This window comes from Vibrio sp. SG41-7, from assembly GCF_014164465.1.
In the GTDB taxonomy this organism is placed as follows: Bacteria; Pseudomonadota; Gammaproteobacteria; order Enterobacterales; family Vibrionaceae; genus Vibrio; species Vibrio splendidus.
Genome location: NZ_JACJFF010000014.1, coordinates 1 through 57,671 on the forward strand (window position 1 = coordinate 1; position 57,671 = coordinate 57,671).

The 57,671-nt window shown below is 45.2% G+C and carries 47 protein-coding genes (1 of these 47 running past the window's edge); 17 read left to right on the top strand and 30 right to left on the bottom strand.

The genetic code is table 11. The features are described 5' to 3' along the window. Nucleotides 1-188, top strand: a 188-nt coding sequence (locus tag H5300_RS05645; RefSeq protein ID WP_182795609.1) for a transketolase C-terminal domain-containing protein, incomplete at its 5' end; no start/stop codon positions are given. Nucleotides 189-313: 125 nt separating this feature from the next. Here H5300_RS05645 and H5300_RS05650 read toward each other — a convergent pair. From H5300_RS05650 to H5300_RS05720, 15 genes are all read right to left on the bottom strand, one after another. Then, nucleotides 314-673: a putative quinol monooxygenase gene (locus H5300_RS05650; RefSeq protein ID WP_004734402.1), complete on the bottom strand. Its 360-nt coding sequence runs from the start codon at nt 671-673 to the stop codon at nt 314-316. Between the two features lie 50 nt (nt 674-723). Beyond that, nucleotides 724-1,230, bottom strand: coding sequence for a phosphatidylglycerophosphatase A (gene pgpA, locus H5300_RS05655; protein WP_029222303.1), 507 nt, complete (start codon nt 1,228-1,230; stop codon nt 724-726). Beyond that, nucleotides 1,230-2,204 carry a thiamine-phosphate kinase gene (thiL, locus tag H5300_RS05660; RefSeq protein WP_182795610.1) on the bottom strand — a complete coding sequence of 325 codons (975 nt, stop codon included), beginning with the start codon at nt 2,202-2,204 and terminating at the stop codon, nt 1,230-1,232. The genes pgpA and thiL overlap by 1 nt, the downstream gene beginning before the upstream one ends. A 115-nt stretch (nt 2,205-2,319) precedes the next feature. Continuing rightward, nucleotides 2,320-2,787: a transcription antitermination factor NusB gene (gene nusB / locus H5300_RS05665; protein ID WP_004734399.1), complete on the bottom strand. Its 468-nt coding sequence runs from the start codon at nt 2,785-2,787 to the stop codon at nt 2,320-2,322. Then, a complete protein-coding gene (ribE, locus tag H5300_RS05670) occupies nt 2,787-3,257 on the bottom strand; it encodes a 6,7-dimethyl-8-ribityllumazine synthase (protein WP_004734398.1) in 471 nt (156 codons plus the stop codon). The genes nusB and ribE overlap by 1 nt, the downstream gene beginning before the upstream one ends. Nucleotides 3,258-3,537: 280 nt before the next feature. Then, nucleotides 3,538-4,647: a bifunctional 3,4-dihydroxy-2-butanone-4-phosphate synthase/GTP cyclohydrolase II gene (gene ribBA, locus H5300_RS05675; RefSeq protein WP_004734397.1), complete on the bottom strand. Its 1,110-nt coding sequence runs from the start codon at nt 4,645-4,647 to the stop codon at nt 3,538-3,540. A 108-nt stretch (nt 4,648-4,755) separates the two neighbouring features. Next, a complete protein-coding gene (locus H5300_RS05680) occupies nt 4,756-5,412 on the bottom strand; it encodes a riboflavin synthase (RefSeq protein ID WP_004734396.1) in 657 nt (218 codons plus the stop codon). Between the two features lie 84 nt (nt 5,413-5,496). Beyond that, nucleotides 5,497-6,591, bottom strand: coding sequence for a bifunctional diaminohydroxyphosphoribosylaminopyrimidine deaminase/5-amino-6-(5-phosphoribosylamino)uracil reductase RibD (gene ribD / locus H5300_RS05685; protein ID WP_108195366.1), 1,095 nt, complete (start codon nt 6,589-6,591; stop codon nt 5,497-5,499). A 40-nt stretch (nt 6,592-6,631) separates the two neighbouring features. Continuing rightward, nucleotides 6,632-7,081, bottom strand: coding sequence for a transcriptional regulator NrdR (gene nrdR, locus H5300_RS05690; RefSeq protein ID WP_004734394.1), 450 nt, complete (start codon nt 7,079-7,081; stop codon nt 6,632-6,634). Between the two features lie 156 nt (nt 7,082-7,237). Further along, nucleotides 7,238-8,488: a glutamate-5-semialdehyde dehydrogenase gene (locus H5300_RS05695; RefSeq protein WP_182795611.1), complete on the bottom strand. Its 1,251-nt coding sequence runs from the start codon at nt 8,486-8,488 to the stop codon at nt 7,238-7,240. Nucleotides 8,489-8,562: 74 nt separating this feature from the next. Then, complete coding sequence (gene proB, locus H5300_RS05700; RefSeq protein WP_017084187.1) at nt 8,563-9,747, bottom strand: glutamate 5-kinase; 1,185 nt, start codon at nt 9,745-9,747, stop codon at nt 8,563-8,565. A 76-nt stretch (nt 9,748-9,823) separates the two neighbouring features. Beyond that, on the bottom strand, nt 9,824-10,213 hold the full coding sequence (crl, locus tag H5300_RS05705) for a sigma factor-binding protein Crl (RefSeq protein WP_004734391.1): 390 nt from the start codon (nt 10,211-10,213) through the stop codon (nt 9,824-9,826). Between the two features lie 143 nt (nt 10,214-10,356). Then, nucleotides 10,357-11,610 (bottom strand): esterase FrsA, encoded by a 1,254-nt coding sequence (frsA, locus tag H5300_RS05710; protein ID WP_026012376.1) that lies wholly within the window; start codon nt 11,608-11,610, stop codon nt 10,357-10,359. An 89-nt stretch (nt 11,611-11,699) separates the two neighbouring features. Continuing rightward, complete coding sequence (tet(34), locus tag H5300_RS05715; RefSeq protein ID WP_017084190.1) at nt 11,700-12,164, bottom strand: oxytetracycline resistance phosphoribosyltransferase domain-containing protein Tet(34); 465 nt, start codon at nt 12,162-12,164, stop codon at nt 11,700-11,702. 84 nt (nt 12,165-12,248) lie between these two features. Further along, the gene (locus H5300_RS05720) at nt 12,249-13,538 is read right to left on the bottom strand and encodes an NCS2 family permease (RefSeq protein WP_017080057.1); all 1,290 of its coding nucleotides are present in this window, start codon (nt 13,536-13,538) and stop codon (nt 12,249-12,251) included. Between the two features lie 1,063 nt (nt 13,539-14,601). Here H5300_RS05720 and H5300_RS05725 point away from each other — a divergent pair. Continuing rightward, on the top strand, nt 14,602-16,074 hold the full coding sequence (locus tag H5300_RS05725) for an aminoacyl-histidine dipeptidase (RefSeq protein ID WP_017087469.1): 1,473 nt from the start codon (nt 14,602-14,604) through the stop codon (nt 16,072-16,074). Nucleotides 16,075-16,228: 154 nt separating this feature from the next. Here the strand turns inward: H5300_RS05725 and H5300_RS05730 are convergent, their stop codons facing one another. Further along, nucleotides 16,229-16,768, bottom strand: a complete 540-nt coding sequence (locus tag H5300_RS05730) for a DUF3332 family protein (protein ID WP_182795612.1) — start codon at nt 16,766-16,768, stop codon at nt 16,229-16,231. A gap of 271 nt (nt 16,769-17,039) precedes the next feature. Between H5300_RS05730 and H5300_RS05735 the strand changes: the two genes are divergently transcribed. Beyond that, a complete protein-coding gene (locus H5300_RS05735; RefSeq protein ID WP_004734415.1) occupies nt 17,040-18,086 on the top strand; it encodes a succinylglutamate desuccinylase/aspartoacylase family protein in 1,047 nt (348 codons plus the stop codon). A gap of 194 nt (nt 18,087-18,280) precedes the next feature. Here H5300_RS05735 and H5300_RS05740 read toward each other — a convergent pair whose 3' ends face one another. Next, on the bottom strand, nt 18,281-18,598 hold the full coding sequence (locus H5300_RS05740; protein ID WP_004734416.1) for a DUF3622 domain-containing protein: 318 nt from the start codon (nt 18,596-18,598) through the stop codon (nt 18,281-18,283). 354 nt (nt 18,599-18,952) lie between these two features. Here H5300_RS05740 and H5300_RS05745 point away from each other — a divergent pair, with 354 nt between their 5' ends. After that, nucleotides 18,953-19,963: an adenosine deaminase gene (locus H5300_RS05745; RefSeq protein ID WP_182795613.1), complete on the top strand. Its 1,011-nt coding sequence runs from the start codon at nt 18,953-18,955 to the stop codon at nt 19,961-19,963. Nucleotides 19,964-20,054: 91 nt separating this feature from the next. Here H5300_RS05745 and H5300_RS05750 read toward each other — a convergent pair whose 3' ends face one another. Continuing rightward, complete coding sequence (locus H5300_RS05750; protein WP_182795614.1) at nt 20,055-21,239, bottom strand: NnrS family protein; 1,185 nt, start codon at nt 21,237-21,239, stop codon at nt 20,055-20,057. A 308-nt stretch (nt 21,240-21,547) separates the two neighbouring features. Here H5300_RS05750 and H5300_RS05755 point away from each other — a divergent pair, with 308 nt between their 5' ends. Further along, nucleotides 21,548-22,102: a gamma-glutamylcyclotransferase family protein gene (locus H5300_RS05755; RefSeq protein WP_004734419.1), complete on the top strand. Its 555-nt coding sequence runs from the start codon at nt 21,548-21,550 to the stop codon at nt 22,100-22,102. Nucleotides 22,103-22,148: 46 nt separating this feature from the next. On the opposite strand, the gene H5300_RS05760 is transcribed toward H5300_RS05755, so the two are convergent. Next, complete coding sequence (locus tag H5300_RS05760; RefSeq protein ID WP_065205069.1) at nt 22,149-22,481, bottom strand: tRNA-binding protein; 333 nt, start codon at nt 22,479-22,481, stop codon at nt 22,149-22,151. A 197-nt stretch (nt 22,482-22,678) separates the two neighbouring features. Here H5300_RS05760 and H5300_RS05765 point away from each other — a divergent pair, with 197 nt between their 5' ends. Beyond that, a complete protein-coding gene (locus tag H5300_RS05765) occupies nt 22,679-23,677 on the top strand; it encodes a substrate-binding domain-containing protein (RefSeq protein WP_017080052.1) in 999 nt (332 codons plus the stop codon). 218 nt (nt 23,678-23,895) lie between these two features. Here the strand turns inward: H5300_RS05765 and galM are convergent, their stop codons facing one another. From galM to galE, 4 genes are all read right to left on the bottom strand, one after another. After that, nucleotides 23,896-24,975, bottom strand: a complete 1,080-nt coding sequence (gene galM, locus H5300_RS05770; RefSeq protein WP_182795615.1) for a galactose-1-epimerase — start codon at nt 24,973-24,975, stop codon at nt 23,896-23,898. Between the two features lie 111 nt (nt 24,976-25,086). After that, entirely contained in the window at nt 25,087-26,247 is a 1,161-nt protein-coding gene (galK, locus tag H5300_RS05775; RefSeq protein WP_017084196.1) for a galactokinase, read from the bottom strand. Nucleotides 26,248-26,441: 194 nt separating this feature from the next. Further along, on the bottom strand, nt 26,442-27,494 hold the full coding sequence (locus H5300_RS05780) for a UDP-glucose--hexose-1-phosphate uridylyltransferase (protein ID WP_182795616.1): 1,053 nt from the start codon (nt 27,492-27,494) through the stop codon (nt 26,442-26,444). A gap of 261 nt (nt 27,495-27,755) precedes the next feature. Further along, nucleotides 27,756-28,775: a UDP-glucose 4-epimerase GalE gene (gene galE / locus H5300_RS05785; protein ID WP_004734425.1), complete on the bottom strand. Its 1,020-nt coding sequence runs from the start codon at nt 28,773-28,775 to the stop codon at nt 27,756-27,758. Between the two features lie 393 nt (nt 28,776-29,168). On the opposite strand from galE, the gene ebgR reads away from it, so the two are divergent. From ebgR to ygjK, 7 genes are all read left to right on the top strand, one after another. Then, nucleotides 29,169-30,152 (top strand): transcriptional regulator EbgR, encoded by a 984-nt coding sequence (gene ebgR, locus H5300_RS05790; RefSeq protein ID WP_182795617.1) that lies wholly within the window; start codon nt 29,169-29,171, stop codon nt 30,150-30,152. A 324-nt stretch (nt 30,153-30,476) separates the two neighbouring features. After that, nucleotides 30,477-33,593: a beta-galactosidase subunit alpha gene (gene ebgA, locus H5300_RS05795; protein WP_182795618.1), complete on the top strand. Its 3,117-nt coding sequence runs from the start codon at nt 30,477-30,479 to the stop codon at nt 33,591-33,593. A gap of 3 nt (nt 33,594-33,596) precedes the next feature. Further along, a complete protein-coding gene (locus H5300_RS05800) occupies nt 33,597-34,049 on the top strand; it encodes a beta-galactosidase subunit beta (protein WP_182795619.1) in 453 nt (150 codons plus the stop codon). A 161-nt stretch (nt 34,050-34,210) separates the two neighbouring features. After that, complete coding sequence (locus H5300_RS05805) at nt 34,211-35,635, top strand: amino acid permease (protein ID WP_004734429.1); 1,425 nt, start codon at nt 34,211-34,213, stop codon at nt 35,633-35,635. 574 nt (nt 35,636-36,209) lie between these two features. Beyond that, nucleotides 36,210-37,643 (top strand): amino acid permease, encoded by a 1,434-nt coding sequence (locus H5300_RS05810; RefSeq protein WP_017080740.1) that lies wholly within the window; start codon nt 36,210-36,212, stop codon nt 37,641-37,643. 447 nt (nt 37,644-38,090) lie between these two features. Next, nucleotides 38,091-39,155, top strand: a complete 1,065-nt coding sequence (gene ygjJ / locus H5300_RS05815) for a protein YgjJ (protein ID WP_182795620.1) — start codon at nt 38,091-38,093, stop codon at nt 39,153-39,155. Between the two features lie 15 nt (nt 39,156-39,170). Next, the gene (gene ygjK, locus H5300_RS05820; protein WP_182795621.1) at nt 39,171-41,558 is read left to right on the top strand and encodes an alpha-glucosidase; all 2,388 of its coding nucleotides are present in this window, start codon (nt 39,171-39,173) and stop codon (nt 41,556-41,558) included. A gap of 161 nt (nt 41,559-41,719) precedes the next feature. On the opposite strand, the gene H5300_RS05825 is transcribed toward ygjK, so the two are convergent. The 4 genes from H5300_RS05825 to H5300_RS05840 all read right to left on the bottom strand — a co-directional run bounded on the left by H5300_RS05825 (nt 41,720) and on the right by H5300_RS05840 (nt 48,216). Continuing rightward, nucleotides 41,720-44,869 (bottom strand): beta-galactosidase, encoded by a 3,150-nt coding sequence (locus H5300_RS05825; protein ID WP_182795622.1) that lies wholly within the window; start codon nt 44,867-44,869, stop codon nt 41,720-41,722. A 171-nt stretch (nt 44,870-45,040) separates the two neighbouring features. Beyond that, nucleotides 45,041-46,267, bottom strand: coding sequence for an ABC transporter substrate-binding protein (locus H5300_RS05830; RefSeq protein WP_017095501.1), 1,227 nt, complete (start codon nt 46,265-46,267; stop codon nt 45,041-45,043). A gap of 177 nt (nt 46,268-46,444) precedes the next feature. Next, nucleotides 46,445-47,296, bottom strand: coding sequence for a carbohydrate ABC transporter permease (locus tag H5300_RS05835; protein WP_004734435.1), 852 nt, complete (start codon nt 47,294-47,296; stop codon nt 46,445-46,447). Beyond that, complete coding sequence (locus H5300_RS05840) at nt 47,296-48,216, bottom strand: carbohydrate ABC transporter permease (protein ID WP_017080042.1); 921 nt, start codon at nt 48,214-48,216, stop codon at nt 47,296-47,298. Before H5300_RS05840 ends, H5300_RS05835 begins: the two co-directional genes overlap by 1 nt. Before the next feature lie 296 nt (nt 48,217-48,512). Here H5300_RS05840 and H5300_RS05845 point away from each other — a divergent pair, with 296 nt between their 5' ends. The 3 genes from H5300_RS05845 (at nt 48,513) to H5300_RS05855 (ending at nt 51,807) form a co-directional block, all read left to right on the top strand. After that, complete coding sequence (locus H5300_RS05845; RefSeq protein WP_182795623.1) at nt 48,513-49,595, top strand: ABC transporter ATP-binding protein; 1,083 nt, start codon at nt 48,513-48,515, stop codon at nt 49,593-49,595. A gap of 277 nt (nt 49,596-49,872) precedes the next feature. Beyond that, nucleotides 49,873-51,213: an MATE family efflux transporter gene (locus tag H5300_RS05850; RefSeq protein WP_182795624.1), complete on the top strand. Its 1,341-nt coding sequence runs from the start codon at nt 49,873-49,875 to the stop codon at nt 51,211-51,213. Between the two features lie 291 nt (nt 51,214-51,504). Beyond that, nucleotides 51,505-51,807, top strand: coding sequence for a DUF1330 domain-containing protein (locus tag H5300_RS05855; protein WP_017084205.1), 303 nt, complete (start codon nt 51,505-51,507; stop codon nt 51,805-51,807). 189 nt (nt 51,808-51,996) lie between these two features. Here the strand turns inward: H5300_RS05855 and H5300_RS05860 are convergent, their stop codons facing one another. Together H5300_RS05860 and H5300_RS05865 are read right to left on the bottom strand one after the other, a co-directional pair. Then, on the bottom strand, nt 51,997-53,694 hold the full coding sequence (locus H5300_RS05860) for a solute:sodium symporter family transporter (protein ID WP_054542908.1): 1,698 nt from the start codon (nt 53,692-53,694) through the stop codon (nt 51,997-51,999). 101 nt (nt 53,695-53,795) lie between these two features. Beyond that, nucleotides 53,796-55,898 (bottom strand): alpha-galactosidase, encoded by a 2,103-nt coding sequence (locus H5300_RS05865; RefSeq protein WP_182795625.1) that lies wholly within the window; start codon nt 55,896-55,898, stop codon nt 53,796-53,798. Nucleotides 55,899-56,146: 248 nt separating this feature from the next. Between H5300_RS05865 and H5300_RS05870 the strand changes: the two genes are divergently transcribed. Beyond that, nucleotides 56,147-57,220 carry a LacI family DNA-binding transcriptional regulator gene (locus H5300_RS05870; RefSeq protein ID WP_108100222.1) on the top strand — a complete coding sequence of 358 codons (1,074 nt, stop codon included), beginning with the start codon at nt 56,147-56,149 and terminating at the stop codon, nt 57,218-57,220. A 235-nt stretch (nt 57,221-57,455) separates the two neighbouring features. On the opposite strand, the gene H5300_RS05875 is transcribed toward H5300_RS05870, so the two are convergent. Next, on the bottom strand, nt 57,456-57,671 hold the 3' end of the coding sequence (locus tag H5300_RS05875; RefSeq protein ID WP_016784936.1) for a LysR family transcriptional regulator. Its footprint extends 711 nt past the window's final position; only the last 216 of its 927 coding nucleotides appear in the window; its start codon lies off the right edge, out of view; it ends in the stop codon at nt 57,456-57,458.

Consider the following 57,671-nt stretch of genomic DNA (forward strand, 5'->3'; position numbering starts at 1 on the left):
CGATTGCAGGTGGTGCGGGTGCGGGTGTGATTGAATTCTTGATGCAAGAGAAGCTGCTAATGCCTGTATTGAACCTTGGCCTACCAGACAAGTTCATTGCTCAAGGTACTCAAGGTGAGCTGCATGAAGAGCTTGGCTTAGATGCGAAAGGTATTGAGAAGTCTATCTCCGACTACCTTGCCAAATAGCTTTCACAAGCAAACAGCATAAGCGACAAAACAAAAAAGGTTGGCCCTAGGGTCAACCTTTTTAGTATCTGCTAACTGATAAACTATTCGTTGTTTAGCTGTTAGTTATTAGCAATTAAGCCTGCTTAGCAACAAGGCTTAAGTACAGGTGCGTCATAGTTCTCTGGTTCGTCAGAGTAGATAGCAACGTTGAAGTTCTCAACTAAGCCTGTCTCTTCAACACACTGCTCTTGGAAGAACTGTTGAATCTCACGACGTTGACAGTGTGCTTCGAATGCTTCGTTGTCCGCCCAGATCTCATTGAATGCAATAGGGAAACTCTCACCCTCTGCAAATGGGCTCTGAATGTGACGAGTCACTGTATATTGGATACAACCGTCTTCACGCATTGTGTTTGGCTCTAGTGATTTCAGAACTTCAAACAACTCGTTCAATTTGCCTTCTTTAGGCTGAAATTGAGCAACACAGTAAACCTTCTTAGACATTGTAATTCCTTGTTTTTATCTATTATTGTTCGTTATTTGGATATTGATTCTTAAACGAGCCAACCTGAAAAATGAGCCACCGCATACAGCGAAATCGCCGCCATAATACCCGCCACAATATCATCAATCATGATACCTAAGCCGCCGTGAACTCGCTTGTCTAACCAACCAATTGGCCAAGGCTTTACCATATCGAAAAAACGAAACAGAACAAAGCCAGCGAATAGCCATTTCCAATCATTAACAGGAATACCCAACAACGGTACTAGGCCCATGGTGATCCAAAAGCCCGCAAACTCATCCCATACAATAGAGCCGTGATCGTGCACGCCCATGTCATCAGACGTCACTTGGCATATTTTGATACCAATAATGCAGCTCACAACCACAAGAATGACATAAATAGGGAAAGGTAACTGAACCAGCAATAGATAAAATGGGATCGACGCAAGCGTTCCCATGGTGCCGGGAATAATCGGCGATAAGCCACTACCAAAACCCGTTGCCAATAAGTGCCAAGGATTTTTAAGAGAGATTGCAGAAAGTGGGTTTGTCATCAATTAACCTTAAAGTGATCGTAACCAGTTAAGCTCCAGCTTAGTGGTTCACCATTATTGTGTAATTCAAAATATTCTACAGGTCTTATCTGGCCAATGCAGGTGACTTTTGTACTAGTGTGTGACAAAGCACTTTCCAACGACCCTTTATTCTCTTCTGGTACAGTAAAGCACAGTTCGTACTCTTCACCGCTGGTGAGCGCATATTGCTGAGCTGAAGTGATATCAGGAGCGAACTGACGTAACTCTGGAGAGATTGGCAGCGTGCTTACATCAATGCTTGCACCAACCTCTGAACGCTTCAGGATATGCTTTAGGTCAGCAATCACGCCGTCAGAGATATCAATAGCAGACGAAGCAAGGTTCACGAGCGCTTGACCAGCCAATACTCGAGGAACGCTCATATAGTGCCTTTCTTCAAGCTCAAGAGCATAAGGTTTGACTTTGTTCTGTTCTGGCTCAAGCAATACTTCTAGGCCGGCTTTGCTATCACCTAGGTTACCCGTTACGTAAATCCAGTCGCCCACTTTAGCGCCATCTCTACGCAGTGCTCGACCTTCTGGCACAAAACCTTGTACAGTCAATGTCAGACTTAATGGCCCCTTGGTTGTATCACCGCCAATTAACTGAATACCAAAGTAGTCAGCGAGCTTGAAGAAGGAGTCACAGAAGGGAGCAAGCCATTCTTCATCGACTTCTGGCATAGTTAACGCAAATGAAACCCAAGCAGGCGTCGCGCCCATAGCCGCAAGATCACTGATGTTCGAAGCCAATGCTTTGTGTGCCACCCAAGCTGGGTTTGCCTCTGCTAAGAAGTGCGTGCCCGCGACTAAAGTATCCGTGCTAATCGCTATCTCAACATTGCCCGGCGCTTTGACCAAAGCACAGTCATCGCCAGCAGCCAGATGTACGTCTTTACGTTGTGGTTGTCGATTTACAAAATATTTTTCAATCAGGTTAAATTCGCCAGACATCACATGCCCTATCTTTAGTCTTCATACAAATCACCGTAATTATTAATATTACAGAAATTTAGTTACAAAAAAGGCCAGCATAAAAGCTGACCTTTAGATTCAATATACGAACGTCTTATTTCTTACGAACGTGTGGTGCAGCTTTATCAAGCACACCGTTAACAAACTTATGGCTGTCTTCTGCTGCAAATACTTTTGCAAGCTCGATAGCTTCGTTGATAACCACTTTGTATGGTACATCTTCGCGACGAGTCATCTCGTACATAGCTAAACGTAGAAGCGCTAGTTCCATCAAATCCAGATCTTGCATAGGGCGAGATACGAATGGACGAAGCTTGCTATCAAGTTCCATGTGGCTAAGAGCAACACCAGTTAGTAAGTCGCGGAAGTATGCAACGTCTGTTTCTGGCATAGCTAGAGCAGGTTCTGCGGCATGATGCTCTTCTTCATCATACTTACCACCAGATAAGAACTGTTCTTCAACGGTAGCAATATTTTCTTTAGTAATTTGCCAAGAATAAATTGCTTGTAGAGCAAATTGACGTGCGTTACGACGTGCGGCTGGTTTCACACTGGCCCCCATTAGGAATCGATTTCAGAAAGAACGTTGATCATCTCAAGTGCGCTAAGTGCGGCTTCTGCACCCTTATTACCAGCCTTGGTTCCTGCGCGTTCAATAGCTTGATCGATCGTATCAACAGTAAGAACACCAAACGCTACTGGAAGAGAAAATTCCAGAGACACTTGTGCCAAACCTTTATTACATTCACTACAAACATAGTCAAAGTGAGGTGTACCGCCACGGATTACTGTACCAAGAGATACAATCGCATCGAACTTACCTGTTTTTGCAACGCGTTGCGCTACAAGTGGAAGTTCTACTGCACCAGGGCAACGAACAACAGTGATGTTGTCTTCGCTTACTTGTCCATGACGCTTTAAAGTATCGATTGCACCAGAAAGTAAACTTTCGTTAATAAAACTGTTGAAACGAGCAATAACGATAGCAATTTTTGCATTTGGCGCTGGGAAGCCACCCTCGATCACTTTCATAAGCCTTCCTTTAACTATTTTCATCAAGTGAGAATCGCCGGATTCTAGCACAAAACTGTGAGCAATATCTAATGCTAATTTAGAAGAACAGACACCGGAGATGTAAAGATGATAACGCAGCACGGCTCTCAACCATATAGGAGCAACCAGTAGTCAAGCTCGTGTATTTAACACGTTTTGAATCGGGCTCAACTACTTTGCTCTTTTGGCAAAACGAATCACCAAAAGAGCCACTGGAATCATCGGTAAATTATGTTGCTATAAACAGAGATATATCGACTTACTCGCAAACATACTCAACAACGTTAAGACCAAAACCACCCAATGCGTGGTAACGCTTAGTGCTTGAAGAAAGCAGACGCATATCGTGTACGCCTAGGTCTTGAAGAATCTGAGAGCCGACACCAACACGACGCGAGGTACCTTGCTTCTTTGCCATGGTTGGCTGCTCGTTCTTGTCTTGCGCTTCGAATGTCTTCACTTTGTGAATCAAAGAATCAGACGACTCTTCGTTGCCAAGAATAACCAACACACCGCCTTCATCGCCAATGCGCTTCATCGCTTTATCTAGTGACCAGCTACGCTCGGTACCGCGATCAGAATGAAGCAGATCGGTAAACGTGTCATGCAGGTGAACACGTACTAGAGGAGCGCCTACAGACAAGTCGCCTTTTTGCATCGCGTAGTGGATCTGGTTATCAATCGTGTCACGGTAAGTCACAAGCTCAAAGTCACCAAACTCTGTTGGCAAATGACATTGTGCTACGCGTTCAATCGTCGTTTCTGTGTTGTTGCGGTATTCAATCAAGTCCGCAATGGTGCCTAGCTTGATGTCGTGCTTTTCTGCAAACACTTCAAGGTCAGGACGACGTGCCATGGTGCCGTCGTCATTTAGGATCTCAACGATAACAGATGCTGGCTCACAGCCTGCTAGACGAGCTAAATCACAGCCTGCTTCAGTGTGGCCTGCGCGTGTTAGAACACCACCTTCTTGAGCTGTCAGAGGGAAGATATGACCAGGTTGAACTAAGTCAGCCGCTTTCGCATCTTTTGCCACAGCCGCTTGAACGGTAACAGCGCGGTCTGACGCAGAAATACCCGTTGTTACGCCCTCAGCAGCTTCAATTGAAACCGTAAAGTTCGTCGTGTACTGAGCGTTGTTGTCTTGAACCATAGGTGCTAGACCCATGCGATTTGAACGCTCTTTGGTCAACGTTAGGCAAATTAAGCCACGGCCATACATCGCCATGAAGTTAATCGCTTCTGGCGTGACATGTTCTGCTGCCATGATCAAATCGCCTTCATTTTCGCGATCTTCATCATCCATCAGGATAACCATTTTTCCTAGGCGAATGTCTTCAATAATTTCTTGAGGAGTACTAATTGGCATTGTTCTATATCCTTTGAAATGGTTCTGCTTCCTAGAACCGACACTATTTAAACCTGATGATATTGCTTCGCTTTACAAAGTCTCGCTTAACACACTTTGTACCAACGATTAGGCAAAACCATTCTGCTGTAAGAATTCCATCGTTAATCGAGATTCAGGCTCAGACTCTTGCTGCTGGCCTTGCAGTAGACGCTCCATATAACGTGCTAATACATCGACTTCTAGATTCACTTTACGACCAACATTGAATTGATCAATGGTGGTTTCTGAAGAGGTGTGAGGAACGATAGTCAACTTAAAGGCATTCTTGCGTAAATCATTCACCGTCAGGCTAATACCATCAACAGTGACTGAACCTTTTTGAGCTACGTACTTTGAGATCTCTGCAGGCATTTCTACCCAGAACTCAATCGCACGACCGACTTGGTTACGCTCAACAATCTCACCCACGCCATCAACGTGACCCGATACGATATGACCACCGAAACGCGTGGTCGGTAACATTGCTTTCTCTAGGTTGACCTTGTCGCCGGCTTGGTAATCCACAAAACCCGTTTTTTTCAGGGTCTCAAGCGAAAGGTCTGCACTGTAGCTGTGATCGTTATACTCAACGACCGTCAAACACACACCATTGGTCGCGATACTGTCGCCTAACTTAACGTCAGCCATATCAAGATTACCAACATTAACCGTTACGGTGATGTCTTCTCCGCGGGGAGTGATTGCACTCAATGTACCTACGGCTTCTACAATTCCTGTAAACATTTTAAAACTCTTTTTGTTGTCAACAACACGTATGTAGTTGGAGTAACTATTTCTACTGTGGTTTCGTCACGATTTATTTCGCGACTATTGGTTAGCCGCAATTGATTTCGCAATAATAGGCTTCGCGACAATGCGAATATCCACACCAACCTGTCGAACATCTTTGATTTCTAGGTCAATCACATCAGACATTGAAGTGAGCCCTAATGCGCCCATCAAACCTCGTCCGTCACTGCCCATAAGTTTAGGCGCTAAATAGAGGATTAGCTCATCCACTAGCCGTGCTTCAATCAAGCTCTTGGCCAATGTCGCGCCCGCTTCGACCCAAATATGATCAATATGGTTCGCTGGCAATTGACGCATCAGATCGTGCAAATCGAGCTGACCTACCTCTGTGGTTCCGACTTCAATATCAGCAGACGCTTCAGCGACTCTCAATACCGATGTTGGAGTTTGGAATAACTTGAGCTCAGGGCGCAGTTGATTTTGACGATCAAGAATCACGCGAATCGGCTGACGCAGCTCGTCTTCAGCGTAATGATCTTTGATACTGCTTGGCAACTCTGCCCAACGAACATTCAACGACGCGTTGTCGTCAATCACCGTCTGGCTAGTTGATAGCACAGCGCCTGACTTTGCTCGGTAGTTCTGAACATCACGACGCGCTTCTGGCGATGTGATCCACTGGCTTTGACCATTTTCCAATGCCGTTTGCCCATCAAGGCTAGCCGCCATCTTTAACTGAACGAATGGCATGCCCGTTTGCATACGCTTGATAAATGCAGGGTTCAAGTCGAGAGCATCTTGCTCTAATAAACCGATTTCAACCTCAATGCCTGCGTCGCGTAGCATTTTGATACCACGACCTGCAACTTTTGGGTTTGGGTCCTGCATAGCACAAATCACTTTGGCTACTTGAGCCTTAATCAAACCTTCCGCACAAGGTGGCGTTCGACCATAGTGCGAGCAAGGCTCTAGCGTGACATAAGCCGTCGCACCTGTTGCCTTATCGCCCGCCATTCGCATGGCATGTACTTCAGCATGAGGCTCACCGGCTTTGGCATGAAAACCTTCACCAACGATCTGACCATCGGTTTGCACAATGACACAACCCACATTCGGGTTGGGTGCAGTAGTGTAAATGCCGCGTTTTGCTAACTGAATAGCACGCGACATCATTTGAAAATCTAGGGGAGTAAAGTTTGACATGATTGAGGCGTTAATCCTCTAATTTAGCGATTTCTTCGCCAAACTCTCGAATGTCTTCAAAGCTGCGGTAAACAGAGGCAAAACGGATATACGCCACTTTATCCAATTCTTTCAATTGGCCCATCACAAGGTTACCAATCATCTCGCTTGGTACTTCACGCTCACCAGTTGCACGGAGTTGTGACTTAATCGTACTGATAGCAAGTTCAATCGCATCAGCACTCACTGGGCGTTTTTCTAGGGCGCGCTGTACACCACCCACCATTTTATCTTCATTAAATGGTTCGCGGTTTCCATTCGACTTTATGACTTTAGGCATCACAAGTTCTGCCGATTCGAAAGTCGTAAAACGTTCACTACATGCAAGGCATTGACGGCGACGACGAACCTGATGGCCATCGGCTACCAGTCTTGAATCGATTACTTTAGTGTCGTTCTCTGAACAAAAAGGACAATGCATATCACCTCCAAATAATTGAATATCAGTGTAACGGAATTGCCAAACGTTAGGAAAGAAAAAGGGCCAATTAAGGCCCTTTTGTGTGGTGATTCATTGATTATTGCTACTCGATCGCCATTTCAAAAATGAGCTGAGGAGTAAAATTAACGACCAGCGTTAACCGCGAATCAAATAGTTCGCTTTACCTACCCATTTGTAGCTTGTCAGTTCTTCTAAGCCCATTGGGCCGCGAGCGTGCAGCTTCTGGGTTGATACTGCGACTTCAGCGCCTAAACCAAACTGTGCGCCATCAGTGAAACGTGTTGATGCATTCACATAAACCGCCGCAGAACCAACAGAGTTAATGAAACGCTCTGAGCTCTCTAGACTATTAGTCATGATCGCATCTGAGTGACTCGCGTTGTGTACGCGCATGTGGTCAATCGCTTCTGCCACATCCGCTACCACTTTCACGCCTAACGTGTAGCTTAGCCATTCAGTGTCAAAGTCACCTTCAACCGCATCACGTTGGTCTTCAAAACCTGCTAGCAGTGATTTTGCACTGACGTCAGCAACCAAGGTTACCTTACCTGCTAAACGCTGTTTCAGCTTAGTTAGGAAAGCTTCAGCAACGACTTCATGCACTAGCAATGTATCTAACGAGTTACACGCTGATGGGCGTTGAACTTTTGAGTTTTCGACAACATCAACAGACTTCTCAAGATCAGCGCTCTCATCAACAAAGATATGGCTGATACCGAAACCACCGATGATAACTGGAATAGTGCTGTTCTCTTTACACATCTTGTGCAGGCCAGCACCGCCACGAGGAATAATCATATCCACGTAGTCATCCAGTTTAAGCAGTTGAGAAACAAGTTCACGATCTGGCTTCTCGATGTACTGCACAGAAGCGGCAGGAAGCTCAGCTTTCTCTAATGCAGACTGGATAACTTTAACCAGTTCCATGTTCGAGAAGAACGTCTCTTTACCACCACGTAGAATGCTTGCGTTACCTGTCTTCAGACACAGAGCTGCAATATCGATGGTTACGTTTGGACGCGCTTCATAGATAACACCCACCACGCCAAGCGGTACGCGACGGCGAGACAGTGACATACCGTTTTCCAGTACCTTACTGTCAATCTCGCTGCCCACAGGGTCGTTAAGGCTAATTACGTTACGTACATCGTTAGCGATACCCGTTAGACGTTCTTTGTTCAGCAATAGACGATCAAGCAGTGCGTCAGTTAAACCCGCTTCACGACCAAGTTCGATGTCTTTTGCGTTCGCTTCTAAAATCGTAACTGCGTTTGCTTCTAGCTCATCAGCGATGATCGCCAATGCTTTATTCTTTTGCGCCGTTGATGCGGTCGCTAGGTGGAAAGCAGCGTCTTTTGCTGCAATACCCATGTTAGTTAAATCCACGTTTAACTCTCCCTAAATTCTGTCTGTCTTTGGATGTAAAAAGGCGATTCGCCTTATCATCACGAGATCACGAACTACTCTTGAATCACAACCAGGTCGTCACGGTGAATGACTTCTGACCCATAATCGTATCCAAGAATGTCGCCAATATCTTTACTGTGCTTGCCTGCAATTTTTGCTAGGTCTTGGCTTGAATAACTGGCGATACCACGCGCAATGACTTTGCCTTTACTGTCTGTGACTTGGGTGACTTCACCACGAGAGAATTCGCCTTTAACTCGAACAACCCCTTTCGCCAACAAGCTACTGCCTTTAGTGTTAACTGCGTTCACCGCTCCATCGTCGACTACGATGTCACCAGCAGAAGCTGGGCCTGCTAGAATCCAACGTTTACGGTTTTCAAGCGCTTCAGCTAAAGGCAAGAAACGCGTGCCTTGCGGGTTATCACTCAATGAATCAAACACCACATTTTCAGCACTGCCCGCAGCAATAATCACTTCAATACCCGCACGACGAGCAATATCAGCTGCCTGCAGTTTTGTCGCCATGCCGCCAGTACCTAACGTAGTACCACTTCCGCCTGCGATCTTACGCAGTGTGTCATCAATAGTTTTCACTTCTTTGATGAGCTCAGCATTTGGGTCTTTACGAGGGTCTGCGGTAAACAGGCCTTTTTGGTCAGTGAGTAACAAAAGCTTATCAGCGCCACATAAAATACCGACCAGTGCCGACAAGTTATCGTTGTCGCCCACTTTAATTTCATTAGTGGCTACTGCGTCGTTTTCGTTTACTACCGGAATAATATCGTGCTCAACAAGCGCGTTGATCGTGTCACGTGCATTCAGAAAACGCTCGCGATCATCGAGATCAGCACGAGTCAGTAGCATCTGGCCAATCTTAAGGCCATAGATAGCAAACAAAGACTCCCAAACTTGAATCAACTGACTTTGCCCAACTGCCGCAAGCAATTGTTTGCTCGCCATTGAGTTGGGAAGTGCGGGGTAACCAAGGTGCTCACGTCCGGCTGCAATTGCGCCAGACGAAACCATAACCACAGAGTGGCCTTGTTTTTTTAATTCAGCACATTGACGAACCAGCTCAACCATGTGAGCGCGGTCTAATGCCAATGTTCCACCAGTTAAGACACTGGTACCCAGTTTAACAACGACAGTTTTACGCTGTGTTGTTGTCCCGCTTTGATGATTTGTTGTCATGAAGTCTTTTATGAATAAAACAAATAAGAGGTGATGTTTTAGCAATCAACAGGGGAATTCACAAGCAGAAAAGGTGCGAAATCGCACCTTTTTGCTTTATAGAGAAGAGTAACCTTCAAAATCAGACGAATTCGACAGACTCTTCGTCTAACTGAACGCCGATTTCAAATTTCTTTTGAAGTTCGTCAACCAGCTTTTGGTGAAAGGCTTCTTGAGTTCGAGAGACCTCAGCGACCGCCTTTTTAGGTAATGGCAAAGGATCCCAGTTACCATCAATGTTGTATTTACCCGTGTTGTACTTCGCCGAGAATCCTTCTTCCGACTTATCCAACTCTAACCACCAGCCCCAGAACTCACGCTCTTCTGGTGACTTTTTATCGTTTACACACACAGACAAGCAATCAAAAATGTAATGACCATCTTCTGATTGCGGCTCCCTCAAGTAAGGCCCAATAGCCTTTAAAACGTTTAACAAGCGATAATGCGTAGGTTGTTGTGTCACTTCTGACATATTGAATCTCCATTTCAATGTTAAGAATGACGTTACTCAGACTGCAATACGTAGAAAGCACGCAGTTGGATTTTATAAATTTTCTCTGAGTATCAGGTACTTACTTTGTACACTTTTCATGCTTAACTAATTTCGGAGAAATGTCATCTAAATAATTCATCCTCAAGCCACTTTATCGCTAATTCGAGGGATTGCTCATACCCCTGTGTAATTGATTTGGTTTTGATTTTCTTCGCTTTGCCGTAATCACTGTAAATAGCAACCAGTTGATTATCCAGATGCGGTGAAACAGGGTCACCTTCCAAAGCCAATGCCAAAATAGGAACACTGGTTTTACTGTTAGCCAGCAAGCCTTGCACCTTCAATGACCAAGCCATCAGTTGTCCAGAAAGGCTATTGATATCCACCGCCCCTTTACCAAGACGCGAAGCCAATACATCCAAGTGCATCTTAGGCATCTGCTTTAGTTTGTCGGCATGAACAAAGATATCGTGGATCGGAGCCCCTAAAGAGATACAGGCTTTGAGTTTATGTTGCTCAAGGAAGGATAACCTCACCATCGCGTTACCACCGAATCGGAAACCAAACAGACCGACTTTATGATGGTCCACCCATGGAATGTTAGGCAGTTCATTCAACACGGCTTGATGCAGGCAAGAAGAGTCTTCGGTTAGTGGCCAGTGCGAACTGTGCCCTATCGATGGCATATCAATCGTTAGCATCGCAATATTTTTCGGTGCTAGGTAATCTCTAAACAAACGCCACATGTCAGTTTGCAGGCTATCTAAACCTGCACTCACGATCACGACAGGTTGTGGTTTGTCTGTTTTGGTTAGATGTAAGTTCGCCTTAATCTTTTTGTTTTGATACGGCACTTCGATTTGTTTGACGATCAATTTGGTGTGTTTGATCGCTTCAGAATACGCCGCATTCGCTAATACCTGTGCCTGAGCAGCAAGGTTATCGTTCTTTAGATGTGGGTAGCCCGCAATGCTGAAACACAGCGATGCTGAAAATAACTCTTCAGCCATTTCTTCGCCGTTCTTTTCATTCGAGCGATTTTGATGCTGCATACCCAGCTTGGTCCACTCGTATGCCCAGTTACCGCTGCGGTAGCCCATCACGGTATCTAGCCACTCATCAGTGGTACGAGAATTATCGGATGACGCGATGCGTGCCAATACCGCTTCTTGCTCTATCGGGTTAACGCCTTGCCATACCCACTGAAGACGTCTTAGGTTTCGATACCAAGATGAGTTCTGCTCTTCACGCTTTTTATCCAGCAGTTCTTCAGAACTTGGCATGTAGCGAGTAAGCATTGAGGTCTCTTTGGCCTGCTTGTGCTTTACAAACAAGGTTTCCGAAAGGTTCGAGCTCGTTTCTTCTGATTCAGACATTGGGATACTTAATAAGAAATGGTTGTTACTAATCATATAAAAAAAAATGACCCTATAAAGGGTCATTTCTCAAAAAACTAAGTTTACACTTATTTTGACTTGCGATTTACCGGCTCAACGAAGCTTAGGCTAGTATCCCAAGGTTGCTCAATCCATGTGTCTTGAGCGATATCCACGATGTACTCGTCTAGTAAATCAGCACCAGATGGCTTAGCACATACAGCGATCAATTTCGCTTTAGGGTACATTTCGCGAAGCTTGCGTGCAGTATCACCACTATCAACAAGATCTTCAACGATTAGGAAGCCTTCGCCGTCACCTTCAGGTGCTTTAACGACTGTCATATCACGTTGGTGATCGTGGTCGTAGCTAGAAATACAAATCGTATCTACGTGACGAATACCCAGTTCGCGAGCCAAGATTGCACCAGGAACCAAACCACCACGGCTTACTGCCCAGATGCCTTTCCACTGCTCTGCTGGCATTTGCTTTTCAGCAAGTTGACGGCAGTAAGTCTGCATGTTGTCCCAAGTGATAACGAATTTGTTGCTCATAGTATAAAACCTAATAATTTTGTCATGTTATTAGAGGCTATGCCTTACATAGCCTCTTCAGCGATTAAGCAGAAATCTAGACGATTAAGCGAAAATGTATTTAAGAATAAAGATAACCGACATTACCCACACAGCAGGTGAAACGTCGCGACCTTTACCACTTAGCAGCTTAATTGCAGCGTAAGCGATGAAACCTAGTGAGATACCCTCAGCGATAGAGTACGTCAGCGGCATAAGCAGACATGTTACCACGACTGGTGCGGCTTCCGTAAGATCACGCCAATCAATGCCAACTAGGCCAGACATCATCAGAATTGCTACATAGAAAAGTGCACCTGATGTTGCGTAAGCCGGAATCATACCTGCAAGTGGCGAGAAGAAAAGTGCCAGTAGGAATAAGATACCAACAACAACCGCAGTTAGACCGGTACGACCGCCTTCAGCGACACCCGCAACACTCTCAACATAAGAAGTTGTGTTTGATGTACCTAGCAATGCACCAATAGATGTTGCTGTAGAGTCAGCAAGCAGTGCTTTGTTCAAGCGCGGTAGTTTACCGTCTTCTTTGATTAGGTTTGCTTTCGTTGCAACACCAACCAAGGTACCCGCGGTATCGAACAAATCGACGAACAAGAATGCAAATACCACTGAAATCATACCGATTTCAAATACAGCCGAGAAATCAAGCTGCATGAATGTAGGAGCAAGGCTTGGTGGTGTCGACATGATGCCGCCGTATTGAACGTCACCGATCGCAATACCAATCGCTGTGATAGCGAGAATCGCGATCATTACTGCGCCTTTCACACCACGGTGTACAAGAGCAATAGTAATGAAGAAACCAAGCGCACCTAACATTGGCGCAATCGCAGTGATATCGCCCAGTGAAACTTTAGTCGCTGGATTAGAAACAACGATGCCTGCATTGCTAAGCGCGATAAATGCTAGGAAAAGACCGATACCCGCAGAGATACCAACACGCAGAGACATAGGGATCGAGTTGATAATCCATTCACGGATCTTAAAGATACTTAAGAAGATGAAGATTACGCCTGATACGAAAACCGCTGCCAGAGCAACTTGCCACGTATAACCCATACCCATTACAACAGCGTAGGTAAAGAATGCGTTCAAACCCATGCCTGGAGCTTGAGCAATTGGGTAGTTAGCAACAAAGCCCATGATGAAACAGCCAATAGCAGCCGCTAAACAGGTTGCTACAAATACAGCGCCATGGTCCATACCAGCATCAGCTAGAATCATTGGGTTTACAAAAATGATGTAAGCCATTGTTAGGAAGGTTGTTAGACCTGCGATGATTTCAGTGCGCACATTGGTGCCATTTTCACTGAGTTTGAATAGCTTTTCGAACATTATCGAATCCTATAAGGGTAAAAAGTAAACGGTTGCGTAAACGATTGGCTGTGGATTATAAAGTTATCAAATAACAAATTCCAGATAGAATTAAGGCTCTAATCGATATTTATCAGAATGCCGTATGAAACAAAGCGATTACAAATGAGGAATAACAAGAATAATAACCATTAAAAACAATAGATTAAATGAAATAAAGGCGATGTGATTACTTGGTTATTTTTTCAACCGTCGGTTATTTCCATTGAGAATGTAGCCATCATATTCTCAATTTAAACCCACAAGAGTTGTGTATTTTTCAACAGGATCAGTAATAAGACGCAAATTGATATTTTGGCGTTTAAAAAACAACCACTCAGAACAGCAAAGAAAGTGACAAGCGAAAGCGGTTTGGAAAAGTAGCAGGCAAAAAAACGCCACTCAAAACTGAGTGGCGGTAGAATCTGTCAACCAAAAGGGCTGTAAAAGAATTCCAATATATAGGGGTGAACAAAACTGTTCGAGTTACATGCTTACGGTATTAGTAACCAAAGCTTGTAGGGTATGCAAAGTTGCTAGTGTAAACAGAGCTGTTAATCCAGAACATTGCAGATGGTAAACCTTTCATAACTATCACCTTAATAAATCAATAAAAAACGAATTTGATTTCTCGGTTCCTTGGAGGCGATAAAACGGACTCATCCTTTGAGCATTTACTCTTCATCTCAGAAGTTGGTTATTAATATACCCTAAAGAAAAAAGATTACAAGTATTTTTTGCTATGCGTCACACTTTTGGCCATTTATGGTTATTTTGAAAACTTATTTCTGTAATTAAATTACAGAATAGAGTTAAACAAACGTTTGCCTGAGCCATTTATAAGCATCAAGTCTCTTAATTATGATCAGGTGGACAAGATCGCTTTCAAAATTTGAGGTATTTGAGGTTTATAACCGCTACTCGTCAAAACGCTCAAGTGGTATGCTGTTGCCATCAAAACAGACCCATATTTTAGATTTTTATTCTAAGTTTTTACCTATAGAAATCCTAAATATATGGTTATCAAATAAAAAAGGAGTCATCCGTGTCTGAATTCCATTCTGAGATCAGTAAATTGTCCCCTGCCCCTATTTGGCAGTTTTTCGATAAAATTTGTTCAATCCCGCACCCTTCGAAACATGAAGAGGAGCTTGCTCAATACATTATTGCGTGGGCAACAGAGCAAGGCTTAGATGTACGTCGCGACCCAACGGGCAACGTATTCATCAAAAAGCCAGCAACGCCGGGTATGGAAAACAAAAAAGGTGTCGTGCTACAAGCTCACATCGATATGGTTCCACAAAAGAACGAAGACACTGATCACGACTTTACAAAAGATCCAATCCAGCCATACATCGATGGCGAATGGGTTACAGCAAAAGGCACAACGCTTGGTGCTGATAACGGCATGGGAATGGCTTCTTGCTTAGCCGTTCTTGCTTCAAACGAAATCCAACATGGCCCTATCGAAGTTCTACTCACTGTAGATGAAGAAGCAGGCATGACTGGCGCGTTCGGTCTTGAAGCGGGTTGGTTAGAAGGCGATATCCTTCTTAATACTGACTCAGAGCAAGAAGGCGAAGTGTACATGGGTTGTGCGGGCGGTATCGACGGCGCAATGACATTTGAAATTGCACGTAATGCGATTCCAGCTGACTTCGTAACACGCAAGCTAACGCTAAAAGGCCTAAAAGGCGGTCACTCTGGTTGTGACATCCACACCGGTCGTGCAAACGCAAACAAACTGATTGCTCGCTTCCTAGCGGGTCACGCAAAAGAGCTAGACCTTCGCATCGTAGAATTCAAAGGTGGTAGCCTTCGTAATGCGATCCCTCGTGAGGGCTTCGTAACGGTTGCGGTTCCTGCTGCAAACCAAGAGAAATTAGCTTCGCTATACAACTACTACACTGAGCTGCTTTCAACAGAGCTAGGTAAAGTAGAAGACAGCATCGTGACTTTCAATGAAGAAGCTTCTGTAGAAATGGGCGCACTAGCGTCAGCAGACCAAGCTCGCTTTATCGCGGCACTTAACGCATGTCCAAACGGCGTGATTCGTATGAGTGACGAGATTGAAGGTGTTGTTGAAACGTCTCTAAACGTAGGTGTTATCACAACAGAAGAAGATTCAATCACAGTACTTTGCTTGATCCGTTCTCTTATCGACTCTGGTCGTAGCCAAGTAGAAAGTATGCTTCACTCTGTTGCTGAACTAGCAGGCGCTAACATCGCGTTCTCTGGTGCTTACCCAGGTTGGAAACCAGACGCAGATTCAGAGATCATGCATATCTTCCGCGACATGTACGAAGGCATCTACGGTCACAAGCCAAACATCATGGTTATCCATGCTGGCCTTGAGTGTGGTCTGTTCAAAGAACCTTACCCGAACATGGATATGGTTTCTTTCGGCCCAACGATCAAGTTCCCACACTCTCCTGATGAGAAAGTGAAGATCGACACAGTTGAGCTGTTCTGGAACCAAATGGTTGCATTACTTGCTGCGATCCCAGAAAAAGCATAAATCGATTCGCTAGTGTTTTCCAAGAAATGGGCTCTTCAATAAATAGCACTTTTCAGTAAACACCGTTTATTAAGAACAAAATAAAACAGGTACTCAATGAGTACCTGTTTTTGTATCTAATCTTTGTCACTGCTACTTGTGACTAAATAAATAATTAAGCGCGTGAAGCCGCGTAGCTTTCTAGCTCATCAATTGAAGTTTGTGCCACTACTTCGCCGTCGATGAAGTACGTCACCATCTCGCCTTCACGAACACCGATTAACGTCGCACGCTCACCAGACTGGTAAGTGATGTCCATTTGGATAGTGTTTTCGTCGATCTGCTGCATTTGACCTTTCTCAATCATATCGGCACTCGTGATCGAGCCTACTGGCGCTTCAGTCAGTGACTTATCAAGCTGATCGTTGATATCAAGGTAAGTATCAGTCTTAGTATCAAAGATGTGCGGAGCACCTGTTAGTGGGTTGCTACCCGTCCAGAACTCTAGTGAGTTGAATACTAGGTAATCGGCAGCAACCGTTAGACCATACGCAGGTGCAAGTAGTATGTTCAAACCACCACGAGCGTAACGGTTATCAACAGCCTTCACGTTAAACTTCATTAGATAACCGGTTACTGCGTTACTACCCACACAACCAGATAGAGCAACAGATACCACTGCTAGTGCTACAACTTTTGAAATTGTTTTTTTCATTTTGATCTCGATATTTGAATTTGGCCGCCAAAAAATGGCGATGGATAATACCAACCAACCGAACAATAAATATCAGCGTTAAATCAATGTATTGTCAGGAAATTCACAATTCTAAACCCCTTCTAACTAGCTAAATCAAAAACAGAAACCAATTAAGAAACGCCTCCATAAAAAAGTTTTGTCGTCACCGTAAAGCGATTGATTCGTACTAAAAATCAACGATTGATACATTCCGTGTTAGCGAATTATCACCATGTTGAGAACAACCTAAATGGCAAGACTAAAACCTAATCAACCCTTCGAATTACTTGGTTATACTGTTCAGCCAGGACAGAGAATGGAGATTGAACTGCAAGCGGCTCAGCTTTACACGCATTCTCCACTTTCAATCCCGATTGAAATTATTCATGGTCGCCAAGCGGGCCCAACACTGATGGTAAACGCGGCGATCCACGGAGATGAATTAAACGGTGTTGAGATTGCACGACAGCTGACCAATGCGATTGATCCAAAGAAACTGAAAGGAACACTACTTGTTGTGCCTATCGTTAACGTATTTGGTTTTATCCATAAGTCTCGTTACCTACCAGACCGTCGTGACCTGAACCGTTGCTTCCCAGGAAGTGAAAAAGGATCACTGACATCACGCATCGCTCACACCTTCTTTGAGAACGTAGCGAAGCACTGTGATTACATTCTGGATCTTCACACGGGTGCGATTCACCGTACTAACTTGCCACAGATCCGTGCAAACCTGTCGAACCCTGAAACACTGCGCATCGCAAAAGCGTTCGCAACACCCGTGATCATAGATTCTCCACTGCGTGATGGTTCACTGCGTAGCGAAGCGGAAAAGCTGGGTATTCCTGTATTAACTTACGAAGGTGGTGAAGCGCTGCGTTTTGATCACCTAGCGATTCGTGCGGGTTACCTTGGCGTGCATCAAGTGATGAAAGAAATCGGCATGCTGCGCCCTAACCGTAAGAAGTTACCAGAGCCAGTATTAAGCAAATCGACCAGTTGGATCCGCGCTGAATCAGACGGCATTTTGCGTAATATGGTAAGGCTTGGCGAACAAGTTGAAGCTGGACAAACCCTGGCTTACATCAGTTCTCCATTGGGTCACCAAGAAGGCCAAGTAATCACAACCAAAGGCGGTATCGTGATTGGTCAACAAACTCTACCGTTGGTAAACGAAGGTGACGCAGTATTCCACATTGCTTACTTTAAGCAAGATGATGATGAAGTGGGACAGTCTGTAGAGAGTTACATTGAAGAAGTCGCGGAAGACGATTGGCTGACAGCGCTAAACAACTAAGGACCGAATTCGGGTAATTAGTGAATCAGATACGTAGCCACCAGCCATGAGTGGTTACGTGATCCAGACTAATACGCCACAAATGAAAAAGCCCCGATAAACTTTTAACTAGAAAGAGAAAAGCTATATCGGGGCTTTTTTTACTTGTCCCTTATCTTAAAATTAAGGGACCTGTAAATTAATTGTGCACTGGATTACTCAGCGTCTTCTTGCTCTTCTTCACGAGCTTTTGCGCGTGCTTCACGTGCTTGCTCAGCTTTAAGCTCTTTAGTGTGACGTAGTTCGTCACGCTCTTTACGCTGCTCTGATTTACGCTCGTTACGTTCAGCTTGGTTTGAGATGAAAGATGCTAGCTCTTTCTCTGCCCACTCTTGTGCTAGAGCTTCAGTTTCGAAACCAGACTCACGCTTAGATACTGTTGTGCTGCGAGACGTTACTTGACGAGTAATCTCTGCACACCAACCGTTGCGTTTTTCTGTAAGGCGGATATCAAATTTTTTGTTCTTAGACATGTTCTATTTTTTCCTAAGGGAGATCATTAAGGGATCGGTCACTTTGATAACTCCATCTAAGTGAGCATCTTTTAACACCATCCCTTGGTAAGCGCGGTATTAGAGCACAAATCAATGAATATTGCTGCAAATATTTGCAGCGGATCACACTCCCATGCTGCAAATCGTTTGCGCCGGATTTCAATGGGTTCGTAACTCTCGATTCATCATCAACTTCTGTGCAATTTTATCGACAACAATGAAATGAACTATGCTCAAACAGAGATAAATGAAAGAGATAACCTGCAGGCTCAGGTTTACAGACTCTACTGTCTCGCCTACTCCGCCCATAATTAAAATAGCTAAGGAGTTGCTATGGATAGCTTCATCAAACATTTACCCAAGGTTGAGCTGCATTTACATATTGAAGGCACGCTAGAACCTGAGCTGATGTTCCAACTGGCCAAGCGCAATAACGTGTCGATTCCCTTTGATAACCCAGACCAAGTAAGAGACGCGTACCAATTCCACAATCTTCAGTCTTTTCTCGATATCTATTATCAAGGCGCAAACGTACTGATTCATGAACAGGATTTCTATGACCTGACTTGGGCTTATCTACTCAAGTGCCAACAAGATAATGTGGTTCATACTGAGATCTTTTTTGACCCTCAAACCCACACCGAACGTGGCATTGCCTTTGAAGTCATCATTGGTGGGATTACTCAAGCTTTGAATCAAGTCGAGCAAGAACTAGGGATCAGCAGCCAGCTGATCATGTGTTTTCTGCGCCATCTTGATGAAGACAGCGCTTTTGAAACACTCAAACAAGCCCTTCCCTATAAAGATAAGATCATTGCCGTCGGGCTGGATTCGTCGGAAGAAGGAAACCCGCCGGAGAAGTTTAAGCATGTGTTCCAAGAGGCGATCAACCAAGGGTTCCTGACCGTCGCGCACGCCGGAGAGGAAGGCCCTGCGCAAAATATTAGTGACGCGCTGAGCTTGTTGGGCATCACCCGTATTGATCATGGCGTTCGCTGTGTAGAAGATGAAGACTTGATGGAACAGCTAATCGCTAAACGCACACCGCTGACCGTATGCCCGCTATCGAATACCAAACTAAAGGTCTTCAACACCATGCAAGAACACAATATCGTCGAGTTGCTGAGAAAAGGGTTATGCGTCACCATCAATTCCGATGATCCGGCTTACTTCGGCGGCTATATGAATGATAACTTCCTCGCCGTCGCCAATGCTCATCCACTGACCAAAAACGAATTAGCGCAATTCAGTATTAATGCTGTCGAAGCGAGTTTCATCTCGCCTCACGCCAAAGAAGATCTCATTGCACAAGTGCGCCAATATCTTGCCGAGAATACTCACTAAGAGAATGGATCTTTGAGAATGGAGCTTTGCTGCGATCAAAAAAGGGAAGCTCAGTGCTTCCCTTTCAAAATGGGTTCGAAAATCAATAGGCTTAGCCTGGGTGACCATCCACTCTTGGCGTTAGAAGCATCATGCCGAACTTCCAGATAAACAACCCGAATGCTAACGTCCATAAACCCGCGCTGATGTTCACCATCTCAAATAAATACGCAGGGAAGAAAGTCACACCTACGCTGCGAACCAAAGCCGCGACAAAAATAGCCGAGAACGCTAACGCCATACTTGGCCCTTTATAGATAGCACGACCCGTGTGCCCCATTGTCACGCGCGTAATCATCGCAAGAATTAACCCACTCAAACCGCCAATCGCAAACAAGTGCAACATGTTGTGGCTCGCGAACGGGTTGTCTAATAAACCACGTAGCAGCAAGCTTAAAGGGATGCATAGGTAAGCCGCATGCAGCGACCACACCAAGGGTTCAGATAACGTAGTCCAAGGCTTCCAGCGGATAAAGCGCACCAACTGAGTCACACCTGCAAATACCATCAACTCATTGCCGATTTGAGCAAAGGTCAATGGGAAGAAGCTCAATACAAATAAGCCAACCAAAGGTAGATTCGCTAACCATTCCAACCAAACCAGTGGTTGTGCTTTTTCAAAATCGAAGCGACGTGCCGTGAAGAACGGAATAACTCGCCCACCCATCACTGATAGCAGCAAGGTAAACCACCACAACATCGCTTGCCAAACTGCAGACGATGGAAATGGAGGCATACCCTTAATAGTTGCGTAACTAGCAAAGTTCGCCACGATAGCCAATATAAACAGCGGTACAAAGAATAGATTCTTCCAGCCTTTCGATTTAACGACTCGGAAACCAATTTCGTAAGCGGCGAAGATTAAGAACACCGCCTCAACCGATGAGATCAGCCATAACGGTGCGGGGGTCCAAAACAGAATACGAGGTGCTAACCACAAACCAACCAGTGCGGCTAATCGATAGTGTTTGGTTCCATTGACGCCCGTCCACGTTTGCACCGCAGTTAACACAAAACCGACCACAATCGCCATGGCAAAGCCAAACAGCATTTCATGTACGTGCCACCAAAGCGCCGGTACTTTTAGCATTTCTGGCTGACCGTTTTGGAACATGATGACCCAAGCTACAATAGCGATCACAGCATAGAGACTGCTTAAAAAGAAGAAAGGTCTAAAACCTAATCGAAGATATGCAGGAATCGCATCTTCTACACTTTTATCTGTGATATTTAACAAACTCGTTCCTCATTTCAGATAACAAGCCAAGAGTGGCTTCTGGGAATTGCTATTTCATAGTCAAATTCATGATGCAGTAATCATCACTGCAATATTGCCTAACGTAATGCATGAAACGCGCCAAAGGTATAAAGCCAATAAAAACAAGTAACAAGGAGTCTTTAGGCTTCAAAAAAGTGTCAATTAAACACACCCTACAGAAGTCATTTAGACTCATGAGAGTGTAAAATAAAAAACTACTGACATTTGATGAAGCCAAACATATAGTAAGACTAGTCTCAAATACAAAAGAACAGACAGGGAACGCGATGTATATTTTTGGTTATGGTAGCTTGATCAACTCCTCTTCTCGTCAACTCACAGGTCAAACAGGACAAGCGATTCCTGCGATAGTGCATGGCCTAGTTCGTCACTGGAGTAAGATCGATGACAGCTATGTGTTGTCACCTTTGATCGTGAATCTCGGTGAGGGACAAGTGAATGGAGTTTTACTTGAGGTGGATGATATTGCGCTGACTGAGTTTGATCGCCGTGAGCGTGGTTATCACCGAATCGAATTAAAGGCCTCTCAGATAGAAAGCCAAAATGAGTTTAAACAGGATCAATCGATCTGGGTTTACATCAAAGACGAGATTCAAGCACCTTGCGAAAACAGCCCTATCGTTCAAACCTATGTCGATACGGTATTAGCAGGATGTTTAGAAGTGTCTGAAAGCTTTGCGGCGCACTTTGTTCAACACACACAAGGTTGGCATCACCCATTAGAGAATGATCGCCACCAACCTAAATACGGCAATCTTGCTGGGGTTTCAGATCACCACCACAGTGTGATTGATGGCTTGATACTGACTGTTCGAAGCTAGTTGATTTAGGTTGGTGAAAACATTGACTCACCAACCTAAAGCGATCTTAAACGACACGAATACCTGCAGGCATCGCACGTTCCGGGGTCAGCAATACACTTTCAGATTCATCTTCCGTTTCGGCACATAACAACATGCACTCAGAAGTGTGGCCTCTCATCTTCGCCTTCGCTAGATTACACAAAACAACAACCGGCTTACCCATCAACTCTTCTTCGGTGTAGTAAGGCACTAGGCTGGTCACCGTTTGTAGCGTCTTCTCACCGATATCCACTTGCACGATGTAAAGCTTGTCTGCGTTTTCATGACGCACAACCTCAATGATCTTACCGACACGCATTTCTAACTTAGCAAAGTCACCATAAGAGACAGTATCCATTTCTCACTTCCTATATTGATTTATTTTCACTCATTAAATCATTTACTAAAATTAAGTAAAATGTAAATGTTTACACTAGCATTAAGCCTAATAATTACAAGCGGTAAAGATCTCATTACTGGAAGTAAAATGAGAGTTTCGTTGCCTTGCACTCATTGTCGGTGTTAAATAGATGCAGCAATGTATAGAGGTTAAAAATGGCAACAATTAAAGATGTCGCAAGGGAAGCAGGTGTTTCTGTTGCAACCGTATCTCGAGTCGTAAATAAGTCTCCGAAGGCAAGTGCGAACTCAATTGAATCCGTCACCAAAGCGATGTCTAAACTCGGCTATCGCCCGAATGCCAATGCTCGCGCGCTGGTAAGCCAGAGCACCAATACCGTCGGTGTGTTGGTTGGTGATATCTCCGATCCTTTTTTTGGCACGCTGGTTAAGGCTGTCGATAACGTCGCTCGTGAGAACGGAAAGCATATCCTCGTCGGTAATGGCTCACACGATCGTGAAGAAGAGAGACAAGCGATTGAGTTACTGATCAATAGCCGTTGCGACGCCTTAGTGATCCACTCAAAAGGCCTGACAGACGAAGAACTGATTGCCTATGCAAAAGAAGTAAAAGGCTTAGTGCTGATCAATCGCTATATTGCTGAGATTGCCAACCGTTGTATTTTCTTGGACAACAAGAAAGGCGCGTATCTTGCGACTGAATATCTGATTCGTCATGGTCATAAAAATATTGCCTGTATCGCTTCATCGCACAGCATTGAAGATGCCGATGAGCGTGTACAAGGTTACTTGTCAGCACTCTCGGATTACAAAATAGCGTTATCTGACAGCTATATTGAGTACTCAGCTCCCACCAGTGAAGGGGGTGAATACGCCATGACCAACCTTTTGACTAAATCACTGCCAATCACAGGCATTGTTGCGTACAACGATTACATGGCGGCAGGTGCTCTGTCTGTCTTAGATGAGAACGGTATTCAAGCGCCGGACAAAATGTCGATCATCGGTTTCGATGATGGCTTGATTGCACGCTATGTTCATCCAAAGCTAACCACCATTCGCTACCCGATTCAGATGATGGCAGAGAAAGCGACACGACTCGCGTTGCACTTAGCCAAAGGTGAAAACACCTCAACGGAGCCAATGATGTTCTCTCCGACTTTGGTGCGCCGTAATTCGGTAGAGAAAATCTAAGCTCTGGTCAACTCACCAAACAACAAACAAAAAAAGCCCTAACAGAATCGCTTCTGTTAGGGCTTTCCTACCTTACTCTGATACCCAACAATCGCGCTTAATAAATCACACACTCGTTGAGCGCCACTTTTGCTCATCCCCCAAGAACAACGCGATAACTCACATCGTTCTATTCACAAACAAAAGCAATTGGCATAACCGTTTTGAGCTAGAGCGTACTAGTTTGAAGAATCCCCCGAAAATTCAAACTGGTAACAGGTACGGTAGTTATATTCTTGTTCAGGCTTGAGAATACAACTGTCCTGCTTCCACTCTGAGTGGTTAGGAGAGTCAGGTAAGAACTGGGTTTCTAACGCCAAACCAGCGTAATCTTCATAGCTGCCACCACTTCGGTTTGGTGTACCACCAAGCCAGTTTCCGGTGTATAGCTGCATCGCAGGTTTGGTTGAAAATACTTTTAGTGTGACGAGCGCATCCGGTGACGTTACGGTAGCGGCGCATTGAGTGCGCTTACAGCCATCAGCCAATAGGAAAGAGTGGTCGTAACCCTTTGCTGCTTTCTGCTGTTCATCACCCAACAAACGCTCTGAGATCATCATAGGCTGATTGAAGTCGAAGCTGGTCGATTTCACCGATTTAAGGTTGCCTAATGGAATTCCTACCGAGTTGGTCGGTAAGAACTGATTGGCGTTGATGCTCACAATGTGTGACAAACAATCGTGCCCGGCTTCTGCACCAAGTAGGTTGAAGTACGCATGATTCGTTAGGTTGACCACGGTTGGCTTGTCTGTGGTTGCAGAGTAATAAATGGAAACTCGATTGTCTTCGGTAATGTCATAACGCACCGACACATTCAAATTCCCCGGAAATCCTTGGTCGCCATCAGCAGACTCTAGAGTGAACACCACTGACGTTTCGCTTTGCTCGGCAATATTCCAACGACGTTTATCAAAACCGTTCGGACCACCATGTAAAGTATTGCCCGCTTGGTTGGTTTCCAGCTTGTAGTTTTGACCATCAATTTTGAAACGACCATTGGCTATGCGGTTAGCATAACGACCAACAGTTGTACCCATATAGCTGGCTTGTTTATCGAAGTTCTCCATTGAGTTAACACCCAACAAAACCTCTCTTTTATTTCCCTTTACTGGCAGGATACAGCTCAACCATGTTGCACCAATGTCCATGAATGTCACTTCCATGCCACGCGTATTTGATAGCGTCACTAACTGAGCGGGTTGGCCATCATAGGCTGGAGTTTGTGTCATGGATTGATGCAGGTTTTGCTCTTGTGTCATTCTAAATTCCTTCTAGTGCCAGTAAAAAGCCTCTACCTGAAATAAAGGCTTTAGCATTTGGCCTACCATGATCTTTTTAGTTGGTAAGCTCTATATTAAGTCTCGAAGCGTTTAGATTACTTCAACTAAGCCTGCTCCGTCTTTCGCTTGGCACACATAAATAGATTCTTTTAGACCCGTCGCCGCTTGATATTTCTGCTCAACGGTTGCTTTAATTTCATTAACCAATGCAGGTGGAACCAATGCCACAATACAACCACCGAAACCACCGCCAGTCATACGCACACCACCTTGGTCACCAATCACGTGTTTTACCAGCTCAACTAAGGTGTCGACTTCTTTGACTGTAATTTCAAAATCATCACGCATTGACGCATGTGATTCAGCCATCAATTCGCCCATGCGTTTCATATCATGAGTACGCAGAGCTTGAGCCGCTTCAACGGTACGGTCATTTTCGGTTATCACGTGACGCGCACGTTTCGCAACCATCTCATCCAACTCAGACTCTTTCGCTTTGAACTGTTCAATAGTCACATCACGAAGTGCAGGAACACCAAAGATGCGCGCCGCTTCTTCACACTGTTCACGACGCGTGTTGTATTCGCTGTCGACCAAGCCGCGTTTCTTGTTTGAGTTGATGATAACCACAGCCATATCTTCTGGCATTGAAACCGCTTGAGTTTCTAGGCTACGACAATCCAAAAGCATCGCGTGATTTGCGCGACCTTCTGCAGAGATCATTTGGTCCATGATGCCGCAATTACAGCCCACAAATTCGTTTTCGGCTTGCTGACCATTTAGCGCCACTTCGGCTTGGCTGATCTCTAGGTTGTAAAGCACCTTGAATGTCTGACCGATGACCACTTCCAGTGCCGCAGAAGAACTTAAACCTGCACCTTGAGGCACGTTGCCCGTTACAGAGATGTCTGCACCTGTAAATTCAAAACCACGACCTTTTAAGCACTTCACCACACCACGAATGTAGTTAGCCCACATCTTATCTTGTTGGAAGGTGATCTCTTGAGTTAAGTCGAACTCATCTACTGCATTTCCGTAGTCCACTGATACTACGCGCACGATGTTGTCGTCACGCTTAGCCGCTGCGACTACCGTTTGGTAGTTAATGGCACACGGTAGAACAAAACCATCGTTGTAGTCAGTGTGCTCGCCGATCAGGTTCACACGACCTGGCGCTTGGATAATATGAGTCGCTTGGTAACCAAGGACTTGCTCAAAAGATGCTTTCACGTTTTGGATTAGGTCAGACATAAGTAAACTCTCTGGTTAAACTCTTTGTTCAATTGGTTATGGCCCCTTTACGGCACCACTTTAATTCTTTTAGATCCCCTACCGCGTTCGTCTCTCAAGGTAGGGAATGACAACATCAGCTTCTCACCTGCCGTCATTCCAGAATCGAGGGACGAGATATCAGGAATCTCGCTCGTTATCTACGAAACAGGCGATTACTGCTCTTTGTAGTGAACGTCACTCAAATCACGCAGACGCTGTGCCGCTTGTTCTGCGGTTAAATCACGCTGAGACTCAGCCAACATTTCGTAGCCGACCATGAATTTACGAACCGAAGCACTGCGCAACAGTGGCGGGTAGAACAACGCATGTAGTTGCCAATGCTCGATGTCAGTACCTTCTTCGAAGAACGGCGCATAGTGCCAGCCCATTGAGTAAGGGAATGAGCATTGGAACAAGTTGTCGTAACGGCTCGTCAGCTTCTTAATCGCAAGCGCTAAATCATCACGCTGCTCGTCAGTCAGTTCACTCATACGGCGGATGTGTGTTTTTGGCAGCAACATGGTTTCAAATGGCCACGCTGCCCAGTAAGGCACCACAGCAATCCAATGTTCGGTTTCAACCACAGTGCGAGAGCCGTCTTTCATTTCAGCTTCAACGTAATCCACTAAAAGATTAGAACCTTGTTGTTCGAAGTGCTCTTTTAGTAGTTTTTCTTTGCGTTCAATCTCATTGGGTAAAAAGCTGTTTGCCCAGATTTGACCGTGTGGGTGTGGCTGAGAGCAGCCCATGGTCTCACCTTTGTTTTCAAACGCTTGAACCCACAGATAGTCTTTACCTAGCTCTTCAATCTGTTCATTCCAGGTATCGATAACACCACGGATCTTGTTTACCGGAAGCTCCGGCAGCGTTTTGCTGTGGTCCGGAGAGAAACAGATCACGCGGCTCAACCCACGTACACCTTGAGTCTTGAATAGAGGGTTATCAGACTCTGGAGCATCAGGTGAGTCAGGCATCAACGCCGCGAAATCATTACTGAATACATAAGTGCCGTCGTAATCTGGGTTTTCATCGCCCGAAATACGCGTATTGGTTGGGCACAAGAAACACTCTTTCTCATACGCAGGAAGCTGCGCAGTCGATGGTTTTTCATCTTGTCCACTCCAAGGACGCTTTGCTCGGTGCGGTGATACTAAGATCCACTGACCCGTTAATGGGTTATAACGACGGTGCGGATGGTCTACTGGGTTAAATTCAACTTTTGACATGTTTAGATTGCTCTCAAATTTTGTGTCTTGGTCAATTCCACCAAGATGAATAATTCTTCTACAAGGAGATTCCCTATCACGCTCGCTCCTCGCTGTAGGGAATGACGTGTGATCTCGTTGTGCTATTTGCGCAAAGGCAACCGCTTCATAGCCTTATGCTCATCCGTCATTCCAGAATCGAGGTACGAGATATCTGGAATCTCTCTTCATCTGCATTCCCCAAAGAAATTGGAGTTGCAGCTAACAACGCTGCGGCTTCAATTACGAAGGGGAATAGCCGTTCGGGTTATTCGACTGCCAATTCCACGTATCCGCCGTCATCTCCATCACGCTACGCGTCGCCTTCCAGCCAAGTTCGCGCTCTGCTTTTTCAGTGCTTGCCCAACATTCAGCAATATCACCAGCGCGGCGTGGGCAAAGTTCATAAGGAACTGGCTTACCCGATGCTTGTGCGAAGGCTTCAACCATCTCGAGTACGCTTGAGCCTTTGCCAGTGCCTAGGTTGTAAATGTGTAAACCCGCCTTCTCGCCAACCGCTTTCAATGCGGCTACGTGTCCGTCCGCTAAATCCATAACATGAATATAGTCGCGAACGCCTGTGCCATCGACTGTTGGGTAATCGTTTCCAAAAACAGCCAATTTGTCGCGACGACCTACCGCTACTTGAGCAATAAACGGCATCAGATTGTTTGGAATACCTTGTGGGTCTTCACCCATAGTGCCCGATGGATGGGCGCCAACTGGGTTGAAGTAACGCAGTAATGTCACACTCCAATCGTTCTCAGCGTTGAACAAATCACTCAAACATTCTTCGACCATGTACTTACTGCGACCATAAGGATTAGTTGTTGCACCCGTTGGAGAGCTTTCAGTAATTGGCACCACTTCTGGATCACCGTAAACGGTAGCCGAAGAGCTAAATACAATGCTCTTCACACCCGCTTTCTTCATGCTGCGAGCTAACACTAATGATCCATTGACGTTGTTATCGTAGTACTCCAAAGGCTTGGACACCGACTCCCCAACCGCTTTCAGGCCAGCAAAGTGAATCACGGCTTGGATATCGTTTTCTGAAAACACGCTATCTAGAAAAGATTGGTCACGAATGTCGCCAAGATAAAAAGTTGGTCGCTTACCGGTCAATGATTCGATTCGCTCCAGTACTAGCTCTTTGCTGTTGCAAAGGTTATCAACAATGATTGGCTCCATACCCGCCTGTATCATTTGAATACATGTATGACTTCCGATGTAACCCATGCCGCCCGTAACCAGTACTTTCACAATCAACCTCTCTTTGTCGTCATTCTTGGACTAACTCGAACTGACATTCAGCTCAGTAGCACCGTATGCCAGAAATAGTAGCAGCCATTTTGACTATAATTCTGTGATCAAAACCACGAAGTGTAAACGTTTACACTAACTCATATCATTGTTACTGAACGTGACATAGGGAGAACCTATAAACAAACACATCTAATCCATTGAATTTTAATAAGATAATTATAGATAGTTAGATTTGAGACATCATAGAGGAGTTGAGCATTTATTTTACTAAAAGTTAATGCAATGACTTCCAGTTTGATTACAATAGGTCTGTAGAATAAAGAGGTGCATTGCTTTTTTACTAAATACCAATTTCAAAGCAGCGCAATGTTCCAATAACAGGAAGTGAGTATGGCAACGTTAAAAGATATCGCGACTGAAGCACATGTTTCATTGGCTACAGTTTCAAGGGTTCTCAATGAAGATCCAACATTAAGCGTCAAGGAAGAGACCAAAAGGCGTATCTTTGAAATTGCAGAGAAGTTGGAATACAAAACCAGCAGCTCACGAAAAGCCGTTAGCAGTAAAAAACAAAATCATCACTTCCTTGCTCTGTATAACTACAAGCAAGAAGCTGAAGTGAATGACCCTTACTATCTATCGATTCGCCACGGGATTGAAACCCAATGTGACAAGATGGAAGTTAAACTAACCAACTGTTATGAAAGTAAAATACACGTAAATTCAGCACCTATTACTGGTGTATTGTTGGTGGGAAGAATGACACCGGAGGTTATCGAACAAGCCAAAAAGCTAAGCGATAATATTTGTTATGTCGATTTCACTGATCACTCTGAACCTTATGACTCTGTCGATATCGACCTGGCTTTGATCAGCAAAGAGATCACCAACTTCTTTATCAGCCAAGGCTATCAACGCATTGGTTTTATTGGCGGACAAGATAACGTCAACACTCCTGATATTCGCGAACTCGCCTTTGCTGAATACGGTAGCCTTAAGAACGTTGTCAGCGAGCAAGACATCTATCGTGGAGACTTCTCTAGCTCTTCAGGTTATAAGCTTGCAAAACAGATGCTAGCGACTGGCGACTACCCTAAAGCCATGTTTATTGCGTCAGATTCCATCGCAATTGGTGTTTTACGAGCCGTTCATGAGCACGGATTAAACATTCCTGAAGATATTGCGCTGATTAGTGTAAATGACATCCCAACAGCTAAATTTACCTTCCCATCTTTATCGACTGTTCGTATTCACTCTGAACTAATGGGAATTCAAGGCGTTAACCTGTTGATTGAGAAAGTACGCGACGGCCGTACTATCCCACTACGTGTCTATGTACCAAGCAAATTAAAGCTGCGTGACACGACAAAATAGTTAAATATATCAATCAGATAAGTTAAGGCTACCTTTGTTGACGGTGGCCTTTTTTGTGCCCATCACATACGCCTATATACACATACCAGCCTCTTTAGCCTGCTTCATAAAACAGCCAATAGTATTCTTTTAAGTGGATCACACAGCACTGTAAAAAGACCATAAAAAACGTGATGGAGTTAAAGTAAAACGTTTTCACCAATTTCATTTAGTAAAAGTTTTACTAATAATTACCTCAGTCCAAAAATACTCGTATTCACTACGACCCAATTACGCATAAGAACGTCGGTCAGCAAATTGCATTTAGGCCGAGAGAGAGGCAACGTGAACAACTGGGAAAACTTCCTGAACTTACATGAGAACCGTATGGCACCGCGTGCATACTTCTTCTCATACGCATCAGAAAAGAATGCAAAAACGTTTCAGCGTGAACTTAGCAGCCACTTCCAACTATTGAGTGGCCAATGGAATTTTAGCTATTTCACCAATCCACTATTGGTTCCTGAAGAGTTCTACTCTCAAGAAATGAAAGACTGGGGCCACATTACGGTTCCAAACATGTGGCAAATGGAAGGCCACGGCGATCTTCAATACACAGATGAAGGTTTCCCATTCCCAATTGATGTGCCTTTCGTACCATCAGACAACCCAACCGGTGCATACCAACGCTCTTTCTTCCTTGGCGAAAGCTGGGACGAGAAGCAAACCATCATCAAATTTGATGGCGTTGAAACTTATTTCGAAGTTTACGTAAACGGCGAATACGTCGGTTTCAGCAAAGGCAGCCGCCTCACCGCTGAATTCGATATCTCTAACCATGTAAAAGCAGGCAACAACCTACTTTCTATTCGTGTGATGCAGTGGGCCGATTCAACCTACATTGAAGACCAAGACATGTGGTGGACGGGCGGTATCTTCCGTGACGTTTACCTAGTGGGCAAAGAACAGCTGCACGTTCAAGACGTTACCGTTCGCACTGACTTCGACGACGCTTACCAAAGCGCTACTCTGTCGTGCAAAGTGGAACTAGAAAACCTAGCAGCAGCGGTAAACGCAACCCTTGAGTACGCATTGCTTGATGGCAGCCAAGTTATCTCGCAAGGCTCTGTAGATAGCTTAGCCGTCCCTAATCATAAGACTGATGGCAATGTAGATACTCAATTCTCTATTGATGTGGTTAACCCTGTTCAATGGAACGCTGAAAACCCTTACCTATACCAACTGTTGCTTACGCTGAAAGACGCTGACGGCAAGGTGTTGGAAGTGATTCCACAACGCGTTGGTTTCCGTGATATTAAAGTTCGCGATGGTCTGTTCTACATCAACAACAAGTACGTGATGTTGCACGGTGTGAACCGTCACGACAACGACCACCTGAAAGGTCGTGCTGTTGGCATGGATCGCGTCGAGAAAGACTTAGTACTGATGAAGCAACACAACATCAACTCAGTACGTACAGCGCACTACCCGAACGACCCACGCTTCTACGAATTGTGTGACATCTACGGCCTATTCGTGATGGGCGAAACCGATGTTGAAACTCACGGCTTTGCTAACGTTGGCGACCTAAGCCGCATCACTAACGATGCCGCATGGGAAGCGGTGTTTGTTGAACGTATCGAACGTCATATCCACGCTCAAAAGAACCACCCTTCTATCATCATGTGGTCACTGGGTAACGAGTCTGGCTACGGCTGCAACATCCGTTCTATGTACGATGCAGCAAAAGCGATTGATGACACCCGTCTAGTTCACTACGAAGAAGACCGTGATGCTGAAGTGGTCGACATCATTTCAACCATGTACTCACGTGCTCAACTAATGAATGCCTTCGGTGAATTCCCGCACGAAAAACCACGCATCATCTGTGAATACGCACACGCAATGGGTAACGGCCCAGGCGGTTTAACCGAATACCAAAACGTGTTCTACAAGCATGATGCCATTCAAGGTCACTACGTTTGGGAATGGTGTGATCACGGTATTCTGGCGCGTGATGAAGCAGGCACAGAGTTCTACAAGTACGGCGGTGACTACGGTGACTACCCGAATAACTACAACTTCTGCATGGACGGCTTGATCTACCCAGACCAAACACCAGGCCCTGGCTTGAAAGAGTACAAACAAGTGATTGCCCCAGTGAAGCTTCGCGATTTCGATGCACAAACGGGCACCTACACAGTAGACAACAAGCTTTGGTTCTCAAACATCGATGACTACACCATCACTGCGGAAATCCGTGCTGAGGGTAAAACCATTGCGGTACAGCATATCAAGGTTGAAGAGCTGGCTGAGAACTCTAGCCGTGAACTGACGCTTAATTTGCCAGAGCTTGATGAGCGTGAAGTGTTTGTGAACTTTACAGTTCGTAAGGATTCTCGTACTTCATACAGCGAAGCGAACCACGACATTGCGGTTTATCAGTTCCAAGTGAAAGAGAACACTGCACAACTTGACGCCTTCACTAACAATAATGCGACAGCACTGAATGTTGAAGAATCTCGCTTAGCCTACCTAATCAAAGGACACAACTTTACTCTGAACTTCTCGAAAGTGAACGGCAAACTGACGTCATGGTTAGTGAATGGCGAGGAACTGATTAAGTCTGAGCCTAAGCTGAACTTCTTCAAGCCAATGATTGATAACCATAAGCAAGAGCACGATGGTTACTGGGAGCCTGCACACCTACAGATCATGCAAGAGCACTTCCGCACGCTAAACGTTGAGCAAGTTAACGACAAGGTAGAGATCACCACCACCAGCATCGTTGCTCCACCAGTATTTGATTTCGGCATGCGTTGTGAGTATCGCTACCAAATCAGTGCTGAAGGTCAACTGAACGTTGAGCTAAGTGGCGAACGTTACGGTGATTACCCTCACGTGATTCCAGTGATTGGTTTCGACATGGGCATTAACGGCGACTTCGACCAAGTTCAATACTACGGCCGCGGTCCTGAAGAGAACTACCAAGACAGCAAGCAAGCCAACATGATTGATGTTTACCAATCAACGGTGGCTGACATGTTCGAGAACTACCCGTTCCCACAAAACAACGGCAACCGCCAACACATTCGTTGGGCTGCGCTTTCAAGCCGCGCGGGTAATGGTATTGCAGTAAAACCACAGCAAGAAATCAACTTCAGCGCTTGGTTCTACACCAACCAAAACCTGCATCAAGCACAACACACCATTGAGCTAGAGAAGAGCGGTTACATCACGCTAAACCTAGACCACCAAGTGATGGGCTTAGGCTCGAATTCTTGGGGCAGCGAAGTGCTCGACTCTTATCGAGTTTACATGGATGAGTTCCGCTACGGCTTAACTCTGATTCCATTCCAAGCAGGCGATTGCGACGCGCAACACCTAATCAGTCACAACTTTGGCGATGAGTTTTTTACGGCGAATACACCGAAAGCTCAACCACAACAGAACGAGGCATAAGCGATGATCGTTTTAAACAACCTAGAGCAATTTAAAGTCGTTTACCGCGACGGTCGTAAATGGCAACGCTGTGTAGAAGCGATTGAAAACATCGGCAACATCAAAGATGGCGTGATGTATTCCATTGGTGACTCACTGGCTTACATGATTGAAGACGGTGTGGCTCGAAACACCGAAAACTTCACCGGTAACCGTCGTTACTTCGACGTGCATTACTACCTAGAAGGTCGTGAAACCGTCGAGTTCGCAGCCAAGTCAGAGCTAGAGCAAATTCAAGCTTACAGCGATGAGACTGACCGCGAACACCTAATGGGTAACGGCGAGACTTGCGAGTTAGCTGAAGGCCAAGTGGCGATCTTTGATAACAGCAAAGCCTACCGATTCCACGGTGATAACCGAGTACGCAAAGTGGTGCTGAAAGTGACTATTGAAGACGGTTACTTCCTTAATAAGTAACTGGAGCTAAACAAACGAAAGCAACAACAAGATCTATTCACAGTGTGTACCGAGCCTTGCCGTTCAAGGCTCAGTCACACTGCACAACGCCTTTACGCTTCTTCCCTACAAGGAAGCCTAAAGAAATAACGACTATAATTACGTGACCCTTGGAGGACACTATGTCTGAATCTGTACGCGGTAAGTTAGGTAAATTTGCCTTGCTCTCCATGACATTTGCAGCGGTATTTAACGTTCGCAACATTGTAAATAACAACATCGAATTGGGATTGAGTTCTGCTCCTATCTTTTTGCTCGCCACCCTTATTTACTTCATTCCATTCGTGTTCATTATTGCTGAATTCGTATCTGCAAATAAAAATTCTGAGTCAGGCATGTATGACTGGCTTAAACAACCGCTGGGTTCAAAAGCGGCCTACTTAGGTTCATTCCTCTATTGGTTCGTGAACCTATTCTGGTTTGTATCATTGCTGCCCAACGTTATCGCATACGCGTCTTACGCGATGCTTGGCTACGAGTACGCCTTCTCTCCGATAGTGACTTCGGCAATCTCAATAGGTCTGTTTGCAGCAGCGACACACATCTCGACCAAAGGGGCGAGCTGGTTAGGAAAAATTGCAGAGATCGTTGCATACGGTGTATTTGCACTGTTCGCGGTTTACGTTATCGGTGCAATGATGGCACTCGGTGGTAACCATGAGCCGGTAGAGCCAATCACGCTTGAAGCCATGACACCAACCATCAACTGGGCAACGTTAGGCATTATGTGTTGGATCTTCCAAGCAGCCGGTGGTGCAGAAACCGCAGCCGCTTACCTAAACGATGTTAAAGGTGGTCATAAGTCTTTCATCAAGGTGATCATCAGCGCGGGTATCGCTATCGGTATCATGTACGCAGTCGGTTCTCTATTAGTGAACGTATTCGTTGCTCGTGATGAACTCACTTATGCTGGCGGCATGGTTGAAATCTTCACTGGTATGGCGAACTACTTCGACATTTCACAATCTCTAACGGGTCGCTTCGTCGGTATCATTCTGTTCGTCGCTATGTTCGGTTCGATGATGATGTGGACAGCAGCGCCAGTAAAAATTCACTTCTCTGAAATCCCTAAAGGTGTTTACGGTGAGAAAACGACTGAGCTTAACGAACACGGCGTGCCTGTTCGCGCAGCATGGTGGCAATTCGCTTTCGTATTCCTAATGCTAGTGGTTAACGGCTTCGGTTCTGAGTCTGTACAAGACATGATGAACACAGCAATCAACCTAACAGCAGGTACCGCAATGTTACCGCCTATCTTCATCATGGTGGCGTACTTTGTATTCCGCTTGAAGCATGACGATACACCACGTGACTTCCGCATGGGTACTCGAGTTCAAGGTATGTCTGTTGTGTCAGTACTTATCGGTATCTTTGTTGTCAGCATGACGGCATCAGCATTCCCAACGGGTGTAGACCTAATGCAAGCGTTCTTCGTCAACGTATTTATGACCGCTGTATTCTCAGCTATCGCTTGGTGGTGGATCTCTCGCTTTGAAAAGAAGCAAGCAGGTAAAGATGCAAAGCTAGAAGCGGCTAAGCAATCGTAATACTTAGCAACATTAGAACTAATTTCAAAAGCGCCTATCATGGCGCTTTTTTTGTTTTAAATCAGAAAATTAAAAACCAATAGCCGAAAATAAAAACGCCATTCCGTCAAGAGTTCACTTCACGAAAAACGTTAATTAAATCGTAATAAAATCCGAACAAAAACAAAGGTAAAATATTAACTAAATTTATTTACTCAAGGTCACATATTTGATCAATTTTGATTAACTTCCCGCCGCTTAATCTTTAATCTTCTTGCTGAAGAGACGAACGAGTTCATATTTAAAAACGACAAAAAGCCCCTACAAGCCTTACAAATCGTCGTTCATGAAACAAACAATCTCTTTGATGAACCTCTTAACCTTTAACTCTTTGTTTTGGTAATAACTTTACTGAAAATCAAGAAATAAAAGCACTAAGAAGTCCGATCGTAAATCTATAAAAACAACAATGAGCCAACCCTGACAAACAAAGCGGGTGTTTGCCAAACCAACATAACAATAAAAGTGCGGCCTAGAGCCTCCCTCTCTAGGACCAAGTTATAACGATCATCAACGTGATTCACCGGAGAACATCATGTCCGAAAATAAACGCAGTACGATAGGCAAGTTTGCCCTACTGTCTATGACCTTCGCGGCGGTATACAGCTTCAACAACATCATTAACAACAACATCGAGATCGGCCTTTCCTCGGCGCCGATGTTCTTTCTAGCCACCATCTTTTACTTTGTGCCCTTTTGTTTGATCGTCGCAGAGTTTGTGTCACTGAATAAAAACTCTGAAGCGGGCGTTTATTCTTGGGTTAAAAGCTCTCTAGGCGGCCGCTGGGCGTTTATTTCGGCTTATACCTACTGGTTTGTTAACCTGTTCTTCTTCACATCTCTGCTGCCTAGAATCATCGCTTATGCGTCGTATGCGTTCTTAGGGTTTGAGTACATATTCACGCCAATCACCACGGCGATCCTCAGTACCATTTTGTTTGCGATTGCTACGCACATTTCAAACAATGGCGCGAAACTACTAGGCCCCATCACCTCACTAACCTCGTCGCTTATGTTGTTGCTAACAATGTCTTACATCTTGTTGTCTGGCGGTGCTTTGATCGGTGGTATCGAGCCAGCAGATCCAATCACCATTGAAGCGATGACACCAAGCTTCAACTGGGCATTCCTTGGCGTAATCACTTGGATATTCATGGCGGCTGGCGGTGCAGAATCGGTTGCGGTTTACGTTAACGACATCAAAGGTGGTCACAAGTCTTTCGTTAAAGTGATCATCATTGCCGGTATCTTCATTGGTGCGCTTTACTCGGTGGGTTCAGTACTAGCAAACGTGTTTGTGTCGCGAGAAGAGCTTAAATTTACTGGCGGCTCAGTGCAGGTATTCGAAGGGCTAGCACGACACTTTGGGTTGTCTGAAATCCTAATGAATCGCTTTGTGGGCGTGGTTTCATTCACGGCGATGCTAGGCTCTCTGCTGATGTGGACAGCGACACCCGTTAAGATTTTCTTCTCTGAAATCCCTAAAGGTATCTTCGGTGAGAAAACAGTCGCTCTAAACAAACAAGGCGTTCCAGAGCGTGCGGCTTGGATTCAGTTCTTGATTGTGATTCCACTGATGTTCATTCCGACACTGGCGTCCGATACGGTTCAAGATCTGATGAGTACCATTATCAACATGACAGCTGCAGCATCGATGTTGCCACCGCTATTCATCATGATCGCGTACCTTAATTTACGTTTGAAGTTGGATCACTTACCTCGTGATTTCAGAATGGGCTCACGTATGACAGGCATTACCGTGGTCTCGATTCTGATCGGCATTTTCACTGTTGGCTTCTTTGCGTCAACCTTCCCAACAGGTGCTGACATCATGACCATCATCTTCTACAACGTGGGCGGGATTGTTATCTTCCTTGGCTACGCGTGGTGGAAGTACGGCAAATATGAAAAAAGCTTATCTCCAGAAGAGAAAAAACTAGAAGCAAAACCTGAACCGGCGAACGCTTAGTTTACCCTGCACTCTGATTTAAACTTCGGGCACTCTGACTTAAACTTCAGGCACTCGCATTTAAACTTCAGGCACTCACATTTGGTGAGTGCCTTTTTATTTGTCGGTACATTTCCACTAACCATCTCGATTAAATCAAAGCCATTCAAGAATCAAAACATTCGAACCAACAATCTAACTACCCATCAAACAATTCACCTCCTGAATACTTGCAACCCTAGCCATACCTCTGAAAATTCAACTGAAAGTCAAAATAAAAACAAAGTAAATATTTACTAAAAATAGATCACACTTTTAAACTTAATTAATTTTAAACATCAAAATTATCATTAATATTGGTTTGCGATCGTAAGTAACCTGACCAATACGCCTTGAAGAGCACCCCATATTAGAAGTCAGAACTGCTTGCGAACCTTCATTTATAACCCCGACACAGAAGTGATTAAAATGAAAAGTAGTTTTACTAAAAACACTATTATTACAAGCTGTATTCTTGCTGCCTTAAGTACCACTGCCCACGCGGAAGAGTCCGCAGCAAACCACAGTGATACTCTGCCCCCTCAGACAGAAACTGAAACCCTATTTAACTTTTATGGTGAGCTTGGCCTTGGTGGTCACGTGGCACTCGAAGGTGATGATAAAGGCCGCTACGCAGACGGTACTTACATTGAAGCTGGCTTGGCTATCGAGCACGGTAATTGGTTTGGTCTTGCTTATATGGAAGGCTGGACAGTACAAGCCGACGACGAAGGCAATGCTTGGGCAACGGGCCACGGCTGGGGCGGCTTTGAAGGTGGTTTCAACCGCTTTTACGCTGGCTACCGCACAGATAACAAAACAGAATTCATGATTGGTCGTATGGACTCTTCATTAGATGACGTTCAATGGTGGGGTGACCCTACGGTTGAATACGGCTACGCGATCTCAAACACGCGAGACGTGCACCTTGGTATGAAGATTCAAAACCTAGAAGGCAAGCTTCGCTACAGCGTTTCTTTCGCGCCAGAGTCTGACTTCTCTGAAGACGATGCTCTTGTTCACTTCGGTAAATACGACAGCTTCGCAGACCAATGGAAAGATAAGAACGCCATGGTCAATGGTTACCTCCAATACGATCTGACCGACGACTTAACCCTAATGGGTGGCGGTGAAGTTCGTAACAACGATGGTGGTGAACTATTGCTATTGGGTGCTGAGTACAAAAACTTCGCCACTCGTGTTTGGCATGATACCGATAAAGGCAACCAAGAGTCTTTCGGTAGCGAGTCTGGTATTCAAACCAGTGCATGGTACGAAGCGGCACAAGGCGTTTACCTATCTGCAGCCTACAACTACGCAAACTTTGACGGTGACAATGGCGACAAAGAAATCACCTCTTACATCAATGCTGGCGTTTGGTATGAATACGGCAACGGCGCGTTTGCGACTGCTTTCGATAGCCGCTTTGGCGTAGGCAGCGACACTGAAATCGGCGACGCTCAGGTGTTCGCAATGCAATACTTCTACTGGTAATAACAGGAATTGATCATGAAACTGAATAAATCATTCGCAGCTCTCGCTATCGGTGCAGCCCTTGTCGTTACTGGTTGTGCTTCAAACTCAATCTCAGGCTCTGACACAGAGCAACTGCAAGCCAACGAATTTAAGAACGTTATCGACCGTACTGGCTCACCTGAATACATGCGTGACTACGACTTCGATGACCACCAACGCTTTAACCCATTCTTCGACCTAGGTGCATGGCACGGTCACCTGCTGCCAGACAGTGCAGAAGGCATGGGCGGATTCCCAGGTACAGCACTGCTTACCGAAGAATACATCAACTTCATGGCTGATAACTTCGACCGCCTAAGCGTGTTCAAAGACGGCAAAAAAGTGGCTTTCACTATGGAAGCTTACAGCCTACCGGGCGCATTGGTTCAGACGCTAAAATCTGACGATGTGACCGTAGAAATGACGATGCGTTTTGCTTCAAACCGTACCTCTCTGCTAGAAACCAAAATCACTACCGACTCACCGGTTGAATTGGTGTGGGATGGTGAACTACTAGAAAAGACGCACGCTAAAGAAGGCGTGGCACAAACCGACAAAACAATCGCTGAAACTTACCCTGAGTATGACCGTCAAATCGTCGCAACCGACGATGGCCTAAAGGTGACCTTCGGTAAGGTTCGTTCGACATGGGATCTACTGACTTCTGGTGAGTCTGAATACCAAGTTCACAAGTCGATTCCAACGAAAACCACGGTTGATGGTTTAGCGTTTACTTCAACGGCAAACATTGAAGCATCGACGACTATCTACACCACATACTCGCATGTTCTAACGGCAGAAGAAGCGCAAGCGGAACAGCCTGAAATCAAAAAGATCATGGCAAACCCTACCGACTTCTTAACGGTATCAGCAGAACGTTGGGAAGGCTACCTAGAAATGGGCTTAACCAACCCGAACGCGACACCAGAGCAAGAGCGTGTTGCGGTTAAAGCGATGGAAACCCTAAACGGTAACTGGCGTGGCGCTGCAGGTGCGATGGAGTTTGACTCTGTGACACCATCCGTGACGGCGCGTTGGTTCTCGGGCAACCAAACTTGGCCTTGGGACACATGGAAGCAAGCCTACGCAATGGCTCACTTCAACCCAGATGTAGCGAAAGATAACATCCGCGCGATGTTCGCTTACCAAATTCAGGCTGACGATGCCGTTCGTCCTTGGGATGAAGGTTACGTGCCCGATCTACTCGCTTACAACCTAAGTCCAGAACGTGGCGGCGATGGCGGTAACTGGAATGAACGTAATACCAAACCAAGCCTAGCAGCATGGGCAGTAATGGAAGTCTATAAGACCACCAGCGATGAAGCTTGGCTCGAAGAGATGTATCCAAAGCTAGTGGCATACCACGATTGGTGGTTGCGCAACCGTGACAACAACGGCAACGGCGTACCTGAATATGGCGCAGCACGCGATAAAGCACACAACACACCGGAAGGTGAAATGTACTTCACCGTGGTTCGTGGCGATAAGCACGAGACAATTATAGGCCAAGCTGCACTGGATAAAGTGATTGCTGAAGGTAACTACGATTACATCGAAAGCCCAGCACAAACTGCCGCGTCTTGGGAGTCAGGTCGTGACGATGCAGCCGCATTTGGTTTCATCGATAAAGATCAGCTAGACGCGTATGTAGCGAATGGCGGCAAGCGCAGCGATTGGGATGTTGAGTTCGCTCAAAACCGCGCTGAAGATGGCACGCTACTGGGCTACTCACTACTGCAAGAATCTGTCGACCAAGCAAGCTATATGTACAGCGATAACAAGTACCTAGCAGAAATGGCTGACATTCTTGGTAAAGACGCAGAAGCGAAAGAGTTCCGTGAAAAGGCTGAACACCTATCGAACTACATCAACACCTGTATGTTCGACGAAGGCACTAACTTCTTCTACGACATTCGTATCGAAGACAAACCACTAGCCAACGGCTGTGCAGGTAAACCGATTGTAGAGCGTGGTAAAGGCCCTGAAGGTTGGTCACCATTGTTCAATGCTGCTGCCACTCAAGCTAACGCTGATGCAGTTGTCTCTGTAATGAAAGATACAGAAGAGTTCAATACCTACGTTCCACTAGGCACAGCAGCGCTTTCTAGCCCTGCATTTGGCCCAGACATTTACTGGCGTGGACGTGTTTGGGTAGATCAATTCTACTTCGGCCTAAAAGGCATGGACAGCTACGGCTACCGTGACGATGCGATTGAAATGGCAGGTGCGTTCTTTGACCACGCCGATGGATTAGTTCAAGACGGTCCAATCCGTGAAAACTACAACCCACTAACCGGCGAACAACAAGGCGCACCAAACTTCTCTTGGAGTGCGGCTCACTTGTACATGCTTTACAACGATTTCTTTACTGACGCAGAGTAAATCGAACCTTTTTACCTGTCCTCTGAGATTCATTAATACACAGGTTCAATAAGATACTGCGAATTAACAAATTTCAGGCTTTGGCACTCAGCGTTATGTTGAGTGCCTTTTTTATATCTGAAGCCAAATAATCGAACAAACAAGCATTTAGACTATTTGGCCTACAATGATCCTTTTACTCCATTCGCTGTACTTTGACCGTTCTCACCACAATAGAAGCGCACCTGATAATGGTAATGCTCTTTCAATAATTTGTATTCATCATGAACACTTGGCGTCCATGAGTCGTCACCGCCAACCCCCATATGGAAGCCATCGACATAAACAAACAGCTGTTCTTGTTCGGTTAAGTCACAAGTATGCTTTGCCTTCTGTAGCTGCTGTAACCCAAAACGACTGACTGAGAAATGAAAGTTTCCTTTCAGTACAAATTCACTAACCTTTACCTCACGAACATCACAACGCAAGCCGCAATCAGAAGGAAAAATATACGGGGTATGCATTTGTTCAATGTTCTGCTGATATCGCCCTATATGGGCTGACATTTTTCGATCTGGGTAGTTTTCATGTGGCCCACGACCAAACCATTCCACCCCATCAGGCACATGGTTCAAAGCAAACTCAAAACCGACTCGAGGCAGAGATGGCAAACCTGTCGCCGCTTGTACATCCACATCTAACTTAACCTCACCATCGGTAAATAATTGGTACCGCCAAGTCGACAACAAACGAACCTGCCCTTCTACTGTGTGGGCAATGATTGCCGTCACCAACACCCCGTTTTTCTGAGTGATGGATGAAAATTCGATACACTCTGGAGTGAGCCTATCCAACCTCATCGCCTGCCAGCGTGCTATCCATGAATTAGGGTCGACGCGGTTTGCTTCACTGACACCGATATCGTTGTCTAACGGTGCACGATAAAAGTTATCTCGAAGACCACTCGCAAGCTGTTCCACGCCTTTGATTTTCCAGCTCTCTAGTGTCCCAGATAATCTGTCGAACTCTACTTGATAAGCATCACCACTCACAGTCAGCAGCGCGTCGGTTTCAGTCACTTTCGGTGGAAATTGAGAGAGGTTGGTATCCAACATCAATTGCGGCTGAGTAGGTAAGCTAAACTGTTCAATCGCCGTCACATGACCTTTATTCGCCCACGCAGTATTGGCATTTAATACTACTTCAAGATTGAGGTAATTAAGCGCATTGGCCGTATGAGGAATAGTCACACTATTAAGCTCTATCTGGACACTCTCGCCCGCACCAACCATCAATTCGATACAACCATCGCTCGTCACCACACCATTCTGGGTAACCGTCCAATTCAACGTTTCAATCCTACTGGTCACAAATAGGTGTTCGCTGTGTACCTCAATCACCAGTGGTGATGCAGAAACCAGCTTGAACTGATAAAACTGTTGCGCCTTTTTCACTTCATGCAGCGTTGGATGCACCGTTCGATCTGGGAATACCAAACCATTAATGCAGAACTGGCGATCATTAATCTCGTCTCCGAAATCACCACCATAGCCCCAATATTGTTTGCCGCTCGAATCGGTTTTGGTGATCCCTTGATCGACCCAATCCCAGATAAATCCGCCCTGTAATCTTGGGTTGTCTCTAAACACTTGCCAATATTTATCAAAGCTGCCCAAACTGTTCCCCATTGCATGGGCGTACTCACAGAGAATAAGAGGACGATGCTCGTTTGGTAGAGCGATCGCTTTACGAATGCCCACGCGAGGTGTCACTTCAGGTTGACTCTCAACAACAGGTAAATCCCAACCAACACGCGCATACATTGGGCACAAGATATCGGTCGCTGCTGTATCTGCCCCGCCACCTTCATACTGAACGGGACGTGTTGGATCAGTTTGTTTCACCCATTGATACATCGCATGGTGATTACGACCAATCCCCGACTCATTACCCAACGACCAAATGATCACGCTGGCGTGGTTTTTGTCGCGTTCCACTAGCCTTGTCATTCGTCTCATGTACGCATTCAACCACGACGAATCATTAGACAGTCGACACATCGGAAACTGACCATGGGTTTCCACATTCGCTTCATCAACCAAATACAGGCCATACTCATCACACAATTCATACCACAATGGGTGATTCGGATAATGAGCAGTTCTAACGGCATTGAAGTTATTTTGTTTGAGCAGTTTGATGTCTTGAATCATCCCTTCACGAGTCATGGTGTGGCCCAATTCAGGGTGATGTTCATGGCGATTCACACCACGAATCAGCAACGGCTTACCGTTAACTTTGAGCAAACTATCGGTAATTTCAACACATCGAAATCCGACATCGTAAGCCTCACAATCGACAAGCTCATCATGTTCATTGAGCAATGACACCACACAGCGATATAAGTAGGGTGACTCGGCACTCCACTTGTTCGGGTTCACCACTGAAATGCGGTGTTCTGCGACTTCAGACCACGGCCCTTTTTCATCGACATAACGCTCACCAAAACCCACTATTTGAGGTTCGAAAACCAACTGTCCTTGAGCATCATAAAGTTCAGCTTTCAGCTTAAAGCAGCTTTCTACATCATTGCTGTGCTTGGTTATTTGCGTAGAAATATTTAAAACAGCATCGCGATAGCAAGCATCTAGCTGCGTCTCAATACCAACATCCTCGATTGCGACCTTGGGCTTTCTCAATAAAGTCACATCACGGAAGATGCCACTGAGCCACCACATATCTTGGTCTTCAAGATAGGAACCATCAGACCAACGCAGCACCATTACTGCGAGCGTGTTCTCGCCTGCTTGTAAGTATTCAGACACGTCAAATTCAGCCGGTAATCGACTGTCTTGCGAATAGCCAACCCACTTGCCGTTACACCACAGATGGAACGCTGAGTTAACGCCATCAAAGGTCAGCCTATGGGTATCCAAAAGCGCTTGTTCGGTACAATTAAAACGCCTGCGATACAGCCCCGTTGGATTGTCGGTTGGTACAAAAGGCGGGTTATCAGCGAAAGGATATTTCACATTGGTATAGATCGGTTTATCAAAGCCTTGCATCTGCCAGTTGCTTGGCACTGCGATCGACTTCCATGAGGAATCATCAAAATGTTCAGAGACAAACTCTTCGCCGACCAACTCAGGCGAATCGAACAACTGAAACTTCCAAACCCCATTGAGAGACAAGGTGCGTGACGATTTCTTCCCCACAGCCTCAGCCAACGAGGTGTAACCATTCAAAGGAGCATGAGCCTCAACAACGTTATGATGAGTGATGTGTTGGTTTTCCCATTCGCGGGCAGAGATGATTTGAGAGAAAGTTCTCATTGAGTGTTCCTTACGATAAACCGAATATAGTGAATCATTGCAAGTAGTACTAGGCAGGTTGTATTGGGTGCCTCTTGTGCTCAAAACGACGAACACTAATCAAATAACACTGGCAATGACAAACTGAAAAGGAAAAGAGCCGCAGCAAGAGTCGCTGCGGCAGATAACGTATTACTTAAAGGTACGCTTGCTCACCTTATCGAGTTTCTTTAAGATTTTTTCGATTCGGTCAGGGTGAACCATAAACTCTTGGAAACCTTTCATGCCCTCTTTGGCCATCGCAGGATCGGTATCACGGTCATAGAACTGAGCCGTACCATCGGTAGAAGCGAGCATTGCTACACCTTTATCTAAGAACGGATCTGACTTGGCTTTGGCTTTATTGTTGGTCGGAATTTGTAACAGCATCTCATTGATCAGCTGTTGGTTTTCAGCGCGAGCAACAAACTCTAAGAACTTACGTGCATCTTCCTTATTTTTCGCTTTTGAAGGAATGTGTAGCGTATCCATAGGCGCATCTTCAGACATAGGAACACTTGGATCAATGACAGGGAATTGGAAGAAATCCATCTTGCCATCTAACTCAGCAGGGAAGTTAGGCGTGATGAAGTTACCCATCAGGTACATCGCCGCTTTACCGTTGTACAAGAAAGGTTGAGCTTCCTGCCAAGAATAAGAGGCGTGATTTTCTAGATAGTAACCAGGCTCAACAAGCTCAGCCCAGTTAGCGAACGTTTTCTTCACACGTTCGTCAGAATAAGGCACCTTGCCTTCCATCAACTGAATATGGAAATCCAAGCCGTTGGTACGCATGTTGATGTAATCAAACCAACCCGCAGCAGTCCACAAGTACTTAGTACCAATCGCAAACGGCGCCACACCATTTTCTTTCAGCGTTGCCGATGCCGATTTCAGATCATCCCATGTTTTAGGTTCAGCAATTCCATACTGCTCAAAGATGTCTTTGCGGTAGTAGATACCCCATTGGTAATACGTGTATGGCACACCAAATTGCTTGCCATTCACCGTCATTGCAGGTGCGGCTGACGCAAAGTCTTGCTTCATGTTGTTGTCAGTCCAAATATCACTCACATCTTCAAACAGGCCGCGGTCAACAAAGGCTTTCATTCGGTTACCCGCATACCAAAAAACCACGTCCGGCGGCGAAGTGACCAACCAATTACGAATCGTTGTTTTGTACGACTCGTGATCGTACAAATTGTACTTAACCGTAATATCTGGGTTTTCTTTTTCAAAGCGGTTAATGATCTCACCCCACGCCTCTTTTGGCGCTGGATCAGAAGCATCTGAGTTGATGACTAAGGTGCCTGCAAACGATGTTGCAGACATGGAGGCAGCGAGCACTGCAGAGGCAGCGATATGTTTCACGTATTTCATATTGAGGTCCTTGTTATGGAGCTAAGCTCTCTAAGTCCAATTCTTATTGTTTTCTCTCGTAGGGTTGTTTGTGTTTTAGTTTCTCTTCAATGATTCATCCATTCGGGATGTCGGTAGCAATAACGGCTTATAACAGCCGATATTGCTAGATTCGTGTATCGATACTTATCTCGTTATTTACCCTTTGGTCGCACCTAATGTCAGACCTGCGATAAAGTGCTTTTGCATGGTAAAAAACAGCACAACCGGTGGGATAGCCGCGACTACAGCACCCGCCGACATAAACTGCCAAGACGCCAGCCATTGGCCTTGCAGTGAGCTCAACCCCGCAGTTACAGGGCGAACGTCATCACTCTGAACCAGTACTAGTGCCCAGAAGAAGTCATTCCAAATAAAGGTAAACACCAACACGGCTAACGCTGCTAAAGCTGGGCGAACCAAAGGGAGTACGACATGCCAGAAAATCTTCCATTCACTGACTCCCTCCACACGCGCCGCTTCGATCAAGGCATCTGGGATCCCGACGATAAAGTTACGCATGAACAAGGTACAAAATCCGGCTTGAAAAGCGATATGGAAGAAAATCAGCGCCCAATGGGTATCGTAAAGGCCAAGTCCAATCGTTAAATCACGCACTGGAATCATCAAAATTTGGAACGGAACAAAGTTGCCCGCAATAAACATCGCAAAGATCCAAACGTTGGCTTTGAAGTTGTATTTCGCCAAGGCATACCCAGCCAGAGTCGAGAGAGCGACAGCCCCTGCGACCGCCGGCAGTGTGATGATCAAGCTATTGATTAGGTACTGCCCCATCGAGGTCGAGGTAAAAACTTGGGTGTAGTTCTCTATGAATTGAATCTCGCTCGGCCAGCCCCAGTAATTACCTTTGTTGATGTCATCCATTGAACGAATCGACGTCATCATCACAGCGATAAGCGGTAACAACCACATCACGATCGAGATAGGTAACGCCACTCGGTAGCTGATATTAGTAAAGCGACCGGCTTTTTGAATTGGTTGCGGAAACATTATTTTTCACTCCTTAACATGCGCCACAAGAAGTAAGCGATATAGATATCCATAATCAGAAACAGCACCACAGAAACCGCTGCACCGTAACCCATTCGATAGTTAAAAATAGACTCTTCATACATTTGATACGCCAGTACCGTCGAGCTACCCCAAGGTCCACCCGCCGTCATGGTTGCCACTAAATCGAAAGAACGCAGGGCACCAATCACTGTCACGACCACGGCAATAAACGTCGCCGGTCTTAGTTGAGGCAACACCACATACCAGAGCATGCGCCACTTCTTTGCACCATCCAGTCGCGCTGCTTCCAACTGTTCTGGATCGAGGTTGTTCAACCCCGTGAGATACAAGATCATGCAGTAAGAAATTTGTGGCCACAGACCAGCAGCGATGATTCCGTAGGTCACATAGTCTTCGTCAGCGAGTATTGAAACGGGCTCAAAACCGAAGGTACCCAATACCATATTGAAAAGACCAAATGACGGGTCATAAAACCAAGAAAATACGAGGCCGACCACCACTTGAGAAATAACAAAGGGGAAGAAGAATAAGGATTTAACGACACGAATGCCTTTCACTTGTTGGTTTAAGAAAAGGGCAATCGCCAAGCCACACGGTGGCGCAAGCATAAAGAAGATCAACCAAAGGAAGTTATTCGTTAACGAAGTATAAAAAGCATCTGAGTCAAAAAGCTCACGATAGTTCTCAAGCCCTACCCACTCTTTTTCGCCTAACCCATCCCACTCAAAGAAGCTCAGCCAGATACTGTCCAAGATGGGGTAGATAACATAAAGAGAGAAGATAGCGATGGCTGGCGCCAAGAACAGCCAAGGCGACACCTTAGAACTAATGCGCCTTTTCTTTTTCGCCGATGGGATGCGATTTTCTGGGTATATCGTTTTCACAGATTGCTCCATTTCCCGAAATTCCTTGTATTAAAAGCTTCATTTACTATTTGATTAATTTCCACCTAGGTTTCTAAATTTAATCAAGCAACGCAGAATTTATAGTAATTACGTTCAAATATTAGGCTTATTGATAACATTGCGCACAGTTATGTTTTATTTTTGTAAACGTTTCCACAGAAATCAGTATAGATCGCCAAATTTATATGACCACGATCAATAAATCATGCGAGGCACCTAACAAATTCCTGATGAAAGCGTATGTTTTAAAGGCAAAGAGATGCAGTACAACGAAGCAAGGAGAGAGCATGGCTGATATCAGCTTAAAACAGGTCATCAAACGATATGGTGATGTTCAAACGATCCATGGTGTTGATCTAGAAATAAGTAACGGCGAATTCGTAGTATTCGTTGGACCGTCTGGTTGCGGTAAATCAACTCTCTTACGCTTAGTTGCTGGCTTGGAAGAGATTACTGAAGGTGAGATCCATATTGGCGATGATCTGGTTAACGATGTCGATCCTGCCGAGCGTGGTGTGGCGATGGTATTCCAATCCTACGCCCTTTATCCGCATATGACGGTTGAAGAAAACATGGGCTTTGGCCTGAAAATGAACGGGGTAGCTAAAGAAGTCGTCGAGAAACAAGTCACCAGTGCAGCGAAAACGCTTCAACTAGACCCTTTGTTGAAACGTAAACCTAAAGAACTGTCAGGTGGACAGCGTCAGCGTGTTGCTATTGGTCGAGCGATAGTTCGCAACCCAAGAGTGTTCTTGTTTGACGAACCTTTGTCTAACCTAGATGCTGAACTTCGTGTCGATATGCGCTTACAAATCGCCAAACTGCATCAAGATCTGCAAAATACCATGATTTACGTAACGCACGATCAAGTGGAAGCGATGACGCTTGCCGACAAAATCGTCGTGCTGAGAGACGGTCGAGTGGAGCAAGTCGGCTCACCTCTCGAACTGTATCACTCCCCTCAAAATAAATTTGTGGCGGGCTTTATTGGCTCTCCGAAAATGAACTTCTTACCTTGTTTGGTCAATAGCACCTCTGACACGCATGCCCAACTGACCGTTAATGGCCTGAGTAAAATTACTCTGCCATTGCCAAGTGATGGCCTTGCTGAAGGACAAAAGCTGACGCTTGGTATTCGACCAGAACATTTAGAGATCAACGGCGAGTCAGATATCACGATTGAGTTCCAGAGCGAGGTAGTAGAACGATTGGGCAACAGTACTTATATGTTTGGCCAATCATGTGGTGTTGATAGCTTTAAAGTGCACCTCCCCGGAGATCAAGAGGTCACACGTTATCAGTCTCTCAATTTAAATTTCGCATCAAAAGATTGCCATCTGTTTGATGCTGAAGGTCAGCGTATTAACTAGACTTTTCAAACGGTAAAGCTGGCTAGAAAGGCTAGCTTTACCTCGTTATTAATTCACCGTTATCACCTCTTCTTTATTGCTTACCTCTCTTCTTTACTTCTTGTCTCTCTATGAAACGATTCAAAAAGTTTCATGCACTCCGCTTAGTTTTTGGGTTTAACGACCTTATTGGTATTTTCTTTATCCTTAACTGCTATCCGGACATTAATTTGATAGTCGTTTACTCAATAATGGCTAAACTATAGTGTCGCCTCCCCCTTTTTTTGAGAAAACCTAAATGCCTAATGCTGATTCCACCCTAAATAAACGCATGGGAATCGTTGCGCTCACCTGGCCAATTTTTATCGAAGTTCTTTTAAGAACCGCACTCAACACCAGTGATGTATTTATGTTATCGGGGTACTCAGACAAAGCCGTGTCTGCCGTTGGTGTTATCTCTCAGATATCCTTTTTTCTGATCATCGTCTCAACCATGGTCAGTAGTGGTACAGGCATCCTAATCGCACAATACAACGGTGCTTCTCGCACTCAAGAGAGCGCTCACGTGGGCGTGGCGAGCATTATCTTGGCCATTATTACCGGTGTGTTACTCAGCATGATTGCGGTTCTTGGTGCTGAATATTTTATTCCGCTCTACCAACTGGAAGCTCAAGTCGAACAGTACGCTCAAGAGTATCTGTTTATCAGTGGTGCTCTCACCTTTAATGTCACTATAGGTGTCGTTCTCACCACGATTCTACGCAGCCATGGCTATTCAAAATCACCGATGGTCATCAACATGATTGCAGGTGTTATCAACACCTTCGGCAACTACTGCGCACTTTACCAACCTTTCGGGTTGCCAGTGTACGGCGTACAAGGGGTTGCAACGGCGACAGTTATTAGCCAAGTGATCGGCTTATTGATCTTAATCGGTGTCGTAAGAAACAAAGGCATTGACCTACCGATGAAACAGTTCAAATCTGTGCCTAAAGCTATCTATCAAAAAATCATGAAGATCGGCTCTATGAATGCTGGAGAAGTACTCTCTTACAACATGGCGCAAATCAGTATTACCTTCTTTGTGGTGCAGATGGGAACGTCTTCACTGGCCGCGTTTACTTACGCACAAAACATCGCACGTCTCTCTTTTGCCTTTGCCTTAGCCATCGGCCAAGGTAGCCAAATCCAAACGGGTTATTACATTGGTAAAGGTTGGATAGATGAGATAGCCAACCGTGTACAACGATACTTTGTAGTAGGCTTTATCGCCTCTATCACCATTACCTGCGTGGTCTATATTTTCCGATTCGAGATTTTGGATTTATTCACTCAAGACCCAGAGATCATCGCACTGACTGCCGCACTCATCGCAGGCTCGATACTTTTAGAAGCTGGTCGCGTGTTTAACCTGATTTTCATTTCTTGCTTAAAAGCCGCAGGCGATATTAAGTTCCCGATCAAAATGGGCATTCTTAGCATGTGGGGCATTGGCGTTGCGATGAGTTATTTACTTGGTGTGCATTGGGGTTATGGCGTATTTGGTGCTTGGATGGCAATCGCGATGGATGAATGGTTCCGCGGATTGATCATGGTTCGTCGCTGGCGAGCGAAGAAATGGACTCGATTCTCTTTGTAGATCATTTAGAGCCTTGCTGATTACCGCTCGAGCTATGTGTTAGAACCCATGTTAATACAGTGCCCAGAAACACTCTGGGTACACTCAATAAGGTACTTGTACCTAACTCAAAATGACAGCCCCCACCTAATGTTACTTTCAGATAACCCGAGTTGCCCTCCATTAATTATAAATTCATCAAAAGCGCACTACTATTACCTTACTCGTTAACTATGTCGTTAATGACCGAATGCTAAGCACGCACTGCTACTAATAAGCACAAAGCCACTGGCATGATAGGAGAACAAGATTATGTCTTATTACTCAGTATTAGAAGTTACGCCAACCACTGACGCTTGGGTCGCTGATTACATCGAGCCAGCAACCAGACTCGTCACAAAATATGGCGGTAAATATCTAGCTCGCACTGCTAGCCACGAAAACGTAGAAGGTAACGCTGAGCAGCCTGCATTGCGTGTCATCATTGAGTGGCCATCAAAGCAAGCTGCCGTTGATTTCATTAATGACGCGGAATATGCCCCACACTTAGCTGCACGCACTGCAGGTTCAGTTAGCCACCATGCGCTTATCGAAGGTAAAGACGACCTAGCGTAATCAAGAGTCCAATTTCCGGTTAATATTTAGATATAAAAAGACCCCCAATAATTGGTGTCCAACTATTGGGGGTCAGTTCATAGCGCGGCTTTTTTATTCACTTTATAGTAATTAGCCTATGGCGAACCTTTTACTCAAAATCCATAAACTATTAAATAATATCAGATAGTTAAAAGCCAATTTAAGTAATTAAACCGTAGCTTCAATGCCCTTCTTACGCTTTGCTAATCGGCCAAAAATACCGACTAACATTACAATGCCACACACACCGTACACCTGCATGATGGTTGGATCATCCGAGACAAAACCAACATCAGAGAACATCACGTAAGCACCTAATACCATGTAGAGAATGATAGCCGAAGCTTCGAAACGGAATTTCCAAGGTGTGACATCGATATGTTCATTAACAGGCATCACGTAATCATCTTCACGTGGCATAAAGTAGCCAATGATGAACATCAGCGCTGTACATACAACAAACAGAATCGCCAATTGGTGTAAGAAGTGAATAGGTGTTTTGAACACTAACTGCATCGCAGCGTATGAACTTACAAATACCACCAAGGCCACTTTAGCCGCTAAAGCTGGCACACGTTTAGAGATGTAACCCACAAACACGATAGTAAAGATTGGCACACTGAAGAAGCCCGCTACCATTTGTAGGTATTGGAACAGACCTTCTGGTGCGTACATGATGAATGGTGCGATACATACCGAGATAATCGCGATCACAACGCCAAAGATACGGCCTTTACCCACCAGCTCTTCATCCGTTTTGCCTTGGCCAAACAAAGGTTTGTAGACATTCAATGCAAATAGAGTGGTCGAACTGTTAAGCACACCATTAAATGTACTTAGGATGGCACCAAACATAACTGCGACAAAGAAGCCAACCAACGGCTTAGGCAAAACTTCGTTAACCAAGCGCGTGTACATAGTGTCTGGATTACCGGCATCTGCACCAAACATGTGGAATGCGATGATGCCTGGAATAATTAGGAACAGTGGAGAGATAACCTTAATCGCACCAGCAAGAATCACCCCTTTCTGACCTTCTTTTAAGTTCTTAGCACCCAACGCACGCTGGATGATTGATTGATCCGTACCCCAGTAGTAAAGGTTCACAAGTAGAAGACCTGTAAACAAGGTTGAGAACGGCAGTGGATCAGTCTCTGTACCAACCGATTGCAGTTTCTCTGGCGCTGCATAAAGCAGAATATCCAAGCCAGCACCAAAGCTGCCCTCGCCCAACACCATCAAACCAAACACGGGGATCATCATGCCGCCAACAATCAGGCCTACGCCATTTATAGTATCCGCAATCACAACCGCTTTTAGGCCGCCATAAATCGCGTAAAAGAAGCCAAGTAGACCAATCGTCGCCGAAATAAGGGCTATTGAACTAAACTCTGAAATATTTAGCAGAGCTTGAACATCAAAGATCTCTCCCAAAACAACGGCACCGGCATAAAGTGTGGTTGGCAAGATATTGATGACGTACTGGCACAAGAAAAGTAACGTCACAAACTTCTTCACTGACATGTCGTAACGGCTCTCTAAGAAGTCTGGAATCGTCGTTATCCCTTGCTTCAGGTAACGCGGTACCAGCATCAGAGCGATGATGACTAAAGTGACACCAGACGCCACTTCCCAACCCATGACACTCATGTTGTGGGTATAAGCTTGTGCACTCATGCCAACAAAGCTAGTCGCGCTTAAATTGGTTAAAATTAGGGAGCTGGCAATCAAACCACCGGTTAAGCTTCTTCCGCCGAGAAAGAAACCGTCTTGTGAGGTGTTCTTGTCATTTTTAACTTTGTTGTAGGTAAACGCGACAACAAAACCAGTAAATAACAAGAATGACAGCAGAACTGTAATAGACATTTTGTTTTCCTTAAGTTTAGTTATTGCGGCAGCAATTCCTCGCTGCCGATTATATTTTTATATTTAGAATTTTATTTGTAGGGGTACTCAGAGTTAGCGCTTCATATCTTTTTCAGATGAACAATCAAGGCTGACTCTGGGTCTAGAATCGGTAAGGTCAATCCAATTTCCTTGAGGTTATCGCCACTCAGGGTCAACGTTTTGTCGAGCCATTGGGGGCGCTGTTTCATCAATTGGAAACTGGTTTTTGGCATGTCCACTAACTTCACTTGATACATCGCGTTGTCTTCCACACAGCTAATACGAAGTGGCGAAGGCAGAGCATATTCAGGCATCGCTAATTGGCACACGGTGATCAGCATTTCATCGTCATTTTCAACGCCATAAATATTCTGATTTTTGTCCGAAGGATCCATTCGGAAACTACGACCAGAATGCAAAACATGACGAAACTGCTTATGCAGTGAAATGTAATGTGAGAATGCTTGTTTCTCTTCCGGTGACTCTTTAACAGGGTCAAGCTCAACACCCATGTGCCCCATGAGTGCGGTTACACCACGCATATTGATGCCGTGACGACGGTTGGTTGAGTGGCATTCTGCTGGGCCAATGTGCGCCCCCATCACTTCTGGTGGGAAGAAGTAACTCATGCCTTTCTGAATGGCTTGGCGCTCTAAGGCATCATTACAATCTGATGCCCAGAAACGATGCGTTCGTTTTAGAATTTCAAAATCGATACGACCACCACCCGAAGAACAAGATTCAATCTCGACTTCTGGGTGCGCTCGATTCAACTCATCAACAAGGCGGTATAGCGCTTTCGTTTGGCCATGCACCGCAGCCTTACCTTGATGCCCAGGTTGAACCAACTCTCGGTTCATATCCCATTTAAGGTAAGTGATGTTGTACCGAGTCAGCAGCGCATTGAGGCGTTCATACAAATAGTTAAAACACGCTTCATTTTGTAGGTCTAACACATACTGCCAACGGCCAGATGGTTGATGATACCCTTGTAAACCAAGCACCCAATCAGGATGATTTCGGTAAAGATTAGAATCTTGGCTTACCATCTCAGGTTCAACCCAAAGGCCAAACTCCATACCCTGTTGATTAACATGTTCAATCACAGGTTCTAAGCCATTTGGGTATTTCACTTCATCCAAATACCAGTCGCCCAGTGCCGTGCGTTCACCATCACGCCCCACAAACCAACCATCATCAATAATGAAACGTTCAACGCCCATCACGCCCGCTTCCGTTGCCATCTTCATGATGTAGTCAGGCTTGTGATCAAAATAGATCCCTTCCCATGTATTCAAGTGAACGGGACGAGGTTTATCAGTTGGAAATTGAATAATATTGTCGCGAACAAATTGCTGAAAACGCTGAGCAATACCGTTCAAGCCAGAATTGCTGTAACAGCCATAGAGCCAAGGTGTCTGATAAGTAGCCTCTGGTTCTAGAATCGATTCACCCGCTAGCAATAACTCTCCCGCTTGAACAAAGCGGCGGCCATCACTACGAACATCCGCGCGCATTTGGTGGTTACCGCTCCAACCCAAATGAAATCCCCACACCAAACCGCTCTGCTCTGAGAACCCTTGAGTGCCTGCAAACATGCCAGGGAAGTTTTCATGTGAAGTACGACCGCGACGGTTCTCTTGCATGAAGCCGCCGTGTTCAAAACGCTGGCGTTGCGTTTGAAATTCATGACACCAACGGCCATGGAACGTCATGAGTTCGTTGGCATGATTCGGCAACGGCAATGTGGAAGAAAGCTTATTCAGGTAGTATTTATTGCTACCGTTATTGGTGACGGTTACACGCTTTTGGACGACGTCAGATTCGAAATCCAGCTTAATCTCTACCTTAAGGTTCAGTTGAGCAACCTTGTCTTCAAGGAAAAAACACGCCTCTTGATCTTGAGCATCGTAACGAACGGTCTTAAAGACAGGAGCCCAATCACGCCCTTCTCTGTGACCTTCAATGCCTGGAGCGTTAAAGTGTCCACTGCCTAACTCAGGGCAAAGAGAAAGTGGCACATCCACATCAAGTCGAGCTTGAGAAATCGGTCTTTCTGTCGAAAGCAGAAGATCTTCATCAATACTTGCGATCTTTGCCCCCCAATGCAAAACCTCTGGAACACGCCCTGATTTAATGATCAAACTATGGTTTTTACTCTTTAAGTGAATAAATTCGTTCATTACTAATCTCTATTGTTTTCGTAAACATAATATAGAAATAATAGTGAACCCATCACGCCAGATTAGTATCCAAAACCCACAAAATCGTGATGTAAATTGGCTTTAATATTCGAAAAATTTGCACAAGATCGACTGTTTCCGGAAACATTTTTAATGTTTTAAAAGACATTTATTTGAGAGTGAGCAGAGTTTAGTTTGGTAAATTTCGGTAGGCTTATTTCACTCTAAAATATTCGATGAGCAGAGCGATGAGTATCACCTTCAAAGACGTAGCAAAACTGGCAGGGGTATCTACCCAGACAGTATCTCGAGTAACCAATGGCTCACAAGACGTCGCGGAGTCCACCCGCAACAAGGTTAACGCTGCCATAAAGCAACTGGGTTATGTACCCAATAAAGGTGCGCAAATGCTCAGTCGAGCCAAGTCCACCAGCGTTGGCTTAGTCACGCTCGATATGGCACTGCATGGCGCAGCAATGATCGCCAATGGCGTGCGAATGCAGGCTCATGATATGAGTTATGGCGTCGCTTTCTCTGTTGTTTCCGAGCCTAATCTCGCGAACACCCGTGAGGCAATTCGTGAACTGATGGCTCAACAGGTCGACAGCATTATTCTGAATGTGCCTTTAAAGAGTGCCGATGCAGAATTGTTAGTGGAACAATATCAGCACCTCAACCTAATCTTCATTGATGTCCCTTCTAACAGCCAAGTGAACTATGTTTGCGGTGATCATGCGAAAGGAGCAAAACTGGCGGCTCAACATCTACTTGAGAGCGGACGAACGGACTTCCTGTTGATCACTGGCCCGAACGAATCCAGCGCCTCAAAGATTCGACATCAAAGTTGGTTAGCCGCGTTATCAGATGCAGAGAGTAAGGTGCAGTATCAATATCAAGGAAACTGGCAAGCAGAAAGTGGTTATCTTGGCGTTCGAGAAGCTGTCGCTAAACAAGCCGTATTTGATGCCGTGTTAGTGGCAAGTGATCAGATGGCATTGGGGGCTTTACGTGCACTGCAAGAACTGCAGATACCTGTCCCTGATAAGGTTGCTGTCGTCGGCTTTGATGGCATCGAGGACAGTGCGTTTTTTAATCCACCACTGACCACCATCAAACAAGACTTCACCACGATTGGTCGACAAGCTGTGGTACTTGCAGAGAAGCTCAACGCTAACTCACAAGATGCTTTACTGCAGCACCATATCGAAACAGCATTACTCCCAAGAGAAAGCAGCCAACCGAAGGTGACGGCTCACTATGAAAAACAAGAGATCGAGCAACTGCTAAAAAGGATTCAGACCCTTTTGCCAGAATCGACATAAAAGAAAAAGCGCTAGGGGGAGCTAGCGCTTTAAGACCAACTAAGTCCGTTTAGCCTGGTAGTTTTTTAAGCTATATCATGAGGATATAACCAATTTTTTTACTTAGGTAAATCAAAAAGCCTATTCTTTACGACTGCTTTGAGTCGTAAATTAAGTATAGTCACGTTCTGGTAATTAACCGGATTTTTTTAGGGATAATTTGGACAAACTTAACGTCAAATCGCAGTTCATAAATTTACTCACTAATCACAGATGAAATAGCTTTAGCAATCAACTTTCTAAGTAATTTATTTTTATCATCTAGATGCTTTGCCTTGCGATAGACAAGCTGTATATCAAAATCCGGAACATCGATAGGTGGTTTCACCGCCAGTAAAGTATCTTCGGTATCAATATCATTACGCGCCACGAGCCGAGGAACAATACACAACAACTCTCGACCACGAATTAA

Bases quoted from the DNA above. Each gene is read 5' to 3' on its own strand.
- H5300_RS05680 (WP_004734396.1), bottom strand. From the start codon at position 5,412: ATGTTTACAGGAATTGTAGAAGCCGTAGGTACATTGAGTGCAATCACT.
- H5300_RS05835 (WP_004734435.1), bottom strand. From the start codon at position 47,296: ATGTTTCCGCAACCAATTCAAAAAGCCGGTCGCTTTACTAATATCAGC.
- H5300_RS05735 (WP_004734415.1), top strand. From the start codon at position 17,040: ATGGCAAGACTAAAACCTAATCAACCCTTCGAATTACTTGGTTATACT.
- ygjK (WP_182795621.1), top strand. From the start codon at position 39,171: ATGAAACTGAATAAATCATTCGCAGCTCTCGCTATCGGTGCAGCCCTT.
- crl (WP_004734391.1), bottom strand. From the start codon at position 10,213: ATGTCAGAAGTGACACAACAACCTACGCATTATCGCTTGTTAAACGTT.
- ebgR (WP_182795617.1), top strand. From the start codon at position 29,169: ATGGCAACGTTAAAAGATATCGCGACTGAAGCACATGTTTCATTGGCT.
- ribE (WP_004734398.1), bottom strand. From the start codon at position 3,257: ATGAAAGTGATCGAGGGTGGCTTCCCAGCGCCAAATGCAAAAATTGCT.
- H5300_RS05765 (WP_017080052.1), top strand. From the start codon at position 22,679: ATGGCAACAATTAAAGATGTCGCAAGGGAAGCAGGTGTTTCTGTTGCA.
- H5300_RS05800 (WP_182795619.1), top strand. From the start codon at position 33,597: ATGATCGTTTTAAACAACCTAGAGCAATTTAAAGTCGTTTACCGCGAC.
- H5300_RS05830 (WP_017095501.1), bottom strand. From the start codon at position 46,267: ATGAAATACGTGAAACATATCGCTGCCTCTGCAGTGCTCGCTGCCTCC.
- ygjJ (WP_182795620.1), top strand. From the start codon at position 38,091: ATGAAAAGTAGTTTTACTAAAAACACTATTATTACAAGCTGTATTCTT.
- H5300_RS05845 (WP_182795623.1), top strand. From the start codon at position 48,513: ATGGCTGATATCAGCTTAAAACAGGTCATCAAACGATATGGTGATGTT.
- H5300_RS05850 (WP_182795624.1), top strand. From the start codon at position 49,873: ATGCCTAATGCTGATTCCACCCTAAATAAACGCATGGGAATCGTTGCG.
- H5300_RS05870 (WP_108100222.1), top strand. From the start codon at position 56,147: ATGAGTATCACCTTCAAAGACGTAGCAAAACTGGCAGGGGTATCTACC.
- H5300_RS05730 (WP_182795612.1), bottom strand. From the start codon at position 16,768: ATGAAAAAAACAATTTCAAAAGTTGTAGCACTAGCAGTGGTATCTGTT.
- H5300_RS05755 (WP_004734419.1), top strand. From the start codon at position 21,548: ATGTATATTTTTGGTTATGGTAGCTTGATCAACTCCTCTTCTCGTCAA.
- H5300_RS05650 (WP_004734402.1), bottom strand. From the start codon at position 673: ATGTCTAAGAAGGTTTACTGTGTTGCTCAATTTCAGCCTAAAGAAGGC.
- H5300_RS05855 (WP_017084205.1), top strand. From the start codon at position 51,505: ATGTCTTATTACTCAGTATTAGAAGTTACGCCAACCACTGACGCTTGG.
- nusB (WP_004734399.1), bottom strand. From the start codon at position 2,787: ATGGGGGCCAGTGTGAAACCAGCCGCACGTCGTAACGCACGTCAATTT.
- thiL (WP_182795610.1), bottom strand. From the start codon at position 2,204: ATGTCTGGCGAATTTAACCTGATTGAAAAATATTTTGTAAATCGACAA.
- H5300_RS05745 (WP_182795613.1), top strand. From the start codon at position 18,953: ATGGATAGCTTCATCAAACATTTACCCAAGGTTGAGCTGCATTTACAT.
- pgpA (WP_029222303.1), bottom strand. From the start codon at position 1,230: ATGACAAACCCACTTTCTGCAATCTCTCTTAAAAATCCTTGGCACTTA.
- galK (WP_017084196.1), bottom strand. From the start codon at position 26,247: ATGTCTGACCTAATCCAAAACGTGAAAGCATCTTTTGAGCAAGTCCTT.
- H5300_RS05760 (WP_065205069.1), bottom strand. From the start codon at position 22,481: ATGGATACTGTCTCTTATGGTGACTTTGCTAAGTTAGAAATGCGTGTC.
- H5300_RS05840 (WP_017080042.1), bottom strand. From the start codon at position 48,216: ATGGAGCAATCTGTGAAAACGATATACCCAGAAAATCGCATCCCATCG.
- H5300_RS05805 (WP_004734429.1), top strand. From the start codon at position 34,211: ATGTCTGAATCTGTACGCGGTAAGTTAGGTAAATTTGCCTTGCTCTCC.
- H5300_RS05720 (WP_017080057.1), bottom strand. From the start codon at position 13,538: ATGTTCGAAAAGCTATTCAAACTCAGTGAAAATGGCACCAATGTGCGC.
- H5300_RS05810 (WP_017080740.1), top strand. From the start codon at position 36,210: ATGTCCGAAAATAAACGCAGTACGATAGGCAAGTTTGCCCTACTGTCT.
- H5300_RS05825 (WP_182795622.1), bottom strand. From the start codon at position 44,869: ATGAGAACTTTCTCTCAAATCATCTCTGCCCGCGAATGGGAAAACCAA.
- H5300_RS05780 (WP_182795616.1), bottom strand. From the start codon at position 27,494: ATGTCAAAAGTTGAATTTAACCCAGTAGACCATCCGCACCGTCGTTAT.
- nrdR (WP_004734394.1), bottom strand. From the start codon at position 7,081: ATGCATTGTCCTTTTTGTTCAGAGAACGACACTAAAGTAATCGATTCA.
- ribD (WP_108195366.1), bottom strand. From the start codon at position 6,591: ATGATGTCGCGTGCTATTCAGTTAGCAAAACGCGGCATTTACACTACT.
- galM (WP_182795615.1), bottom strand. From the start codon at position 24,975: ATGACACAAGAGCAAAACCTGCATCAATCCATGACACAAACTCCAGCC.
- H5300_RS05740 (WP_004734416.1), bottom strand. From the start codon at position 18,598: ATGTCTAAGAACAAAAAATTTGATATCCGCCTTACAGAAAAACGCAAC.
- frsA (WP_026012376.1), bottom strand. From the start codon at position 11,610: ATGTCTGAATCAGAAGAAACGAGCTCGAACCTTTCGGAAACCTTGTTT.
- H5300_RS05860 (WP_054542908.1), bottom strand. From the start codon at position 53,694: ATGTCTATTACAGTTCTGCTGTCATTCTTGTTATTTACTGGTTTTGTT.
- ribBA (WP_004734397.1), bottom strand. From the start codon at position 4,647: ATGCCAATTAGTACTCCTCAAGAAATTATTGAAGACATTCGCCTAGGA.
- H5300_RS05865 (WP_182795625.1), bottom strand. From the start codon at position 55,898: ATGAACGAATTTATTCACTTAAAGAGTAAAAACCATAGTTTGATCATT.